Origin of the sequence: Blastococcus sp. TML/M2B (assembly GCF_016612865.1) — a bacterium.
Taxonomy (GTDB): domain Bacteria; phylum Actinomycetota; class Actinomycetes; order Mycobacteriales; family Geodermatophilaceae; genus Blastococcus.
In genome coordinates this window covers 1,191,431-1,249,101 of record NZ_JAENZZ010000002.1, presented here as the reverse complement: position 1 = coordinate 1,249,101, position 57,671 = coordinate 1,191,431, and the positions used below count along the sequence as shown (strand labels likewise).

Sequence of the window (57,671 nt, the reverse complement as noted above, 5' to 3'; positions counted from 1 at the left end):
CGGCTCGGTCGTCGTGGAGAAGAAGGTCGCCGACCTCATCGAGGGCGCGCGGGCCGAGATGGCCCGCGTCGAGGAGATGGGCGGCGCCGTGGCCGCCGTCGAGTCCGGCTACATGAAGAGCGCCATGGTCGGCTCGCTGGCCGAGCGGCGCCGGCGGATCGAGAACGGTGAGGACGTCGTCGTCGGCGTCAACAAGTTCGAGACCACCGAGCCCAACCCGCTGCTGGCCGACCTCGACGCCGCGATCATGGTCGTCGACCCGGCCGTGGAGAGCGCCGCCCAGGAGGCGGTCCGGAAGTGGCGTGCCGAGCGCGACCAGCCGGCCGCCGACGCCGCGCTCGCCGCGCTGCGCGAGGCGGCCGCGAGCGACGTCAACCTGATGGCCGCCACCCTCGACTGCGCCCGCGCAGGCGTGACGACGGGGGAGTGGGCCGGGGTGCTGCGCGAGGTGTTCGGCGAGTACCGGGCGCCCACCGGCGTGGCCGCGGCCAGCAGCGGCGGCGAGGCCGACGCGACGCTCACCGACGTGCGCGAGCGGGTCCGCGCGACCGGCGAGGAGCTCGGCGGCCGGCTGCGCTTCCTGGTCGGCAAGCCCGGTCTGGACGGGCACTCCAACGGCGCCGAGCAGATCGCCGTCCGCGCGCGGGACGCCGGCTTCGAGGTCATCTACCAGGGCATCCGCCTGACCCCGGCGCAGATCGTCTCGGCCGCGGTCGAGGAGGACGTGCACGTCGTCGGCCTGTCGGTGCTCTCCGGTTCCCACCTGCAGGTGGTGCCGGCCGTGCTCCGCGGCCTGAAGGAGGCCGGCCTGGACGACGTCCCGGTCGTCGTCGGCGGGATCATCCCCGACAGCGACGCCCGGCGGCTGCGCGAGCAGGGCGTCGCCCGCGTCTTCACGCCGAAGGACTTCGGCCTCACCGAGATCATGGGCTCGGTGGTCGACGTGATCCGCGAGGCGAACGGCCTGGACCAGAAGGTGCCCGCGCCGGCCTGATCGGTCTAGCGTCGGTCCATGGCTGACGGCGCACCCCGGATCGAACGCGACGGCGACGTCGTCCGCATCACGATGGTGCGGGCGGCGCGCCGGAACGCCCTCTCGCGCGAGCACCTGACCCAGCTGCTGGGTGCGGTCACGACGGCGGGGGAGAGCGACGCCGCCGGGATCGTCCTCGCCGCCGAGGGGCCGGTGTTCAGCGCCGGGCACGACTTCGCCGACGTGTCCGGCCGGCCGCTGCCGGAGGTGCGCAGCCTGCTGAAGCTCTGCACCGAGCTGATGCAGACCCTCCAGGACGTCCCGCAGGTCGTGCTGGCGCGGGTCCACGCGCTGGCCACCGCCGCGGGCTGCCAGCTGGTCGCGTCCTGCGACCTCGCCGTCGCTGCGGAGTCGGCCGGGTTCGCCGCCCCCGGCGGCAAGGGCGGCTGGTTCTGCCACACGCCGATGGTGGCCATCGCCCGCAACGTCGGCCGCAAGCGGGCGATGGAGCTGGCGCTGACCGGCGACGTCATCGACGCACGGACGGCGCTGGACTGGGGCCTGGTCAACCGGGTGGTGCCCGACGAGGACCTGGACGCCGCCGTCGACGAGCTGATGGCGCGGGCCACGCGCGGCTCCCGGGCCAGCAAGGCGTGGGGCAAGCAGACGATGTACGCCCAGCTGGACCGCCCCGAGCGAGACGCCTACGACACCGCCGTCGAGGTCATGGCCGCCGCCAGCCAGATCCCCGGCGCGCGCGAGGGGATGGCCTCGTTCCTCGAGAAGCGCCCGCCCGTCTGGACCGACTGAGACCCTGCGCACAGGCGGGCATGGCCGCGCCGCCGCAGGCCTTGACCCTCCGTGCACAACGTGTGGGGCCTGACGCGCAGGCGCGCCCTCGACTACGGGCGGATGACGACGGCGAGCTGTTGACGCCCGCAGCTCCCGCGTCCTCCTCCCTCCCGTAGATCGGTATCCCTCGTGCTCGCTCGTCTCCGCCGCGTGCCCTTCGGCGCGCAGGTCCTCCTCGCCCTCGTGGTCGGCGTCGCCCTCGGCTTCGTCGCCCGCGAGATGGGCACCGTCTCCGACGGCTCGCCGAACTGGCTGACCAGCACCCTGCAGACCATCGGCAGCAGCTTCGTCTCGCTGCTCAAGGCGCTGGTGCCCGCGCTGATCGTCACCGCGGTCATCGTCTCGATCGCCAACCTCAAGCAGGTGTCCAACGCCGCCCGCCTGGCCGCGCAGACGCTGCTCTGGTTCGCCATCACCGCGCTGATCGCCGTCGCGATCGGCATCGGCCTGGGCCTGCTGACCCAGCCCGGCAGCAACAGCTCCGTCGACGCCTCCGCCGCGCAGGACGTCGGCACGACCGGCGGGTGGTGGGACTTCCTCACCGGCCTGGTGCCCGGCAACATCCTCGGCCTGCAGGCCTCCGCCGGTGCCGACGGCTCGGTGGGCCTGTCGTTCAACGTGCTGCAGCTGATCGTCATCTCGGCCGCCGTCGGCGTCGCGATCCTCAAGGTCGGCCCGGCCGCCGAGCCGTTCCTCAACCTCACCCGCTCCGCCCTGGCGATCGTCCAGAAGGTGCTGTGGTGGGTCATCCTGCTGGCCCCGATCGGCACCGTCGGTCTCATCGGCAACGCCGTCGCCAGCTACGGCTGGGACTCCCTGGGCTCGCTCGGCGTCTTCGCCGGCGCGGTCTACGCGGGCCTGGCCCTCGTGCTGTTCGTCGTCTACCCGGTGCTGCTCAAGTCGCACGGCCTCTCGCCGGTCCGGTACTTCGCCGGGGCGTGGCCCGCGATCCAGCTGGCCTTCGTCTCCCGCTCCTCGATCGGCACGCTGCCGGTGACCGAGCGGGTGACCGAGCAGAACCTCGGCGTCCCGCGGTCCTACGCCTCGTTCGCCGTGCCTCTGGGCGCGACGACGAAGATGGACGGCTGCGCCGCGATCTACCCGGCGCTGGCGGCGATCTTCGTGGCCCAGTTCTTCGGCGTGGACCTCGGCATCACCGACTACCTGCTCATCGCGCTGGTCTCGGTGATCGGCTCGGCCGCCACGGCCGGCGTCACCGGCGCCGTGGTGATGCTGACCCTGACGCTGTCGACCCTGGGCCTCCCGCTGGCCGGCGTCGGCCTGCTGCTGGCGATCGACCCGATCCTCGACATGGGCCGCACCGCGGTGAACGTCGCGGGCCAGGCGCTGGTGCCGACGATCGTGGCCAAGCGCGAGGGCATCCTCGACCTCGAGCGGTACAACGCGACCTCCCCGGTCGAGCCCCTGGCCGCGGCCGAGGAGCACGGCGGCGTGGACGCCGACCTGCGGCAGCCCGCCACGGCCTGACCCCTGTTGATCATCGTCATCCGGCTGCGCCCGTCGGAATGTCGGGCCACCGGATGACGATGATCAACGAGGTCGTCAGCCGGTCAGGTCGGCGCAGCCGGTCTCGTCGGGCAGCAGCGGTCGGAACGCCACCGACCACAGGGCACCGTCGGGGGTGGCCCACGGCGTGAGCACGTTCGCGTCCCGTGCGGCCGCGATGACGTCGCCCGCGACCTCCCCGGTCGCGACGACGCAGCTGATGCCCGGACCGATCGGCTCCCCGGGCAACGGCGGGCCCGGCACACGGCACGGGCTCGGGAGACCAGCCCTGGGCGACGTCCTCCTCGGACGCCGTCCACGGCTGGGCGACGGCGGCCACCGCAGCCGGGGTCCAGGGTCGCGGGACCTCCTCGGGGGTGCCTGCGGACACCAGGTTGGAGAGCTCGGTGACGAACTCCTGGAGGCGCTCGCGGGCCGTCACCTGGTCCGCGGTGAGACCACTGCCGGTCATCGCGGCGGACCCCTGGAGGGCGTAGACCTCCCGGACGTGCGTCCCCGAGGCCGTGCCCAGCGTGAACCGGGTGGAGCCGACGTCGGCCAGCGGCGGGACGCCCAGGTCGGCCTGCTCGGCCACCCCGGCCGCCAGCGCCCGGTCGGCCAGCTCCTGCACTCCGACGGCTCCGACGTCCAGCACCTGGACGTTCGGCCAGGCGAAGGCCGGCCAGATGGTCGCCACCGGACCCTGGAGGACCACCCGTCCGTCGGAGTAGACGCTGACCACCGGGAGCCGGGCGGCGAGCGCCTGCGGCGTCGTGAACATGCCCACCTGCTCGACGCGGAGCACCAGCGCCCCGGGATCTGCGGGAAGCTGCGCCCGTGGCGGAACGGCGTCGGGCGGCCGGCTGCCGACGGGGGAGGGCTCGGCGCAGGCGGCGAGCGCCAGCAGCAGCAGGACGGCGACGGCGCGCACAGGGGCCACGCCGGCATGTTCCCAGGACGGCGGGGCCGCCGGGGCCGTTGCTGCGCCGGGTACCGTCGGCGCCCGTGCGCCTGGTCATTGCCCGCTGTTCCGTCGACTACATCGGGCGGCTCACCGCCCACCTGCCGATGGCCACCCGCCTGCTGCTGGTGAAGGCGGACGGCTCGGTGTCCATCCACGCCGACGACCGCGCCTACAAGCCGCTGAACTGGATGACCCCGCCCTGCACGCTGCGCGACGAGCTCGTCGACGGCAGCGGCACCTGGACGGTCACCAACAAGGCCGGCGAGCAGCTGATCATCACCATCGAGGCCGTCGAGCACGACCACGCGCACGACCTCGGCGTCGACCCCGGCCTGCAGAAGGACGGCGTGGAGGCCGAGCTGCAGCGGCTGCTGGCCCTGCACGTGGAGACCTTCGGCGCGGGCTGGTCGCTGGTGCGCCGCGAGTACCCGACCGCGATCGGCCCGGTGGACCTGCTCTGCCGCGACGCCACGGGGACGACGGTGGCGGTGGAGATCAAGCGCCGCGGCGAGATCGACGGCGTCGAGCAGCTGACCCGCTACCTGGAGCTGCTCAACCGCGATCCGCTGCTCGCCCCCGTGAAGGGCGTCTTCGCCGCCCAGGAGATCAAGCCGCAGGCCAGGGTGCTGGCCACGGACAGGGGCATCGACTGCGTCACCGTCGACTACGCCGTCCTCAAGGGCACCGACGACCCCACCCAGCGGCTGTTCTGAGCGGTGGCCTCCGGTCGGCGGATCGGTGGATGAGAGACTGCCCACCGATCACCGACGGTGGAGGGATGGCAGCGTGGCCAGGGAATTGAACGAGGTCGGCATCGTGGGGCTGGGCACCGCGGGTGCCGCCATCGCGGAAGCATTCGCCCGGGCGGGCCTGTCGGTCACCGCCGTCGAGGTCAGCGACGAGGCGGCCGCGCGCGGCCGCGCCGCGATCGAGCGCTCGATCGCCGCCGGCGAGGCGGACGACGCCGCGCTCGGCCGGATCCGCTACAGCACCTCGCTGGAGGACCTCGCCGGGGCCGAGCTGGTCGTCGAGGCCGTGCCCGAGCGGCTCGCGCTGAAGGCGGAGATCTTCGCCCAGCTGGACAAGGTCACCGGCCCGGACACGATCCTGGCCACCAACACCTCGAGCCTCTCGGTCACCGAGCTCGCGGTCGGCACCGGCCGCCCGAGCAAGGTCATCGGGCTGCACGTGTCCACCGCGGTGCCGACGGCGACGCTGGTCCAGGTCGTCCGCACCGCCGTCACCGACCCGTCCGTGGTCGAGGACGCCGTCGCGCTGGTCGAGAAGGCCGGCAAGGTCGCGGTGACCGTGGGCGACAACCCCGGGTTCATCACCGACGCGCTGCTGTTCGGCTACCTCAACCACGCCGTCTCCATGTTCGAGAACGGCTACGCCAGCCGCGAGGACATCGACGCCGCCATGCGGTTCGGCTGCGGCCTGCCCATGGGCCCGCTGCAGGTCCTCGACCTCATCGGCGTCGACACCGCCTACGACGTGCTCGACGCGCTGCACGCGGTCTCGGGCAAGCGGCTGCACGCGCCCAGCCCGGTCCTCAAGCAGATGCGCACCGCCGGCCTGCTCGGCCGGAAGTCCGGCCGCGGCTTCTACACCTACGCCGAGGCCGGCTCCGGCGAGGTCGTCGCCGACGCCGCCACCCCGACCCCCGGCGGGGCCGCCGAGGGCGCCCGCCCCGTGCAGACCGTCGGCGTCGTCGGCTCGGGCACGATGGCCACCGGCATCATCGAGGTCGTCGCCAAGGCCGGGTACGACGTCACCTTCATCGCGCGCTCGGACGAGAAGGTCGCCGGCGTCGAGAAGGCGCTGGCCAAGTCGCTGGACAAGCAGGTCGAGCGCGGCCGCCTCGAGCAGTCCGTGCGCGACGAGGTGCTCGGCCGCGTCACCGGCGCCAGCTCGGTCGAGGCGCTGGGCGACGTCGACCTGGTCATCGAGGCGGTCATCGAGTCGCTGCCGGTCAAGGAGGCGCTCTTCGCCGACCTGGGCCGGATCGCCAAGCCGGGCGCGGTGCTCGCCACCACGACCTCCAGCCTGCCGGTCATCAAGTGCGCGCTGGCCAGCGGCCGCCCGGCCGACGTCGTCGGCATGCACTTCTTCAACCCCGCCACGGTCATGAAGCTGGTCGAGGTGGTCTCCACCGTCTCCACCGCTCCCGACGTCGCCGCCACGGTGCACGCGGTCACGGCGAAGCTCAAGAAGGTCGCCGTCTCCTGCAACGACCGGGCCGGCTTCATCGTGAACGCGCTGCTCTTCCCGTACCTGAACGACGCGGTGAGCATGCTGGCGGCGCACTACGCCTCGAAGACCGACATCGACACCGCGGTCAAGGCGGGTCTGGGCTACCCGATGGGGCCCTTCGAGCTCCTCGACGTCGTCGGCAACGACGTGTCGCTGGCCATCGAGCAGGAGCTGCACACCGAGTTCCGCGACCCGGCGCTCGCGCCGGCCCCGCTGCTCGAGCAGCTCGTGACCGCCGGCTACCTGGGCCGCAAGACCGGTCGTGGCTTCCACGACTACGCCCGCCGCTGACAGTTGCCCCGCAGGCGCCCACGGCCCGCCCCCCGGTCCTCGGACCGGGGGGCGGGCCGTCGCGCTGAGCCGGTCGAGGAGGCCGGCGACGGCGACTGGGTGGTCCGGCCCCTGACCGGGTCGAGCACCGGCAAGACCTACCGCTGCCCCAGCTGCGACCAGGAGATCCGCCCGGGGACGCCGCACGTGGTCACCTGGCCCGCCTACGCCCGCGACTCCGACCTGGAGCCGTGGGACACCGACTCGGCGGCGGACCTGCGGCGGCACTGGCACACCGCCTGCTGGCGGGCCCGCGACCGGCGCCGCTAGCCGACCAGCCGGGCGAACACCACCACGTTGTCGGCGTAGCTGCCCGTGGCGCGGTCGAACGCGCCGCCGCAGGTGATCAGCCGGAGCTCGGCGCCGGAGGTCGGCCCGTGGACGACGGCCGTCGGGAAGGCTTTCTTCGGCGCCCGGAGCACGCGGTCGACGGCGAACCGCGCGCTGGTGCCGTCGGCGCGGTCGACGACGACCTCGTCGCCGGGCGCGAGCCGGTGCAACCCCGCGAAGACGGCGGGCCGCCCGGCCCAGTCCACGTGCCCCGCGAGCACCGCCGGACCGGGGAGGCCCGGCGCGGGTCCCGCGGCGTACCAGCCGGCGAGGGCCGGGTCCGCCGGCACAGCGAGCGCGCCGGCGCGGTCCAGGCCGGTGCCGGCCACGGCGGCGTCGAGGCCGGCCGCGTCGGCCCGGATGCGCACCGGCGCGGCCGCCTGCGGCGCCGGTGCGGGCGCGACCGCCGCGAGCGCCGCGGCGAGCCGCGGCAGGCGGGCCGGCCAGCTGCCGGAGCCACCGGCCTCGACACCGCCGGTCGGCACCACCGCGGCGGCGGTCGCGTCGACGACCGGCCGGACGGCGAGCCCGCCGGCGGGGGTGTCGAGCACGAGCAGCGTCACCACCGTGCCCGGGACGACGTCGACCGGCACGCGGGTCTCCGTCCCGGCGGTGCGCAACCGCAGCGTGCCCGGGCCGCCGGGGACGCTCGTCCAGCCGGAGGCGGCGGGGAAGCGCAGCCCGACGGCGAGCTCCGGCCCGCCGTCCACCGCGACGTCCAGCTCCGGTGCCCCCGCGGCCGCCGTGACGACCCGCACGCGGGCCGCCCCGTTCCCGGGCGCGGCGAGGTCGTCGGTCAGCGGGGCCAGCGAGAGATCGGCGAACCGGCCCCAGAGCGCGAGCGTCGTGGCACCGCCGGCGGGCAGGTCGACGCGGGTGGAGAGCGCCGGTGGCGCGGTCGCCGGGGAGCCCGCGGCCCGCACGCTGACCGCGTAGCTGCCTGGCGGCAGGTCCGCGTAGCCGCCGACGTCGCCGTAGGTCAGGCCGCCGGCGACGTCCGTGCCGGGATCGACGGCGGGGCCTTCGCCGTCCACCGGCGTCAGGGCGACGTCGACGGCGGGCGAGTCGGGGGAGAGGTGCGCGATCCTCAGCCGGCCGTCGTCACCGGCCGCTCGGGCGTGCGGCGCCCCGGCGAGCAGCAGCACGGCCCCCAGCAGGCCGGCGAGCAGCGCCGCCGGCAGCCGCCCCGCAGCCGTCAGGGACGGCCCTGGGTGACGGGTGCGTCGATGGACTGCGTGGCCGGGGCGGCGGTGGCGCCGGACGGGCGCGGCGGCAGCGGCAGCTGACGGGTGGCCGGCTGCGGCGCGGCCTGCGCGGGCTGGGCCGGCGCGGTCTGCTCGGCGGCCGGGGCCGGCGTCGTCCGCGGGGTCGGCTGGGGGCGCGGGGCGGCCTGGGGGCGCTGCGCGTCCTGCGCCCGCGTGGCCTCCTCGGCCGGGGCCTGCTCGGCCGAGGTCTCGGGGGCGCCGGTCGCCGGGGTGTCGGTCTCCGTGACGTCGGTCTCCGCAGCAGCCGGAGCCGGCGCCTCGGCGCGCGCGGCCGCAGCAGCGGGAGCGGACGACGAGGGCGCCGCCGGCTGCTCGGGGCGGTCGCCGAGGTCGGGCAGGTTGTCCAGCAGCTTGCGGGCGTGGACCAGCCGGCTGGTGAGCTCGTCGCGGACGCCCCGGATGGACTCGGCCTTCGCCTCGGCGTCGGCGACCAGCGCGGCGGCGTGCTGCTCGGCCGCGGCGACCCGCTGGCGGGCGGCCTGGGTGGAGACGCGCTCGCGCTCCTCCTCGACCCGGGCGGCCTCGGCGCGACGGGCGCGCTGGGCGATGTCGAAGTCCTCCTCGACCTTCGCCCGGCGGGCCTGGGACTCGGCGTCGAGGCGGGCGACCCGCTCCTGGGACCTTGGCGACCAGCTCGTCGGCGCGCAGCTGGGCCTTCTGCATGATCTGCTCGGCGCCCTGGCGGGCCTCGGCGATCATCCGCTCGACCTCGGCCTGACCGGCGGCGTGCCGCTCGAGCAGCGCGCGCTCCTCGGCGTCGGTCTGCTCGCGGACGGCCTGCGCGTCGAGCTGGGCGGCCCGGCGGATCTCCCCGGCCTCCTCCTCGGCGAGCTGCAGCATGTGCTGGATGCGCTCGCTGATGTTCTCGAAGGTCGGCGCCGAGGCGGTGGCGGCCTTGCGGCGCAGCGCCTCGATCTCGTTGTGCATCGCCGCGAGCTGGCCGGCCATGTCCGTGGAGCGGGCGACGGCGGCGTCGCGGTCGGCGAGGGCGATCCGGAAGTCCGCCTCGAGGCGCTCGATGGTGTCGGCGACCTGGCGGCGGTCGTACCCCCGCATGACCAGGTCGAACGAGTGCTGCACCTCGTGCACGGGCAGATCGTGGCGGGGGTCGCTCATGTCGTCATCCTCGCAGACGGGGGGACGTCGGGTCACCGTGTCGGGCGCACCGGTCGCAATCGACCCGGACGCACCTGCCGACACCGTAGGCCGGGTGGACGCGCCGAGGGCCCGGCCCCCTGGTGGGGGAGCCGGGCCCTCGGGCTGCGGGCAGGGATCAGACGCCGCGGAAGCGGTTGATCGCCTCGAGGTGCTTCTCGCGCTTCTCGGCGTCCTTGACGCCCAGGCCCTCCTCGGGGGCGAGGGTCAGCACGCCGACCTTGCCCTGGTGGGCGTTGCGGTGGACGTCGAGCGCGGCCTGGCCGACCTCGTCCATCGGGTACACCTTCGACAGGGTCGGGTGGATGAGGCCCTTGTCGATGAGGCGGTTGGCCTCCCACGCCTCCTTGTAGTTGGCGAAGTGGGAGCTCAGGATCTTCTTGAGGTTCATCCACAGGTAGCGGTTGTCGTACTCGTGCATGTAGCCGCTGGTGGAGGCGCAGGTGATGATCGTGCCGCCCTTCTTGGCGACGTAGACGCTGGCGCCGAAGGTCTCGCGGCCCGGGTGCTCGAAGACGATGTCGACGTCCTCGCCACCGGTCAGCTCACGGATCTTCTTGCCGAAGCGCTGCCACTCCTTGGGGTCCTGGGTGCGCTCGTCCTTCCAGAACTTGTAGCCCTCGGCGGAGCGGTCGATGACCAGCTCGGCACCCATCTTGCGGACGATCTCGGCCTTCTCGGGGCTCGAGACGACGCAGACCGGGATCGCGCCACCGTTGAGCGCCATCTGCGTGGCGTAGGAGCCCAGGCCGCCGGAGGCGCCCCAGATCAGGACGACGTCGCCCTGCTTCATGTTGGCGCCGTTCTTGCTGACCAGCTGCCGGTAGGCGGTGGAGTTCACCAGGCCGGGGCTGGCGGCCTCCTCCCACGAGAGGTGGGCGGGCTTGGGCATGAGCTGGTTGCTCTTGACCAGGGCCAGCTCGGCGAGACCGCCGAAGTTGGTCTCGAAGCCCCAGATCCGCTGCTGCGGGTCCATCATCGTGTCGTCGTGACCGGCCGGGTCCTCGAGCTCCACCGAGAGGCAGTGCGCGACGACCTCGTCGCCCGGCTTCCACTTGTTGACGCCGGGGCCCACGCGCAGCACGACGCCGGCGAGGTCGGAGCCCACCACGTGGTAGGGCAGGTCGTGGCGCTTGGTCAGCTCGGAGAGGCGGCCGTAGCGCTCGAGGAAGCCGAAGGTCGAGACGGGCTCGAAGATCGACGTCCACACGGTGTTGTAGTTCACCGAGGAGGCCATGACGGCGACGATCGCCTCGCCGGGGCCGAGCTCGGGCGTGGCGACCTCGTCGATGTGCAGGGACTTGCGGGGGTCCTTCTCCTTGGTCGGCACCCCCTCGAACATGTTCTGCTCGTCCTTGCGCACCACCACGGCGCGGTAGGACTCCGGCACGGCGAGGCCGCCCAGCGCGTCCAGCTGGCCGGCGAGGATGGCGTCCTTGATCTCGTTCACGCGTTCTCCTGGGTCGTGGTCGGCCGTCGTCGGCCAGGCTCGGAGGGCAGTGCGGTGGCGGGGGACGTTACCCAGGGGTAACGGCCCCGCCCTGACGGAGGTGCGCTCAGTGCGCGGCAGCGGCCGGCTGGACGAGCTCGACGAGCACGCCCCCGGCGTCCTTCGGGTGGATGAAGTTGACCCGGCTGTCGGACGTACCGCGCTTCGGGACGTCGTAGAGCAGGCGCAGGCCCCGCTCGCGCAGGGTGGCGCTGACCGCCTCGACGTCCTCGACCCGGAAGGCCAGCTGCTGCAGGCCCGGGCCGGAGCGGCCGATGAACTTGGCGATTGTCGACTCCGGGGTCAGCGGCGCCAGCAGCTGGATGCGGGTGTCGCCGTCGCCGACGGCGAGCATCGCCTCGCGGACGCCCTGCTCCTCGTTGGTCTCCTCGTGCACCGAGCGCACGCCGAAGGCCTGCGCGTAGAACGCGATGGCCTCGTCGAGGTCCGGCACGGCGATGCCCACGTGGTCGATGGTGGTGAACAGCCCCTCGGGCAGACCCGTGGCCGCGGCGTCGTTGGTCGTCACGCCCGGCATCCTGCCGCGCCCTGCCCTGACGCGACACTCCGGGGGCGGACGGGCAGCCCCGGTCGGGTGACGCGCGGGCCGGGAAGTGGGCCGGGACGTGGCCCAGGCCACGTCCGCCGGGGGTGGGGCTCTACCATCATGTGCAGCCCGACGCCGCGCGAACAGCGCGGTCCGCTCCGTCTTTTCACGGTCGCCCGCACCGGCGGCCCGGCACTGGAGGCCTCCCCATGAGTGAGAACACCCGAGCCCGCTCGGTCATCGTCAGCGGTGCCCGCACCCCGATGGGCCGGCTCCTCGGCGGGCTCAAGGACTTCTCGGCCGCCGACCTCGGAGGCGTCGCGATCAAGGCCGCCCTCGAGCGCGCCGGCATCAGCGGCGACCAGGTCGAGTACGTGATCATGGGCCAGGTCATCCAGGCCGGCGCCGGGCAGAACCCGGCCCGCCCCGCCGCGGTGAAGGCCGGCATCCCGATGTCGGTCCCCGCCCTCACCATCAACAAGGTCTGCCTCTCCGGCCTGAGCGCCATCGCGATGGCCGACCAGCTCATCCGCGCCGGCGAGTTCGACATCGTCGTGGCCGGCGGCCAGGAGTCGATGACCCAGGCGCCGCACCTCCTCGCCAACTCGCGCACCGGCACGAAGTACGGCGACACCAAGCTGATCGACTCCATGGCCCACGACGGCCTGTCCGACACCTTCGACCAGGTCGCCATGGGCGAGCTGACCGAGAAGGCCAACTCGCGCTACAACCTCACCCGCGAGGAGCAGGACGAGTTCGCCGCGGCCAGCCACCAGAAGGCGGCCCGCTCGCACAAGGACGGCGTCTTCGCCGAGGCGCTCACCCCGGTGCTCATCCCGCAGCGCAAGGGCGACCCCATCGAGTTCACCGAGGACGAGGGCATCCGCCCCGACACGACCGCGGAGAGCCTGAGCAAGCTGCGGCCGGCCTTCGCCAAGGACGGCACGATCACCGCCGGCACCGCCTCGCAGATCTCCGACGGCGCCTGCGCCGTGGTGGTCATGAGCGCGGCCAAGGCCAAGGAGCTCGGCCTCACCCCGATCGCCGAGATCGGCGCCCACGGCGTCGTCGCCGGTCCGGACGCCACGCTGCAGAGCCAGCCGTCGGCCGCGATCAAGAAGGCCTGCGCCCGCGAGGGCATCGACCCCAAGGACCTCGACGTCGTCGAGCTCAACGAGGCCTTCGCCGCCGTCGGCATCGTTTCCACCCGCGAGCTGGGCATCGACCCCGAGAAGGTCAACCCCAACGGCGGCGCCATCGCCCTGGGCCACCCGATCGGCATGAGCGGCGCGCGGCTGGTCCTCGACGTGGCGCTGGAGCTGCGCCGCCGGGGCGCCAAGGTCGGCGCTGCCGCGCTGTGCGGTGGCGGTGGCCAGGGCGACGCCCTGATCCTGCACGCGCCCAGCAACGCGTGACCGAGGTCCCTGCGGGGACCGCGGTCCAGACGTCCGCCCCTGCCGCCCCCGGGCGGCGGGGGCGGCGTGCTGTCGACGTCCCCGCGCTGGTCGAGCGGGCCCGCGAGGGCGACGCGCGCTCGGTGGCCCGGCTGATCTCGCTGGTCGAGGACGCCAGCCCGGCGCTGCGGGAGGTCGCGGCCGCGCTGGCGCCGCACACCGGCCACGCGCAGGTGCTCGGCCTCACCGGCTCGCCGGGCGTGGGCAAGTCGACGACGACGACGGCGCTGGTGCGGGCGCTGCGCCAGGCCGGCAAGCGGGTCGGGGTGCTGGCGGTCGACCCGTCGTCCCCGTTCTCCGGCGGCGCTCTGCTCGGCGACCGCGTGCGCATGCAGGACCACGCCGGTGACGGCGGGGTGTTCATCCGCTCGATGGCCTCGCGCGGGCACCTGGGCGGGCTGTCGTGGGCGACCCCGCAGGCGCTGCGGGTGCTCGACGCGGCCGGCTGCGACGTGGTGCTCATCGAGACCGTCGGCGTGGGGCAGTCCGAGCTCGAGATCGCCTCGCTCGCCGACACCACCCTCGTGCTGGTCGCGCCCGGCATGGGCGACGGCATCCAGGCCGCCAAGGCCGGCATCCTCGAGGTGGCGGACCTGTTCGTGGTCAACAAGGCCGACCGGGACGGCGCCCAGCAGGCGGTGCGCGACCTGCGCTACATGCAGTCCCTCGGCGGTCGGTACGCCGAGCCCGGTGGCTGGCGCCCGCCGATCTGCCGCACCGTCGCCGCCCGCGACACCGACAACGGCATCGACGAGGTCCTCGCGAAGGTCGAGGAGCACCGGCTGTGGCTGGAGTCCTCGGGCGAGGGCGAGCGGCGCCGGACCGAGCGGGCCGCCCGCGAGATCGAGGCGATCGCCCTGGCGGCCCTGCGCGCGCGGATCGGCGACCTGCGCGGCAGCGCGGCGCTGGGTGCGCTGGCCGGGCGCGTGGTGGCGGGGGAGACCGACCCCTACCGGGCCGCCGACGAGCTGGTCGCCCAGCTCTGAGCCGGCTGCCGCCCGGACCGGGCGGTCAGCCGCTCCCACGGGAGGATCGACAGGATCGCCACGCAGTGCGGCAGGAAGATGATCTGCACGCCGGCGTAGGTCATGACGTGGAAGCCGATGAGGAAGACCGTCAGCGCGATCCGCGCCCGGTCGGTGCGCACCAGCAGCACCAGCGGGGCGAGGAACTCGAGGACCAGCATCACCCACTGCGCGGCCGGCAGGAGCCCCGGGACGTCGACGGTCCAGTCCGACAGCGGGGTGCCGCGGCGCAGCACGGCGCGGGTGAGCGTGGAGCCGGTCGGCCAGTCCCAGCCGCCGAAGCGCACCTTGGCCCAGGCGGCGAGGAAGTAGGTGAGCATGACCGCGACGAGGACCGCGGCCATCGCCCAGCCCGCGGACTCCGACAGCCGGCGGTCGCGGAACCGCGCCCGGCCGACGGTCGGCAGCACGGCCAGCGCCACGAGGAACGCGATGCGGTCGTGGTCGACCTTGCCGTAGCTCATCGCGATGACCATCCACTCCGCGTACAGGAGGAAGACGGCGGCGCCGAGCAGCCGGGGGGCCCGCCCGGTGGCGGCGGCGACGGCGGCCAGCACGAGCGCCCACTGGACGACGAGCACGAGGGTGTGCGTCGGCGTGGGCAGGTGCAGCAGCCGGCCGACCAGCAGCGGGGCGTACCACTCGGTCGGGACGTCGGCGTGCGCCCGCACCCACGCGGTGGTGAGGAAGACGTCGACCGGGATGAACAGGTAGGCGATCGTCCGGAAGACCGCGATCCGCGCCAGCGGGACGGGGGAGAACCACCAGCGGCCCGTCATCGGGGCGGGGGTGGTCGGCGGGGTGCTCACGAGCCGTCGTCCTCCAGGTCGAGGTGGACGACGACGGTGTCGGTGTAGTCGCCGGTGGGCCGTCCGTCGGAGAGCCCGAACTTCCGGTGCACCACCTGGACCGCCACGAGCTCCGGTGCGTCCGGGTGGTCCTCGGTCCAGGCGTCGGCCAGCAGCCCCAGCAGCTCGGGGTGCGCGCGCAGCCGCTGGATCTGGCCCTCGAACTCGGCGCGGCGCAGCCCGACCTGGCCGCCGGAGAGCTTGATCTCCTCACCGGCCGCCGTCACGCCCACCGCCCGGGTGGAGATGACGGGTGCGTTCGGGTCGTTGCGCGTCGAGTACATGCGGAACGGTCCGAACGGGAACGCGTCGTCGTCCCCCCAGACGGTGCCGGCGAGCAGCAGGCCCAGGACGATCAGCACCGCGGAGAGCCGGCGCCGGCGGCCCGACGGGCTCAGCCGCAGCACCTCCGGTTCGGCCGCGGACGGCGGGAGGGGGGAGGACGGCACCGGCGCAGGCTAGATCCGGCGCGGGGTCGGCCGCCACGAGCGCGCGCCCGACGCGCCCCAGGCGTACGGGCCGACTCACGGGCCCCGGAACTTGCGGAGAACCGGCGCCGTCGTGAGGATCAGCGGGTGAGCGGGCGTGCTGGACGACCGGATGCCGTCGTCGTCGGGGCAGGGCCCAACGGGCTGGCCGCGGCGCTGCGCCTGTCGGCCGCGGGGCTGCGGGTGCAGGTCGTCGAGGCGGCCGAGCGCCCCGGTGGCGGGATGCGCACCGAGGAGCTGATCCGCCCCGGCTTCCACCACGACGTCTGCTCGACCGTGCAGCCGATGGCCGCGGCGGCGCCGTTCTTCCGCGAGTTCGACCTGGAGAGCCGCGGCGTCCGGCTGGTGCACCCGGAGATCAACTTCGCACACCCGCTGGACGGCGGCCGGGCCGCGGTGTCGCTGACCTCGCTGGAGGAGACCGCCGCGCGGCTGGGTGCCGACGGCGACGCCTACCGCCGGCTGTTCGGCCCGCTGGTCGAGCACGGCACCGACGTCGTCGACTTCTTCCTGACCAGCCGGCTGCGGCGGCTGCCCACCCGCAGCCCGGCGCAGATCGCCCGCTTCGGGCTGCAGGGCCTGCCCAACGTGCGCTGGCTGGCGCGCCGGTACTTCGACACCGAGGGTGGTCAGGCCCTGCTGGCCGGTGCCGCCGCGCACGGGATGCTCGACCTGAGCCAGCCGCTCACCTCGGCGCTCGGGATGCTGCTGTCGATGCTGTCCCACCACGCGGGCTGGCCGCTGATCGAGGGCGGGTCGCAGAAGCTGGCCGATGCCATGGTCACCGCGCTCGAGGAGCAGGGCGGCGAGGTCGTCACCGGGCACGAGGTCACCGACCTGCGCGAGTTCGAGGGCGTGCCGGCGGTGCTGCTGGACACCACGCCCGAGGCGTTCGTGTCGATGGCCGGGGACCGGCTGAACGAGGGGTACCGCCGCTGGGTGCGCCGCTACAAGCACGGTGCCGGCGTGTTCAAGATCGACTGGATCCTCTCCGAGCCGGTGCCGTGGGCGAACCCGGACGTGCGCCGGGCCGGGACGATCCACGTCGCCGGGAACCTCGAGGAGACCCTCGCGGGGGAGCGCGCACCGAACCAGGGCCGGCTGACCGACAAGCCGTACGTGCTCGCCGTGCAGCCGACGGTGGCGGACCCGACCCGGGCGCCCGAGGGCGGGCACATCTTCTGGGCCTACGTGCACGTGCCGCACGGCGCCGACGTCGACATGACCGGGGCGATCGAGAACCAGGTCGAGCGGTTCGCCCCGGGCTTCAAGGACACGATCGTGGAGCGGCGCACGAAGACCGCCGTCCAGATGGAGCAGTGGAACATCAGCTACCTGGGCGGCGACATCTCCAACGGCCAGGCGACGCTCCGTCAGATGCTGGCCCGGCCGGTGCCGCGCTGGAACACCTACCGGACCCCGGTCGAGGGCGTCTACCTCGCCTCGGCGGCGACGCCGCCCGGTCCTGCCGTGCACGGCGCCTGCGGCGACAACGCGGCGCAGGTGGCGCTGCGGGACGTGTTCGGCGTCCGCAGCGTGCCGCCGCTGCGCCCGGCTCGGGGCTGAGCCGGGCGCAGCGGCCGCGGATCAGGCGATGCGGGTGGCGTAGTTGTAGCCGTCCATGCTGACCGTGGTGATCTCCACGCCGGTCGCCTCGGTGCCGGCGTGCACGATCTGCCCGTCGCCGATGTAGATGCCCACGTGGCTCACCGGCGAGTAGTAGAAGACGAGGTCGCCGGGCTGCAGGTCCAGCGGCGCGATCGGCACGCCGATCTGCGACTGGCCCTTGCTGGAGTGCGGCAGCGAGATGCCGGCGGCCGCGTAGGCGAACTGGGTCAGCCCGGAGCAGTCGAAGGAGTCCGGGCCGCCGCCGCCGTAGACGTAGGGCTTGCCGACCTGGGCCAGCGCGGTGTCGACGGCGACCTGCGCGGCCGACGGGGCGGGCGCCGGGGCCTCGGCGGCCGGCGCGGGAGCCGGCTCGGCGGCGACGGCGGTCGCGGGGGTGAGGAGGAGACCCAGCGAGGCGGCGGCCCCGGTGAGCAGGCCGGCGCCGGTGCGGCGGAGGGTGCGGTTCTGGAGGTTCGGGCGAGTGGTCACCATGCGGTGGCTCTCCTTCCGTTCGCCCGCCGCGAGCCGATCGCGGGCACGGCACGGCACACCGGAGGAACGGAGGAGGTGTGGATCGTGGCGGCTCGCGCTCCGGGGCGCGCCCTCGTCGGGGCGCACCGCACCGGGCTGCGGCGGTACCGGACCCGGGGCCACCTCGACGGGCGACGACCACCCGGCCGGCTCCTCCACCGTAGGAACGACGCACCCGGTCCTCAACCCGGGAGTCGACGAATCGCCAGGTCAGCGAGTCGACATGCCGCGTCATCACTGGGAATACGGGGGTGGACGTGGCCTCGGTCACCCGTGGCGCCCGCATGCTCAGACGTACCGGCGCGAGCCCAGGGCGGCCGCGATCCGGGCGATGAGCGCAACCGGGTCCCGCAGGTCCGCCGCGGTCGCGATCACGACGGTCCAGCCGGCCGCGGTCAGCTCGTTCAGCCGCCGCCGGTCGCGGGCCACCTGCTGCGGCGCCCCGTGCCAGACGCCCTCGTACTCGAGGGCCGACCCTCGCGTCCGGCCAGGCGACCGGAGGAGGCAGCAGCGAGGCGTGCAGCACCAGCCGGAGCCGGGTCTCCTGCGGTGACCCCGCCAGGCCGTCCGCCAGCGCCGCGGCCCGTCGGGCGGAGCGGCAGCCGGGGCCGCTGAGCGCTACGGCCGCCGCGCGCACGTCGTCGAGCGTCGCGAGCCCGCCGGTGATGAGACGGTCGAGAGCGACGACGGCGTCCTCGAGCGGCTCGGCCCGCGCGATGTCGACGGCCGCGCGCACCGCGGTGGTCACGCGGACACCCCCGCGGACGACGACGGCGTCGGCCGGCAGATGCCGCCGCGAGACCCGGATGCCGCGGACCGCCCCGGCTCGGCAGCCGGGTGGCACGGTGAGCTCGACGTCGTCCCCGGGCTCGGCCAGCGGTGATCCCCAGAGCGTCGCCGCGCTCCGCCCGCTGACCACCGCCCCCGGGACGACGAGCGCGGCCGCAGCGCGGGCCCGGCGCGCGTGGTCGACGGGGAGCGAGGCGCAGGCGTAGACGTCGGGGAAGAGCCGCCGCCACGCGGAGCTGCGGAGCTGGTTCTTCGTCAGCACGCCGAGGCGCACCTGCTCGGAGCCGCGGAACATCCTCCCGCGCAACGGGGCCGGGCGGGTGGGCGCGGAAGGCATCCGCGCACTCTGCCGGGATCCGGGGGGCCGCTGCGGCGGCCGTCCACAGGCCTGGTCGCCCGCATACGCCCCGGCGTGGTCACCGGGCACGTGGAGACCACGCGCGTACGCACACGGGTGAGAAGCGGCTCGACCGGCCGACGTTCCAGCAGGTGGTGAGCTTCACCCACGACCGCGACCGCTGAGCGACCCGCGGCCGACACGCCCGGGCGAGCGGTGGGAGGATCGGGGTCATGCAGCCGACCCGCCCCGGACGCCCCGACCCGCGCGCGCAGGCCTCGATGGCCGCCACCATGGCCGGGGCCGTTGACCTCGCCGCCGTCAAGGCGCGGTCGGAGGCCGCCGCCCGCGCCGCGTCCGCCCCGCCGCCGAGTGCTGCGGCACCGGCCGGGGCACCCGGTAGCGCCGTCGTCGACGTCACCGAGGCCACGTTCCAGGCCGAGGTGCTCGACCGCTCCTTCCAGGTGCCGGTCGTGCTGGACCTGTGGGCCGAGTGGTGCGGGCCGTGCAAGCAGCTCTCCCCGGTGCTCGAGCGGCTGGCCGCCGAGGGCGGCGGCTCGTGGGTGCTGGCCAAGGTCGACGTCGACGCGAACCCGGCGCTCGCGCAGGGGCTGCGGGTGCAGGGCATCCCGGCGGTCAAGGCCGTCTGGCAGGGGCAGCTGATCGCCGAGTTCAACGGCGCCATCCCCGAGGAGCAGGCCCGCGAGTTCGTCGCCGAGCTGGTGCGCGCCACGACCGGTGGGGCGGTGCCGGGCGGCGGGGCGGAGGCGCCCGAGGTCGAGGACCCGCGCCTGGACGCCGCCGAGGACGCGCTCGAGCGCGGTGACCTCGCCGCCGCGGAGGCCGCCTACGAGGCGATCCTCGCCGAGGAGCCGAACCACCCGGACGCCGGCATCGCGCTCCAGCAGGTCCGGCTGTTCCGCCGCGCGGAGGAGGCCGGGCCTGACGCCCTGGCCGCGGCCGACGCCGCTCCGGACGACATCGCCGCGCAGACCCGGGCCGCGGACTTCCTGCTCGGCACCGGCGACGTCGAGGGCGCCTTCGAGCGGCTGCTGGCCGTCGTCCGCCGCACCGCGGGGGAGGAGCGCGACCAGGCCCGCAAGCACCTGGTCGAGCTGTTCACCGTCGTCGGCGACCAGGACCCCCGCGTCGGACCCGCCCGGCGGGCCCTCACCACCGCGCTCTTCTAGCCTTCCAGCCCGCAGGCGTCGAGGCCCTCGAAGAAGCCGCTGCGGAACAGGTCGACCAGCTGGAAGCCGGTGAGGTCGGCCCCCGGGACGACCTCCGGCTCGCCGCCGAAGGCCAGCAGGAACTGCACGCTCTCGTCGACGTCGCCGGGGGAGATGGAGTACTCCCCGCCGGCACCGGCGCGGACCTGCGCGGTGTAGAAGCCGCTCATGCAGACCGTCGAGCGGACGGCGTCCTCGCCCTCGGTGGAGAGCCCCAGCTGGTCGCGCACCGCCAGCCCGTAGGGCAGCGACACCGCGGTGGCGAGGGCGAAGTCGCCGAGCTCCTCGTACGCGGGCGCGGCGAGGTCGGTCTCGTCGAAGCCGACCAGGTTCTCATCCGCGCAGTACACGAGGTCGAGCTCGGCGTCGGGCGCGCAGCGCGGCGGGTCCTCGTCGAAGGCCTCGATCGCCGGCGGGTCGAAGTCCCTGCCCACCACCTGCTCCCAGACCGCGGGGAGGGTGGCGTCGATGATGGTGCGCAGCAGGCTGTAGGACGCGTTGCCACCGGTGGCGACGTCCTCGTCGCTGAGGAACGGCTGCTGGGTGAACACCCGCCCCCGCCCGAAGTTGTCCCGGCAGGCCTCGGCCCCGCTGTCGAAGCCTTCCTGGAAGGCGGCGACGCGGTCGAAGTACGAGCCGTGCGCCTGCTGCTCGCCCTGCCCGGTGCCGACCGGGTCGCGCAGCAGGAGGTACCCGCGCAGCAGGTCGTCGAGCTCGGGGGTGCGCAGCACCGAGTGCTGCGCCTCCCCGTCGGCGACCCAGCGGGTCCAGGTGCCGGCGAGGCAGTCGGCCTCGGTCTCGGCCGCGATGGAGGTGCTCGGCGCGCCCACCCGGGCCTGCACCGCGTGCCCGAACTCGTGCGCCATGACCAGCGCGGGGATGAACCGGCCGAACTCCGAGCCCAGCTCGGCGAGGAACGCGCGGTCGTAGCTGATCGAGTCGGAGTTGGGGGCGTCCGGGGCGACGCAGTAGAAGGCGTTGTTCTCGACGTCGCGCGGATCGCTCCCGCAGCCGATGCCGTTCGGGTACTCGGAGGGGTCGACGTTCTCCGGGTCGACGCTGAAGTAGCCGCCCTGCAGCGGCTCGAAGGGTGTGCCGAAGACCTCCGGGAACTGCTCGCCCCAGTAGACCTCCAGGTCGGTCAGCGCATTGCGCGCCAGGACGTCGACCTCCTCGCCGGTCGCACCCACGACGTCCGTGTCACCGGCGCCGACGTCGGTGACCGGCGGGCGGGCGGGGCTGCCCCGCCCCACCACGACCACCGAGCACCCGGTGAGGGCGACCAGGCCCGAGACGACGGCGGCGAGCAGTGCCCACCGCCGTCGTCCGCGCGCCGCGCTCACCGGGGACCGGTCAGGCCTCGTGCTGGAACCAGACGGTCCCGAGCGGGGGAGCGGAGATCGTGGCCGAGTACGGCTGCCCGTGCCACGGCTCCGCGACGGCCTCGACGCCGCCGTAGTTGCCGACCCCGGACCCGCCGTAGCCCTCGCCGTCGGTGTTGAGCACCTCGCGCCAGTACCCCGGCCGGGGCAGGCCGATCCGGTACTCGTGGTGCGGGGAGCCGGCGAAGTTGACGACGCAGGCCAGCGCGGAGCGGGTGTCGTCGTCGCCCTCAGCGGTGGTACCCGCCTCCTGCCCGTCCGCGGCGGGCACGGCCTTGCCGTACCGCAGGAACGACAGGGTGTTGCCCGACGCGTCGTTGGCGTCGATCCAGCTGAAGCCCGACGGGTCGACGTCGTGCGCCCACAGCGCGTCCAGCTCGCGGTAGCGCGCGTTGAGGTCGGTGACCAGCTGCAGGATCCCCCGGTGCGCCGGGTCATCCAGGTGCCACCAGTCCAGCGAGCGGCTCTCGGCCCACTCGGAGTCCTGCGCGAACTCCGAGCCCATGAACAGCAGCTGCTTGCCGGGGTGGGCCCACATGTAGGCGTAGTAGGCGCGCAGGTTGGCAAGCTGCTGCCAGCGGTCGCCGGGCATCTTCCGCAGCATCGAGCCCTTGCCGTACACGACCTCGTCGTGGCTGATCGGCAGCACGAAGTTCTCGGAGTAGGCGTAGTGCATCGAGAACGTGAGCTGCCCGTGGTGGTAGCTGCGGTGCACCGGCTCGCGCTCCACGTAGGCCAGCGAGTCGTGCATCCAGCCCATGTTCCACTTGAAGCCGAAGCCCAGGCCGCCCAGGTGGGTGGGGCGGGTGACGCCCGGCCAGGCGGTCGACTCCTCGGCGATCGTCACGACCCCCGGGACCTCGCGGTAGACGGTGGCGTTGAACTCCTGGAGGAAGGCCACCGCCTCGAGGTTCTCGCGGCCGCCGTACTTGTTCGGCAGCCACTCGGAGCGCGAGTAGTCGAGGTAGAGCATCGAGGCGACGGCGTCGACGCGGATGCCGTCGACGTGGAACTCCTTGCACCAGAACAGCGCGTTGGCGACGAGGAAGTTGCGGACCTCGGAGCGGCCGAAGTCGAAGACCAGCGTGCCCCAGTCCAGCTGCTCGCCGCGGCGCGGGTCGCCGTGCTCGTACAGCGGGGTGCCGTCGAAGCGGGTCAGCGCCCACTCGTCCTTCGGGAAGTGCGCCGGCACCCAGTCGACGATGACGCCGATGCCGGCCTGGTGGGCGCGGTCGATGAGGTAGCGCAGGTCGTCCGGGCTGCCGAACCGCGAGGTGGGCGCGTAGTAGGAGGTGACCTGGTAGCCCCACGAGCCGCCGAAGGGGTGCTCGGCCAGCGGCATGAACTCCAGGTGGGTGAAGCCGGCCGCGACGACGTACTCGACCAGCTCGTCGGCCATCTCCCGGTAGGACAGGCCCTGCCGCCAGGAGCCGGCGTGCACCTCGTAGACGCTCATCGGCTTCTCGTGCCAGCCGGCGGAGGCGCGCTCGGCCAGCCAGGCGTCGTCGTTCCACTCGTGGGTGCTCTCGGTGACCACCGAGGCGTTCAGCGGCGGCACCTCGGTGGCGAAGGCCAGCGGGTCGGACTTCTCCCGCCAGACGCCGTCGGCGCCCAGCACGTGGTACCGGTAGCGGCTGCCGACCGGGACGCCGGGCACGAAGATCTCCCACACGCCCGAGGAGCCCAGGGAGCGCATCGGGTAGGCCCGCGCCTCCCAGTAGTCGAAGTCGCCGGTCACCTTGACGCCGCGGGCGGCGGGCGCCCAGACGGCGAAGGAGACGCCCTCGACCGCACCGCGCGGGGTCTCGTAGCGCCGGACGTGCGCGCCCAGCACCTCCCACAGCCGCTCGTGCCGGCCCTCGCGGATCAGGTGCTCGTCCAGGGGGCCCAGGGTGGGCAGCCAGCGGTAGGGGTCGTCGACGGTGTGCCGCGAGGTGCCGCCCTGGCCGTCGGGGTACTCGACCTCGATCCGGTAGTCGCCGGGCTGCTGGGGGAGCGCGGCCTCGAAGATGCCGCCGTCGTGCAGGCGCTGCGCGTCGTAGCGGCCGCCGTCCTCGTCGAGCACGGCCACCGAGACCGCGTCGGGGCGCAGCGTGCGCACGACCCAGCCCGCACCGGACTCGTGCGCGCCGAGCACGCCGTGCGGGTCGTGCGACCAGCCCTCGACGATCGCCCGCAGGTGCTCCTCGGACACCTCGCCCACCGACTGCTCGCCGGGAGCCGCGGGCCCGCCCGCGGGTGAGTCGCCGTGCGCATCGGTGGGCGCGGCGTCCTCGGGCGCCTGCGGCGTGCTCGGCTCCGCCGGGTCCGGGTCGGGTGCCTCGGGCGGCCCGGCCGGGCTGCCGGCCGGGTCGCCGGGCTCGGCGATGGGGGCCGGCGCGACCACCGGCGGCACCGTGGTGGGGCCGCCCTCGGGCGCGGTCGAGGCGGTGCTCGGCCGCTCGTCGGTCGTCGTCTCCCCGGGGGGAGCGACGTTGCCGGTGGCGGCGGCCTTCTTCGCTGGGGCACGCTTGGTGGTCGTGCGGGCCGGGGTTTTCGTGGCCGCGGTGGCCTTCGACGGGGTCGCCTTCTTCGCGGGCGCCTTCTTGGCGGCGGCCTTGCGGGCGGGAGCCTTCTTCGCGGGGGCCTTCTTCGCCGGGGCGTTGATCACCGGCTCGCTGCCGGCGACCGCCTCGACCTCGGCGACCCGCTCCTCGACGGCACGCTGCAGGTCGTCCTTGCCGGCCACCGGGATCCTTCCGGTCATCGCTGCTCATCGTCGTGTTCCTCCGGTGCCGTGCTCGTAGATGTGATGGCCTCGGGTCCGTCGTGCCCGCGTCACGCGCGGGCGGTGAGCCGGGACAGGGAGTCGAGCGGGATCATCAGCCAGTGCGGTCGGTTGCGTGCCTCGTAGACGCACTCGTAAACCGCCTTGTCGGCCTCGAACGCCCGAAGGAGTGGTGACCCTCCGCACGGGTCGAGGCCGCTGGCCTCGGAGTAGCCGGCGCAGAACGCCGCCCGGTTCCGCTCGGCCCACTCCTGCGCGCGGTAGGCGCGCTGGGCGTCGTCGGGCTGCTCGACCAGCATGTGCCGCGCGGCGTAGTCGAAGCTGCGCAGCATCCCGGCGACGTCGCGCAGGGGGCTGTCGAGCTCGCGGCGCGAGGCCAGCGGGCGGGCCGGCTCGCCCTCGAAGTCCAGGACGATCCAGCCGGTCGCCGTCCGCAGCACCTGGCCGAGGTGCAGGTCGCCGTGCACCCGCTGGCGGACGACGGGCTCGGTGCTCTCGGCGACGGCGGCGTAGACCTGCCGCAGGCCGTCCACGTGCTCGGCGAGCTGGGGGACGATCTCGACGGCGGCGTCCAGCCGCTCGCCCATCTGCCGCGCCACGGCGGCGTACCAGTCGCGGTCGGCCGGCGCCGTGGGCAGCACGGCGGCCATGTCCCGGTGGACCGACGCCGTCGCCGCCCCCAGCCGCTCGCTGTCGGCGGCGAAGTCGCCGCCCACCTCGTCGGCGTGCAGGTCGCCCTCGGCGTAGAGGTCGCGCACGCTCGCGGTGGCCAGCCGCCAGCCGTCGCTGGCGTTGGGGACGAAGGTCTGCAGCATCGCGACCGTCGCCGGCTCGACGGCCGGGTCGGGGTCGTCGATCTGGATGTGCCCGAGCAGCGGGGCGATGTGCGGGTTCTCGGCACGGCGCAGCGCGTCGTGCACCTCGACGTCCGGGTTGAGCCCGGGCTCCAACCGCCGGAAGAGCTTGAAGATCGCCTCCGACCCGTAGACCAGCGAGGTGTTGCTCTGCTCGGTGGAGACGATGTCGCCGGGCAGACCCTCGGGGATGTAGGCCACGCCCGCGGGGTGGAAGTGCATCGGCCCGACGGTCGAGGCGTTGACCAGGTGGATCAGCCACGGGGTGGTGGCGTCCCGGTCGCGCATCGCGTCGTAGGCGTGCGACTCCCGGCCGTCCGAGCTCACCGCGCCGATGTAGGCGGTGCTCAGCTCCTCGACCTCGGAGTCGCGCCAGGAGATCGGCACGAGGTAGGTGTCCGCGCCGCCGTCGGCGTAGGTCACCCGCACCCGGTGCACCGAGAGCACCGGCTCGCTGCGGTCGAGGAAGAACCCGTCCTCGGTGATCCCGGCCCACTCGCGGCCCTTGCTCCCGAACCAGCGCTGGGTGGGCATCCACTCGCGGAGCAGGTCGGCCAGGGCGCTCATCGGGTGCCTCCAGCGGCGTCGTCGGGAGCGGGGAGGTTGTCGCCGGGCGTCTCCTCCGCGGCGCTGACCACCCCGGCGGCGAGCAGGGAGTCGGCGATCGCGCTGCTGCCGGTGGTCTCCCAGTCCTCGGTCTCGTCCGGAGCGGGCTCGGCCGGCTTGGACAGCTCGAACCAGTAGAAGCCGTGCCCGGCGAGCGTGAGCATGTAGGGGAGGACGCCGATCTGCGGGAACTCCACCCGCCCGGTGAGCTCGACGGGGGTGTAGCCCTCGAACTCGCGCAGGTCGAGCTCCACCGGCTGCGGGAACCGGGACAGGTTGTTCACGCACAGCACGACGTCGTCGCCGAACCGGCGGACGAAGGAGAGCACCGTGGGGTTGCGCGAGCCGATCTCCTCGAACGTGCCCAGGCCGAAGGTCGGGTGCTGGGCGCGGACCTGGAGCATCCGGCGCAGCCACTGCAGCAGCGAGTTGGTGTTGCGCAGCTGGGACTCGACGTTGGTGACCTGGTAGCCGTAGACCGGGTCGGCGTTGAGCGGCAGGTACATCCGCTGCGGGTCCGCGGTGGAGAACCCGCCGTTGCGGTCCGGCGTCCACTGCATCGGGGTGCGGACGCCGTCGCGGTCACCGAGCCAGATGTTGTCGCCCATGCCGATCTCGTCCCCGTAGTAGAGGACCGGCGAGCCCGGCAGCGAGAGCAGCAGGGCGTTGAACAGCTCGAGGGTGTTGGCGTCGTTGTCCAGCAGCGGCGCCAGCCGCCGGCGGATGCCGATGTTGGCCTTCATGCGGGGGTCCTTGGCGTACTCGTCCCACATGTAGTCGCGTTCCTCGTCGGAGACCATCTCGAGGGTCAGCTCGTCGTGGTTCCGCAGGAAGACGCCCCACTGGCAGTTGTCGGGGATGTCCGGCGTCTGCGCCATGATCTCCGAGATCGGGAAGCGCTGCTCCCGCCGCACCGCCATGAACAGGCGCGGCATGACGGGGAAGTGGAAGGCCATCTGGCACTCGTCGCCGTTCTCGCCGAAGTACTCGACGACGTCGGCCGGCCACTGGTTGGCCTCGCAGAGCAGCACCACGTCGGGGTAGTTCGCGTCGACGACCTTGCGCACCTGCTTGAGGAACTCGTGGGTGCGCGGCAGGTTCTCGCAGTTGGTGCCCTCCTCCTCGAACAGGTAGGGCACGGCGTCGAGCCGGAAGCCGTCGATGCCGAGGTCGAGCCAGAAGCGCAGGGCGTCGATGATCGCCTCCTGCACCTTCGGGTTCTCGAAGTTGAGGTCCGGCTGGTGGGAGAAGAAGCGGTGCCAGAAGTACTGCTTGCGCACCGGGTCGAACGTCCAGTTCGAGCTCTCGGTGTCGACGAAGATGATCCGGGCGTCGGCGTACCCGGTGTCGTCGTCGGCCCAGACGTAGAAGTCGCCGTAGGGGCCGTCCGGGTCGTTCCGGCTGGCCTGGAACCAGGGGTGCTGGTCCGAGGTGTGGTTCATGACGAAGTCGATGATCACGCGCATGCCGCGCGAGTGGGCGGCGTCGAGGAACTCCTTGAAGTCCTCGATGTCGCCGAACTCGGGCAGGACGGCGGTGTAGTCGGCGACGTCGTACCCGCCGTCGCGCAGCGGGGAGGCGAAGAACGGCGGCAGCCACAGGCAGTCGACGCCGAGCCACTGGAGGTAGTCCAGCTTGTCGATCATGCCGCGGAGGTCGCCGACGCCGTCGGCGTTGCTGTCGGCGAAGCCGCGGACCAGCACCTCGTAGAAGACGGCGCGCTTGTACCACTCGGGGTCGGTGCCGGGAGGGGGCAGTGCGGAGTGCTTGGGGGCGGACTCGGGCACGGGAACGGTCATCGCTGGTGAGCCCTCGGGAAGTCGCGGGTGGTCGGTCGGACGGCCCCGGTCAGGAGACCGGGGGCGGGAACTGCACGGGGCGCGGGAAGGTGACCGCGAAGACGTGCGCGGGCTCCCGGAAGGGGTCGAGCTCCACGTAGTTGAACTGGCCCCAGTCGTACCGGGCGCCGCTGAGCTCGTCGGTGACCGCGAAGCGCTCGTGCCAGTCCAGGCCGAGGGCGGACATGTCCAGCGCCGTCGTCCCGATCTGGGTGTCGCGGCTGGACAGGTTCACCACCACGATCACGGCGTCGGCCGAGCCGGGGTCGGTCTTGGAGAAGCACAGCAGATTCGGGTTGTCGACCGGGTGGAAGCGCAGCGTGCGCAGCTGCTGCAGCGCCGGGTGCGCGCGCCGGGCCTCGTTGAGCCGCTTCAGGTAGGGCGCCAGGCTGCGGCCGGCCGCCTCGGCACCGGCCCAGTCGCGCGGCCGCAGGGAGTACTTCTCGCTGTCCAGGTACTCCTCGCTGCCGGGCTTGACGGCCACGTGCTCGAAGAGCTCGAACCCCGAGTAGACGCCCCAGGTCGGGCTCATCATCGCCGCGAGCACGGCCCGGATCTTGAACATCGGCGGGCCGCCGAACTGCAGCGACTCGTGGAGGATGTCCGGGGTGTTCACGAAGAAGTTCGGCCGCATGTAGTGCGCGTTGGACGCGAGCTCGCGGCCGTACTCCTCGAGCTCGCCGCGCTCGGTCCGCCAGGTGAAGTACGTGTAGGACTGGGTGAAACCGATCCGCGCCAGCTGGTGCATCATCGGCGGCCGCGTGAACGCCTCGGCCAGGAAGAGCACGTCGGGGTGGCTCTGCTTGACGTCCCAGATCAGCCAGTGCCAGAAGTTCAGCGGCTTGGTGTGCGGGTTGTCGACGCGGAAGATCTTGACGCCGGCGTCGATCCACACCTGGATCACCCGGCGGCACTCGGCGTAGATGCCGTCGGGGTCGTTGTCGAAGTTGATCGGGTAGATGTCCTGGTACTTCTTCGGCGGGTTCTCCGCGTAGGCGATGGTCCCGTCGGGCTTGGTGGTGAACCACTCGGGGTGCTCGGCCACCCACGGGTGGTCGGGCGCGGCCTGCAGCGCGAAGTCGAGGGCGATCTCCATGCCGAGCTCGCCGGCGCGCGCGACGAAGGCCCTGAAGTCCTCCATCGTGCCCAGCTGCGGGTGCACCGCGTCGTGGCCGCCCTCGGCGCTGCCGATCGCCCACGGGGAGCCGACGTCGTCCGGCGCGATCTCGTGCGGGTTGCCGCCGGGGAACTGGGCGGTGTTCGGGCCCTTGCGGTTCACCGTGCCGATCGGGTGGATCGGCGGCAGGTAGACGACGTCGAAGCCCATGTCGGCGACCGCCGGGAGCCGGTCGGCGGCGGTGGTGAAGGTGCCGTGCGTCGGGGTGCCGCCGACGACGGGGCCCTCCGAGCGCGGGAAGAACTCGTACCAGGAGCCGTAGAGGGCGCGCGGCCGGTCGACGAACACCTCGTAGGGCTCGGTGGTGGTGACCAGCTCGCGGACCGGGTGCTCGTGCAGGTAGCGCTGCAGGCCCGAGGCCAGCGCCGGGGCGACGCGGACGGTGAGCTCCTGCGAGGAGTCGCGCAGCGCCGCGGCCGCGGCGGTGACCCGGTCGCGCCAGTCGCCCTCGGCCCCGGCGGCGACGCGGTCGAGCAGCCGGGCACCTTCCTCGAGGTCGTTGGCCAGCTCGTCGGCGCCCTGGCCGGCCTCGATCTTCACCTCGACGGCGTGCCGCCAGGTGGCCAGCGGGTCGCTCCAGGCCTCGACGCGGAACGTCCAGGCGCCCGCGCGGTCGGGGACGACGGTCGCCAGCCAGCGGTCGGGCTCCTCGCCGAAGCGGGCCATGCGGGTCAGCGGGCCCGGGGTGCCGTCGGGGCCGGTCCACACGACGTTGGCGGCGACGGCGTCGTGCCCCTCGCGGAACACGGTCGCGGTGATCGGGAGGTGTTCTCCCACCACCGCGCGGGCGGAGAAGGACCCGCAGGAGACGACGGGGGCGACATCGGTGATGCCGAGGCGGAGGTCAGCGCGGCCATTCATCCCCGTCACGCTATCGAGGTAGCGGGGTCCGGGCACTTCGGCGAGCACTCGTCCGGGTGGAGGGCAGGAGACGGCGGGGCGTGGGGCGGGTGGGGCAGGAGGTGCTGCCGATGTCGCCGGACCCCTGGCGGTGGCGTGCTCGCTGGCTACCCTCGTCCGGGTGAGAGCCCTCCGCCGTTTCACCGTCCGCGCCGCCCTCCCGGAGCCGCTGCTCCCGCTCTCCCAGCTGGTGATGAACCTCCGCTGGTCGTGGCACCCCGAGACGCGGGACCTGTTCGAGGCGCTCGACCCGGCGCTGTGGCAGCGCTGCGGGGGTGACCCCGTCAAGGCGCTCGGGGAGGTCTCGGCCGAGCGGCTGGCCGCCCTGGCCGCCGACCGCAGGTTCGTGCGCCGGCTGCAGGACGCCGTCGACGACCTGGAGGAGTACCTGGCGACCCCGCGCTGGTACCAGTCCCTGGGGGCCGAGGCGCCGGCGAGCATCGCCTACTTCTCCGCGGAGTTCGGCATCACCGAGGTGCTGCCGCAGTACTCCGGTGGCCTGGGCATCCTGGCCGGCGACCACCTGAAGGCCGCCTCCGACCTCGGCGTCCCGCTGATCGGGGTCGGGCTGCTCTACCGGGCCGGCTATTTCGAGCAGGGGTTGTCGGCCGACGGCTGGCAGCTCGAGCACTACCCGTCCCTCGACCCGCACGGCCTGCCGGTCAAGCTGCTGCGCGAGCCCGACGGGTCCGCCGTCGTCATCTCCGTGCCGCTGCCCGAGGGGCGCACGCTCTACGCGCACGTCTGGCGGGCCCAGGTCGGCCGCGTCTCGCTGCTGCTGCTCGACAGCGACATCGAGGAGAACGCGCCGGCCGAGCGCGGCGTCACCGACCGCCTGTACGGCGGCGACGAGGACCACCGCCTGCGGCAGGAGATGCTCCTCGGCATCGGTGGCGTGCGGGCGCTGCGCGCCTACTGCCAGCGCACCGGCACCCCGCTGCCCGAGGTGTTCCACGCCAACGAGGGCCACGCCGGCTTCCAGGGCCTCGAGCGCATCCGCGAGCTCATCGAGTCGCACGGGCTGACCTTCGCCGAGGCGCTGCAGGCGGTGCGGGCGGGCACGGTGTTCACCACGCACACCCCGGTGCCGGCCGGCATCGACCGCTTCCCGAAGGCGCTCATCGAGCGGTACTTCGCCGGGTTCGGCGTCCCGCTGCACGACCTGCTCGCGCTGGGCGCCGAGGAGGACCCGTCGAAGTACAACATGGCGCACATGGGCCTGCGGCTGGGCCAGCGCGCCAACGGTGTGAGCGAGCTGCACGGCCACGTCAGCCGCGGGATGTTCAGCAACCTGTGGCCGGGTTTCGACGAGGGCGACGTGCCGATCGGCTCGATCACCAACGGCGTGCACGCCCCCACGTGGACCGCGCGCGAGCTGGTCGAGATGGGCACCCAGAGCTCGAGCCAGGGCGACCCGGTCGAGGTCCAGGGGGCGGCGCACTTCGACGGCGTCGACCGCATCCCCGCCGGTGACCTGTGGGCGGTCCGCCGCACGCTGCGCGGCCGCCTGGTGGAGGAGGTGCGCCGCCGCCTGCGCGAGACCGCGCTCTCCCGCGGCGCCACCGAGGCCGAGGTGGGCTGGACCGACACCGCCTTCGACCCCGACGTCCTCACCATCGGGTTCGCCCGCCGCGTGCCCAGCTACAAGCGCCTGACGCTGATGCTGCGCGACCCGGCCAAGCTCAAGGCGATGCTGCTGGACCCGGAGCGGCCCCTGCAGCTGGTCATCGCCGGCAAGAGCCACCCGGCCGACGACGGCGGCAAGAAGCTGATCCAGCAGATGGTCGAGTTCGCCGACGACCCGGAGATCCGGCACCGGATCGCGTTCCTGCCCGGCTATGACATCGGCATGGCCCGCTACCTGTACTGGGGCTGCGACGTCTGGCTGAACAACCCGCTGCGGCCGCTGGAGGCCTGCGGCACCTCGGGCATGAAGTCCGCGCTCAACGGCGGGCTGAACCTCTCCATCCGCGACGGCTGGTGGGACGAGTGGTTCGACGGCCAGAACGGCTGGGCGATCCCGACCGCCGACGGCGTCGCCGACGCCGACCGCCGCGACGAGGTGGAGGCGCGGGCGATCTACGACCTGCTCGGCACCCAGGTGCTGCCGCGGTTCTACGAGCGCGACCGCGAGGGCGTGCCGGCGCGCTGGGTCGAGATGGTGCGGCACACGCTCCGCGAGACCGGCCCGAAGGTGTTGGCCACCCGCATGGTGCGCGACTACGTGCAGGCGCTCTACGTGCCGGCCGCGCAGTCCTCCCGCGTCATGGCGGCGGAGGGGTACGCCCCGGCGCGCGCCGAGTCGCAGTGGCGGGCGCACCTGCTGCACAACTGGTCCACCGTGCGGGTCGCGCACGTCGAGGCCACCGGTGCCGGGGACACCCCGGAGATCGGCTCGACGCTGGCGCTGCGGGCCGAGGTGGAGCTGCCCGGGCTCGAGCCCGGCGACGTCGAGGTGCAGGCGGCCTACGGGCGTGTGGACGACGCCGACGGGCTGCACGAGGTCACCGCGGTGCCGATGGCGCACGAGCAGACCGAGGGCTCCCGGCACTGGTTCACCGCCACCGTCCCGCTGGAGCGCACCGGCGCCTTCGGCTACACCGTGCGGGTCCTGCCGCACTCCGAGCACCTGGCCGATCCGGCCGAGCTCGGGGTCGTCACGACCGCCTGAGTGACCCGTCGCGACGCTCCCGTCACGCTCGTCCCACCCGTTGGGCGTGACGTGGAGCGGTCACGGCGTGGCGGGGGCGGCCGGGCGCCGAACCCCGGACGGCATCACTAGGCTGGCCGCCATGCCCGACCGCTGTGAAGTCCTCCCCGGAGACGCCGTCGTCGCCCGCCGCGACGGCGGGCTGCTGTGGGTCGACGCCCCCGGTTCCCCCGCCCTCGTGGCTGCCCTGCACGCGTGCCTCGGGGTCTCCGGCCCCGGCGCCGAGCAGGTGCTGACCGCCGTCGCCGCGCAGGCCGGGTCGCTCGGCTCCGGCAGCGCCTCCTTCGCGCTCGTGCTGACCGACGCCGGCGCCGGCACGGGCACCGCGCTCTGGTCCGGCAAGGGCCAGCTCTCCGTGGACGGGGTGCCGGTCTCCGGCTCCTCGGTCGACGGCGGCACCGTGGCCAGCGGGTTCGCGCTGGGCCGCACGCTCTACGTCGGCCCCGGCTCCGCCGCCGCGCAGGCCGCCTCCGGCGTCGCCTTCGATCTGGTCGAGGGCACCGTGCCCGGCTCCGGCGCCACGCTGCACGTGACCGCCCCGGCTGCCGCGCCCGCGGCCGCCGGCCCGTCGTCGCAGCCGGCCGCCTCGTCGTTCCTCGCGGGGTCCGACGCCGGTTTCGGCGCGGGGGCCGCCAGCGGCTCCAGCCGGGCCGCGGCGCCCGCCGCCGAGTCCGGTGAGCAGACCGCGTTCTGGCGGCCGGACTCCGACTCCGACGCCCCCGCTGCCGGTGTGCCGCTGCTGCGGTTCGACGACGGCCTGGTCGTCACCGTCGACGAGGACCTCGTGCTGGGGCGGCGTCCCGACAACCACGAGATGGTGACCGCCGGCACTGCCCGCCCGGTCCCGATCGCCGACACCCAGAACGTGCTCTCCTCGGCCCACGCGGCCCTGACCCGCTCGGGCACCGAGGTCTCGCTGGTCGACCTCGGCTCGCTCAACGGCACGCACGTCGCCGGCCCCGAGGCCACCGAGTGGACCCAGCTCGAGCCCGGTCAGCCGCACCCGCTCTCCGACGGCGACCGCCTGCTCCTCGGCTGGACCGTCATCACCTTCGAGCAGCCCGAGTAACCCACCCGCTGAACGCCAGAGGCCCAGAACCGACCAGGTTCTGGGCCTCTCGCGTTCGCGGGCCGGCGCCGGCGCGCCGATCTGGCGCGCGGATGCGTCATCTCGGAGCCCGCGATGACGCATCGGTGCGCCCGGTCGGCCGATGCGGCGGGCTCACCCAGCCTGCAGCGAGCCGATCTCGGCGACGTCGTGGTAGGTCTCTCCCGAGCAGTACCACCAGCCGGTGCACGAGCCCATGACCTGCCGGTGCTCGGGACACACCGGCCAGTGCAGGCCCAGGTCGGTCAGCGCCTCGGACACCTCGTAGGCGACGACTTCGTCCGCGTCCGCATCCAGATCGGCCTCGAGATCACGCGGCTCGACGGGCGGAGCGACGAAGGCCTCCTCCACCTCGTGCTCCAGCTCCACGCGCCGCGTCAGGACGCCGTCGGTGACCGTGAGGGCGAAGTCTTCGACCGAGCAGGTCCACGGCCGGCCCGTCGTCCGCCGCAGGTCCGCCTCGACCCGGACCGCGGCGGCCGTCAGCCGATCGGCATCCCTCTGCATCGCGGCAGGTTATGCCGGTCAACCTTCAGGGGCGACGGACATACCGGGGGCGCGATGCTCACAGATCGGGGCGGGCGGGTCCCGCGGGCTCACGGCTCCGATGGCGGGAGCGCCCCGGCCCAGTCGAGCAGCCAGTCGGTGAACCCGCGCGTGTCCTGCGGGCGGTGGCCAGCGCCCTCGATGCGTACGTGGCTAGCGCCGGTCGACTCCGCGAGCGCGGCACCCACGGTCTCGTACAGCGGGCTCCACGCACCCGTGACGACCGCGAGCGGAACCCCGAGGTCGTGGAGCGACTCGTGCGTCAGCGTGGACTCCCACGGCGGGCGGTGCCGGCGGAGGAGCTCCAGCGCCCGCCCGTCGTCCGCCGTCCGCGGGACGGGCAGGTCGAAGCCCATCCCGGCTGAGAAGCGACGGCGGAACTCCTCGCGAGACAGGTCGGGCTCGAACGCGGGGGAGACGGCCCGGACGTGCTCGCGGACCACGGCGTCATCGGGTGCTGCGACCGCGGCCATCGGCTCGATGAGGACCACCCCGCGCACCGCGGGCGCCCGCACCGCTGCCGCGAGGGCCGCGACGGCGGACCACGAGTGCCCGACGAGCACGGTGGCCGGCGTCAGCCCGGGGACGAGCCAGGAGGCCTCGCCGTCCACGGTGTACTCCCGGAGGAGGTCGCCGCCGTCGAAGCCGCGCCGCGTCACGAACCGCCCACCCGGGACGCCGGCCTGCCCCGGCCACGCGTCGGATCCGGCACGCGGACCGATGGCGTGCACGAACAGCAGTCCGACCACGGCGTCGACTCCTCCGATCCGGGTGAACAGTGTGCGCTGATGCGCCGCTCCAGGGCCCGGAACTGCGCACCAGCGCACACTGTCGGGTCCCGCGGGCCGGCTCAGGGGCGGCGGAGCACCTTGAGCACCCACACGCTGCGGCCGGGCAGCTCGACCGGGCCGGGCGCGATCATCGCGGCCGCGGGCGGCGCGCCGGTGGCGTACTCGGTGGAGACGACCAACTCGTAGCCGTCCGCCCAGGGCGCGGCGGGCAGCTGCACGGTCAGCGGCTCGGCGCCGGCGTGCAGCCAGAGCAGGTACGAGTCGCCGACGACGGGGCGCCCGAGGGCGTCGCGGGCGCGGATGCCGCGGCCGTCGAGGTACATGCCGAGGGTCTGCAGGTCGGCGTCGAACCAGTCCGCGGTGGTGAGCTGGCCGCCGTCGGGGGCGAACCAGGCGAGGTCGCGGGTGCCGCCGGTGCCGGGCAGCTCGTGGCCCTCGAAGAACGCCTCCTGCCGGAGCACCGGCGCCGACCGCCGCAGCGCCAGCACGTGCGCGACGAAGGCCCGCAGCTCGTCGTCGACCTGCGTCCAGTCCAGCCAGGAGAGCTCGCCGTCCTGGCAGTAGGCGTTGTTGTTGCCGTGCTGGGTGCGGCCCAGCTCGTCGCCGGCGGTGAGCATCGGCACCCCGGTGGACAGCAGCAGCGTGGCCAGCAGGTTGCGCACCTGCCGCCGGCGCAGCGCGGTCACCTGCGGGTCGTCGGTCTCGCCCTCGACCCCGCAGTTCCAGCCGCGGTTGTGGCTCTCGCCGTCCCGGTTCTCCTCGCCGTTGGCCTCGTTGCGCTTGTGCTCGTAGGTGACCAGGTCGCGCAGGGTGAACCCGTCGTGCGCGGTCACGAAGTTGACCGACGCGAACGGGCGGCGGCCGTCGGAGCGGTACAGGTCCGAGGAGCCGGTCAGCCGGTAGGCCAGGTCGCGGACGCCGACGTGTCCGCCGGCCCACACGTCGCGCACGGTGTCCCGGTAGGCCGCGTTCCACTCCGCCCACGGCGGCGGGAAGTTGCCCACCTGGTACCCGCCGGGGCCGACGTCCCACGGCTCGGCGATCAGCTTCACCTGGCTGACCACCGGGTCCTGGTGGACGACGTCGAAGAAGCCCGAGAACCGGTCGAAGTCCTCGGTGCCGCGGGCCAGGGCCGGGGCCAGGTCGAACCGGAAGCCGTCGACGTGCATCTCGGTGACCCAGTAGCGCAGCGAGTCCATGAGCAGGGCCAGTACCGGCGACCGGCGCACGTCGAGGGTGTTCCCGCACCCGGTGACGTCGGTGTAGCGGGCGGGGTCCGCGCCGTCGAGGCGGTAGTAGCCGGCGTTGTCGATGCCCTTGAACGCCAGCGTCGGGCCGGTGTGGTCACCCTCGGCGGTGTGGTTGTAGACGACGTCGAGGATCACCTCGATGCCGGCGGCGTGCAGCGCCTTGACCATCGTCTTGAACTCGGTGACCTGGCCGCCGTCGCTCCCCGACGCGCTGTACCCGGCGTGCGGGGCGAAGAAGCCGAGGGTGTTGTAGCCCCAGTAGTTGGTCAGCCCGCGGCGCAGCAGGTGCGGCTCGCTGACGAAGGCGTGCACCGGCAGCAGCTCGACGGCGGTCACGCCGAGGGTCTGCAGGTGCTCGACGAACGCCGGGTGCGCGAGCCCGGCGTAGGTGCCGCGCAGGTGGGCGGGGACGCCGGGGTGCCGCATGGTGGCGCCCCTGACGTGCACCTCGTAGACGACGGTGTCCGACCACGACGTGCGCGGCGCGCGGTCGCCGTCCCACGGGAAGGTGTCGTGGACGACGACGCCGCGCGGCACGAACGGCGCCGAGTCCTGCCCGTCGGGCTCGTGGCCGTCCACCGCGTCGCCCGGGTGGCCGAACACCGCCGGGTGCAGCGTGAGGCCGCCGTCGACGGCACGGGCGTAGGGGTCCAGCAGCAGTTTCGCCGGGTTGAAGCGGTGCCCGCTGGAGGGCTCGTAGGGCCCGTGCACCCGGTAGCCGTAGCGCTGACCGGGCCCGATGCCGCCGACCCGGCCGTGCCAGACCTGGTGGGTGCTCTCGGTGAGCGGGTACCGGTGCTCCCTGCCGTCGGGGTCGAACAGGCACAGCTCCACCGCGTGCGCCCCGGCCGACCACAGGGCGAAGTTCGTGCCCGTGCCGTCCCAGTGCGCGCCGAGCGGCGCGGGGGAGCCGGGCAGGACCTCGACGGCGGGGGATGCGGTCACCGGGCGATCGTGCCAAGTGCGGCGGGGTGTGCGTGTGCAGGTGGTGCGCGCCGGGTTGGTTGGATGGGCAGCGTGTCGACATCGGACGCCTCGGACGGGGCCGTCGTGCGGATGACCGGGGTCGGGGTCGTGCGCGGGGAGAACACCCTGCTGCGCGATGTCGACTGGCGCGTGGAAGCCGATCACCGCTGGGTGGTGCTCGGGCCCAACGGGGCGGGGAAGACGACGCTGCTCCAGGCTGGCCGGGGCGCTGCTGCAGCCGAGCCGCGGCGAGGTGCGGCTGCTGGGGGAGACCCTCGGCGCGGTGGACGTCTTCGAGCTGCGGCCGCGGATCGGGCTGACCAGCGCGGCGCTCACCCAACGCATCGGGGCGGCGGAGAGGACCGGCGACGTCGTCGTCTCCGCCGGGTACGCCGTCGTCGGCCGCTGGCGGGAGCGCTACGACGTCCACGACCTCACCCGCGCCGGGATGCTCATGGAGCAGTGGGGCGTGGCACAGTTCGCGCACCGGCCGTTCGGGACGCTCAGCGAGGGCGAGCGCAAGCGCGCGCAGATCGCCCGCGCGCTCATGCCCGACCCCGAGCTGCTGCTGCTCGACGAGCCCGGCGCAGGCCTGGACCTGGGCGGCCGCGAGGACCTCGTCTCCCGGCTCTCGGACCTCGCGCGCTACCTGTACGCCCCCGCGCAGGTGCTGGTCACCCACCACGTCGAGGAGATCCCGCCCGGCTACACGCACGCCCTGCTGCTGCGCGGCGGCGAGGTCGTGGCGGCCGGTGCGGTGGACGACGTCCTGACCGCCGGCGCCCTGTCGGACACCTTCGGGCTGCCGCTGGAGCTCACCCGCACCGAGGGGCGGTTCGCCGCCCGCCGCGCTCGCTAGGGTTCGGTCCATGGCGCAGACCCCGGAGTTCGTGACCCTGCAGGTGGAGGACGGGGTGGGCACGATCCGCCTCGACCGCCCGAAGATGAACGCCATCGACGAGCAGCTGCACCACGAGGTGCGGGCCGCCGCGATGGAGGCGGAGGAGCGCGACGACGTGCGCGCCGTCGTGATCTACGGCGGCGAGCGGGTGTTCGCGGCCGGCGCCGACATCAAGGCCATGTCCCAGCTCGACGGCCGGGGCATGGTCGCCTGGGGCCGCGAGCTGCAGAACTCCTTCCGGACGGTGGCGCGGCTGCCCAAGCCGGTCATCGCCGCGGTCACCGGCTACGCCCTGGGCGGCGGCTACGAGCTGGCGCTGTGCGCCGACTTCCGCGTGCTGGGCAGCCGGGCGAAGATCGGCCAGCCCGAGATCCAGCTCGGCGTCATCCCCGGCGCCGGCGGCACGCAGCGGCTGGCCCGCCTGGTCGGCCCGGCCAAGGCCAAGGACCTGATCTTCACCGGCCGGCACGTCGGTGCGGAGGAGGCCCTCGAGATCGGCCTGGCCGACGCCGTCGTCCCCGACGCCGAGGTGTACGAGACCGCCCTGGCCATGGCCCGCAAGTTCGCCGCCGGGCCGCCGCTGGCCCTCGCCGCCGCCAAGCGCGCGATCGACGAGGGGCTCGAGCTGCCCCTCGACGAGGGCCTGGCGCTGGAGAGCCGGCTGTTCGCCGAGCTGTTCGACACCGAGGACCAGGCGGCCGGCATGCGCTCCTTCCTGGAGAGCGGCCCGGGCAAGGCCACCTTCACCGGACGCTGAACCCGCCGGTCCGCCGCCCGGAGCTCACCGGATCGCCACCCGACCGCACCGGGCGCGGCCATGTCCGGTCGGTCACAATGCGCGAGGTCGATCACCGGCGTCATCCGGCTCCGGGCGCGACCCCACACCAGGAGGACACGTGCGACGAAGCACCCTGCGGACCGCCGTCGCGGTCGTGACGGCGGGACTCACCCTGACCGCCTGCGGCTCGGACGACGGCGACTCGGGTGGCGGCAGCGGCTCGGACTGGGCCACCGCCACCTCCGTCGAGGACGGCGGCGGCATGGACGCCCTCGTCGAGGCCGCGCAGGCCGAGGGCGAGCTCAACGTCATCGCCCTCCCACCGGACTGGGCGAACTACGGCGAGATGCTCGACACCTTCAGCGAGAAGTACGACATCGAGATCAACAGCGCCAGCCCCGACGGCTCCAGCCAGGACGAGCTGAACGCGGTCACCAGCCAGCGCGGCCAGGACCGGGCCCCCGACGTCCTCGACCTCGGGCTGTCCTTCGCCCGCCAGGCCAAGGCGCAGGACCTCACCGCCCCCTACAAGGTCCAGACCTGGGACGACATCCCCGAGGACCAGAGGGACCCCGACGGCCACTGGTACAACGACTACGGCGGCTACCTGTCGATCGGCTGCAACGCCACGATCGTCGGCGTCTGCCCGACCACGCTGGCCGAGCTCGCCGACCCGCGGTACGCCGGGCAGGTCGCGCTCAACGGCAACCCGACGCAGGCGCAGGCCGCCTTCGCCGGCGTGTGGGCCGCGGCGCTGGCCAACGGCGGCGACCTCGACGACATCGGCCCGGGGATCGACTTCTTCGTCGACCTCAAGGCCAGCGGCAACTTCAACCCCGTCGAGTCGACGCCGGCCACGGTGCTGTCGGGCGAGACCCCCATCTCGCTGGACTGGGACTACGTGAACGCTGCGCAGACCGAGCCGATGGCGGCCGCCGGGTCGACGTGGGAGGTCAACGTGCCGACCGACGGCCTGATGGGCGGCTACTACAGCCAGGCGATCAGCAAGTTCGCCCCGCACCCGGCCGCGGCCCGGCTCTGGCAGGAGTTCCTCTACAGCGACGAGGGCCAGAACATCTGGCTGAAGGGCGGGGCGCGCCCGGTCCGCCTCCCGGTGATGGAGGACGCCGGCACCGCCGACGAGGAGGCGCGCAGCGCACTCCCCGAGATCGAGGGCTCCGCGGAGTTCCCGACCGAGGAGCAGGAGGCCGCCGCCAAGCAGGTCGTCACGACCCGCTGGAACGAGGAGATGTCCGGCTGAGCACGTCAGCTCCGGTCGCGGTCGCGCCGGCCCCCCGTCGCGGGGGCCGGCGCGGCCGCGTGCTGACGGCGCTGGGGACGGTGCCGTTCTTCCTCTACGTCGCGGTGTTCCTGCTGCTCCCCATCGCGGTGCTGGCGGTCGAGGCGTTCCGCGCCACCGACCCGGTCACCTACGAGGAGACCTGGTCCACCGGCTCGATCACCACCATCACCGAGGGCGTCTACCGCCGCGCCTACCTGGGCAGCCTGCAGCTCTCGCTGATCACCGCCGTGCTCGCCGCCGTCCTCGGGCTGGCCTTGGCCGTCGCCATCCTGCGCGCCCGCCGCGGGCAGCTGCTGCGCCGGATGGTGCTCACCGCCTCGGGTGTCCTCGCCAACTTCGGCGGCATCCCGCTGGCCTTCGCGTTCATCGCCACCATCGGCAACCAGGGCGTGGTCACCGCGCTGCTCCAGGACACCCTCGGCATCGGCCTGGGCGGGTTCTCGCTGTACTCGATGACCGGCCTGGCGCTGGTCTACCTCTACTTCCTCGTGCCGCTGATGGTGCTCACGATCATCCCGGCGCTGGAGGCGCTCCGGCCGCAATGGCGGGAGGCCGCCGACAACCTCGGCGCGACGGGCTGGCAGTACTGGCGCTATGTGGGCGGGCCGGTGCTCGCCCCGCCGGTGCTCGGCGCCACCATGCTGCTGTTCGCCTCCGCGTTCGCCGCCTACGCGACCGCCAAGGCGCTGGTCGGCAGCAGCGTCCCGCTGGTCACGCTGCAGATCGCCGACGCGCTGTCGAGCAACGTCGTCGTCGGCGCGGAGAACCTCGGCAAGGCGCTGGCGCTCGGCATGGTCGTCGTCGTCGGCCTGGTCATGGCGTTCTACGCCTGGGTGCAGCGCCGCACGCAGCGGTGGCTGGCATGACCGCGCTGGCGGAGGGCGTCGCGGGCGCCGGGGGAGTCGCCCCGGACACCCCGGTCCGGTCCGGACGGCGTGGCGGCGGGGCCTGGCGGTTCGCCGTCCTCGGCCTGCTCGGGCTGTACTTCCTCATCCCGATCGCGGCCTCGTTCTGGTTCACCGTGCGCGACCGCCGGGACGGCGGGGTGACCGCCGAGTTCTACACCGGCATCCCCGGTGCCGACGGGTTCGCCGAGGCCTTCACCCGCTCACTGATCCTGGCCGCGCTCACCGTGCTCCTCGCGCTGGCGCTGATGATCCCGACCGTCGTCCTCGTGGACCTGCGGCTGCCCCGGCTGCGGACGGCGGTGGAGCTGCTCACCCTCATGCCGCTGGTCGTCCCGCCGATCGCGCTGGTCGTCGGCGTCCGCAGCGTGCTGTCGTGGGCACCGGACTACTTCCTGGGCACCCCGCTGGCGGATGCGTTCTTCGCGATCCAGGAACCGGACCTGCCCTGGATCCTGGTGTTCGCCTACGTCGTCCTGGCGCTGCCGTTCGTCTACCGCGCGCTGGACGCCGGCGTGCACGGGGCCGACCTGCGCACGCTCACCGAGGCCGCCCGCAACCTGGGCGCGTCCTGGCCGCGGGTGCTGGTCTCGGTGGTGCTGCCGGTGCTGCGCACCTCGGTGCTCAACGCCGCGTTCCTCACCCTCGCCCTCGTGCTGGGCGAGTTCACCTTCGCCAACATCCTCGGGTTCGAGACCTTCCCGACCTGGATCCTGCGGATCTCGGGCTCGGCGCCGCAGCTGTCGGTCGCCGTCTCCGTGCTCTCGCTGCTGGTCACCTGGCTGCTGCTGCTGATGATCTCCGCGCTGGACCGCCGGCGCGGCACGGAGGAGACCGCATGACCGCCGCCTCGCCCCGCACCGCGGCCGCGGCCCCGGACACCCGCCCCGGCGTGCCCATCCGGATCGAGGGGCTGACCCGGCGCTACGGCTCCGTCGTCGCCCTCGACGGGCTGGACCTGGACATCGCCGGCGGCGAGTTCCTCGCGCTGCTCGGCCCGTCGGGCTGCGGCAAGACGACGGCGCTGCGGGCGATCGCCGGGTTCGACCGGCCCGACGCCGGCCGGGTGCTGCTCGGCGACCGGGACGTCACCGGGGTGCCGGCGAACAAGCGGGACGCCGGCATGGTGTTCCAGGCCTACAGCCTGTTCCCGAACCTGACGGTCGCCGAGAACGTCGCCTTCGGGCTGCGGGTGCGGCGGCGGGACCGCGCCGAGCAGCGCACGCGGGCGGCCGAACTGCTCGAGCTGGTGGGCCTCGCCGACCGCGGCGACCGCTACCCGCACCAGCTCTCCGGCGGCCAGCAGCAGCGGGTCGCCCTGGCGCGGGCGCTGGCGGTGGCGCCGAAGGTGCTGCTGCTGGACGAGCCGCTGTCGGCCCTCGACGCCCAGGTGCGGGTGCAGCTGCGCGAGGAGATCCGGCGGATCCAGCTCGAGCTCGGCATCACCACCGTCTTCGTCACCCACGACCAGGCCGAGGCGCTGTCGGTGGCCGACCGGGTCGGCGTCATGCGGGCCGGGCGGCTCGAGCAGGTGGCCGGCCCGGACGAGCTCTACGAGCGCCCGGCGACGGCGTTCGTCGCGGAGTTCGTCGGCACGATGAACCGGCTGCCCGCCACGCTGTCGGCCGGCGCCGTCGAGCTGCTCGGCGTCCGCCGCCCGGTCGCGGGCTCCGCGCCCGCCGGTGCGGTGGAGGCGCTGGTCCGGCCGGAGGCCCTCGTGGTGACCGCCGGCGGGCCCGCGCACGTCGTCACCCGCACGTTCTCCGGTGCGGTCACCCGCCTGCTGGTCGCGCTGCCCGACGGCACCGAGGTGCGCGCGGACCTGGCCAGCGCCGACAGCCAGCACCTCACCGCGGGGACGGCGGTGTCGGTGGTGCCGGCCGAGCGGCCGGTGCTCGTCGTCCCGGCCGAGCCGGCATGACCTCCGTCGACCGCTCCGACCCCGGCGGCCGGGCCTGGGTGGACCGGGCGGTCGCGCTGGTGGAGGCCGATGCCCGGCGCAGCGCCGACACCCACCTGCTGGTCTACCCGCTGCCGCCGGAGTGGGGCATCGACCTCTACCTCAAGGACGAGTCGACCCACCCGACCGGCAGCCTCAAGCACCGGCTGGCCCGGTCGCTGTTCCTGTACGGCCTGTGCTCCGGCCAGATCACCGAGGGCAGCACCGTGGTGGAGGCCTCCAGCGGGTCGACGGCGGTGAGCGAGGCGTACTTCGCGCGGATGCTCGGGCTGCCGTTCGTGGCGGTCATGCCGCGCTCGACCAGCCCCGAGAAGATCGCGCTGATCGAGTTCCACGGCGGCCGATGCCACTTCGTGGACCGCGCCGCGGAGATGTACGGGGAGGCCCGGCGGCTGGCCGCCGAGTGCGGCGGGCACTACCTGGACCAGTTCACCTACGCCGAGCGGGCCACCGACTGGCGGGGCAACAACAACATCGCCGAGTCGATCTTCGACCAGCTCTCCGCCGAGCGGCACCCGGTGCCCGCGTGGGTGGTCGTGGGCGCCGGCACGGGCGGGACCAGCGCCACCATCGGCCGCTACCTGCGCTACCGGCGGCACCCCACCCGGCTGGCCGTCGTCGACCCGGAGAACTCCGCGTTCTTCCCGGGCTGGGCCGCCGGCGACCCGGAGGCGACCACCGGCGGGCGCTCGCGCATCGAGGGGATCGGCCGCCCGCGGGTGGAGCCCTCGTTCGTGCCGACCATCGTCGACCGGATGATCCGGGTGCCCGACGCCGCCTCGCTGGCCGCCATGCGCCACCTGGCCGAGGTCACCGGCCGGCGGGCGGGCGGCTCCACCGGCACCAACCTGTGGGGCGCCTTCTCGCTGGTGGCCGAGCTGCGCGCCAGCGGCCGCACCGGCAGCGTCGTCACCCTGCTGTGCGACGGCGGCGAGCGGTACGCGCACACCTACTACTCCGACGAGTGGGTCGCCGGGCAGGGGCTGGACCTGGCGCCGCACGCCGCCACGCTGCGCCGATTCGCCGAGACCGGCGACTGGCCGACCACGGCGTGACGTGGCTCACCAGGCCCTCGTCCCGCAGTGCCGAAACGGGGAAGTAACCTCCGAAGTCGGAGTTGGTCGGGCGTTCGCCCGCACCCCCTGACGCGTCGCGGAGGTATGTCTGGCGATGAACATCGTCGTTCTGGTCAAGCAGGTCCCGGATTCCGGCAGCGAGCGCAAGATGGATCCGGCGGACAACACCGTCGCCCGCGCCGCCGCTGACAACGTCGTCAACGAGATCGACGAGTACGCCATCGAAGAGGCGCTCGTGGTCAAGGAGGCCCAGGGCGGTGAGGTCACCGTCCTGACCGTCGGCCCCGACAGCGCCACCGACGCCATCCGCAAGGCGCTCTCCATGGGTGCCGACAAGGCGGTCCACGTCTCCGACGAGGCCATCAAGGGCTCCGACGCCGTCCAGATCAGCGCCGTCCTGGCCGCTGCCCTGGGTCAGCTGGAGTACGACCTCATCATCTGCGGCGCCGAGGCGACCGACAGCCAGATGAGCGTCATGCCGGCCCTGCTGGCCGAGCGCCTGGGCCTGCCGCAGCTCTCCGGTGCCCGCAAGCTCACCGTCGACGGCGGCGTCGCCAAGATCGAGCGGCAGACCGACGGCGGCTACTGGGCCGTCGAGGCCCCGCTGCCCGCGATCGTGTCCACCTGGGACACCATCAACGAGCCGCGCTACCCGTCGTTCAAGGGGATCATGGCCGCCAAGAAGAAGCCGGTCGAGACCAAGACCCTGGCCGACCTCGGCGTCGACGCCTCGGTCGTCGGGCTGGCCAACGCCACCACCCAGGTCCTCGACTTCGCCGGTCGCCCGCCCAAGGGCGAGGGCGTCAAGGTGACGGACGAGGGCGACGGCGCGCAGAAGTTCGTCGACTTCCTCGCCGGCCAGAAGATCGTCTGAGCCCGGCCCGGATCGAAGGAAGAGGAGAAGCTACTCATGGCAGAGGTCCTGGTCCTGGCCGAGCTCAACCCGGCCGGTGGAGGAGTCCGCAAGACGACCCTCGAGGCGCTGACCGCGGCGCGTGCGCTCGGTGAGCCGTCCGCCGTCGTCATCGCCGCCCCCGGCACCGCCGCGGGCGTGAAGGACGCGCTGGCCGAGTACGGCGCGGCCACCGTCTACGTCGCCGAGGCCCCCGAGGTCGACGAGTTCCTCGTCGCCCCCAAGGCCGAGGTGCTGGCCCAGCTGGTCGGCGAGAAGTCGCCGGCCGCGGTCGTCATCCCCTCCTCGCCCGAGGGCAAGGAGGTGGCCGCGCGCCTGGCCGTCAAGGTCGGCAGCGGTTTCCTGACCGACGTCACCGAGATCGCCGCCGACGGCACCGCGACCCAGGTCGCGTTCGCCGGCCAGGTGATCGTGCACTCGAAGGTCACCGCCGGCACCCCGATCTACACGCTGCGCGGCAACTCGGTCACCCCCGAGCCGGCCCCCGCCGCCGGTGCCGAGCAGGCCGTGACGGTGTCGGTCTCCGACGCCGCCAAGGGCGCGAAGGTCACCGACCGCGTGATCGAGCAGAAGAGCAGCCGCCCCGAGCTCACCGAGGCCTCGATCGTGGTCTCCGGTGGTCGCGGTGTGGCCAGCGCCGAGAACTTCTCGATCATCGAGGGCCTGGCCGACTCGCTCGGTGCCGCCGTCGGCGCCTCGCGCGCCGCGGTCGACTCCGGCTTCTACCCGCACAGCTTCCAGGTCGGGCAGACCGGCAAGACCGTCTCGCCGCAGCTCTACGTGGCCGTCGGCATCTCCGGTGCCATCCAGCACCGCGCCGGCATGCAGACGTCGAAGACGATCGTCGCCATCAACAAGGACCCGGAGGCGCCGATCTTCGAGCTCGCCGACTTCGGTGTCATCGGCGACCTCAACACCGTCGTCCCGACGGCGACCGAGCTGATCACCGCTCGCAAGTAGGACCTCGCACCGACGCCCGGGCGTCGCTCCCTCCGGGGAGCGGCGCCCGGACGCGTTCCCGGACCCGGGAAGGTCCGGGGCGCCCGCGGGGTTGGGTCGCTGCGTGGAGGAGTCACGCGCGTCGATCTGGGACGCCGGCCACCGGCTGACGACGATCGGGCTGCTCACCCTCGTCACCCTGATCGCCTTCGAGGCGATGGCGGTCGGGACGGCGATGCCGACGGCGGTCGACGAGCTCGACGGCGTCGCCTGGTACGCCTGGCCCTTCAGCGCGTTCCTCGTCACGTCGATCGTCGGCATGGTCGTCGGCGGCGAGGTGGGGGACCGGCGCTCGCCCCGGCCCGGCGTCCTCGCGGGCGTGCTGGTGTTCGCCGCGGGGCTGCTCGTCGCCGGCCTCGCCCAGCACATGGCGGTGCTGGTCCTCGGCCGCGCGGTGCAGGGCCTGGGCGCCGGCGTGGTCATCGTGCTGCTCTACGTCATCGCCGGGCAGGCGTACTCCGCGGAGCTGCGCCCGCGGCTGTTCGGCGCCTTCGCCGCCGGCTGGGTGCTGCCGGCCCTGGTGGGGCCGCTCGCCGCCGGGCTGGTCACCACGCACGTCGGCTGGCGCGGAGTGTTCCTGGGCCTGCTGCCGCTGGTCGGGGCCGGCCTGGCCCTGCTCCTGAGCGCGGCGCCCGATGTCGCGCCCGAGGGGGTCGACGGCGACCGGCGCAGCAACGCGTTCTGGGCGCTGCTGGCCGGCGCGGGGATCGCCACGCTGCAGTACGCCGCGCAGCGCCTGGACGTCGTCTCCCCCGGGCTGGCCCTGGTCGGTGCCGCCGCGCTCGCCGCCGGCCTGCGCCGGTTGCTGCCGCGCGGCACGGTCCGCGCCCGGCCGGGCATCCCCGCGGTCGTGGCCTGCCGCGGCCTGGCCGCCGGCGCCTTCTTCGGCATGGACGCGCTGCTGCCCTTCGTGCTCACCCAGCAGCACGGGTGGAGCGCCGCGACCGCCGGGCTGCCGCTGACGGCCGGCGCGGTCGGCTGGGTGGTCGCCGCGCAGCTGCAGGGCCGCCGGCCCGACGTGCCCCGGCGACGGGTGCTGCGCGCCGGGTTCCTGCTGCTCGCGCTCGGGCTGGTCGCCTCCGCCGCCACCGCGGTGCCGGCGCTCGGCGGCTGGCCGGCCTACCTGACCTGGGGCGTCGCGGGTGTGGGCATGGGGCTGGCGATGCCCAGCGTCGGCGTGCTGCTGCTCGACCAGTCGCCGGAGGCCGAGCGCGGCGCGAACTCCGCGGCGCTGCAGATCTCCGACGTCACCGGCTCGGCGCTGTGCGTCGGGCTCTCCGGCCTGCTGGTCGCCGGGGCGGCCGACGGCGGGGGCGACCTCGCACCGGCGGTGCTGCTCGCGGTGGCCGTGCTGTCGATCCCCGCGATCGTGGGTGCCCGCGTGGCCGGGCGCACCGTCCCGCCGGGCCAGGAGGCTCCGGCGGCCGCGACTACCCTGGCGGCGACATGACGTATCTGGACCACGCGGCGACGACGCCGATGCTGCCCGAGGTGCTCGCGGCGATGACCGAGCAGCTGGGCCGGGTCGGCAACGCCTCGTCGCTGCACGCCAGCGGCCGGGCCGCCCGCCGGGTGGCGGAGCAGTCGCGCGAGCGGCTGGCCGAGGCGCTGGGCGCCCGCCCGTCGGAGGTGCTCTTCACCGGCGGCGGGACCGAGAGCGACAACCTGGCCATCAAGGGCATGTTCTGGGCGCGCCGCGGGTCCGACGCGCAGCGCCGACGGCTGGTGGTCAGCCCGGCCGAGCACCACGCCGTCCTGGACAGCGTCGAGTGGCTGGTCAAGCACGACGGCGCCGAGGTGACCTGGCTGCCCGTCGAGCCCAGCGGGCGGATCCGGCCCGAGGCGCTCGCCGAGGCGCTGGGCGACGGCCGCGACGTGGCGCTGGTCAGCGTCATGTGGGCGAACAACGAGATCGGCACGGTCAACGACATCGCCGCGCTGACCGCCGTCGCGCACGCCGTGGGGGTGCCGGTGCACACCGACGCCGTCCAGGCCGTCGGGCAGGTGCCGGTCGACTTCGGCGCCAGCGGCGTCGACGCGCTCACGATGACCGGGCACAAGCTGGGCGGGCCGATGGGCGCGGGCGCGCTGCTCCTGCGCCGCGACGCGGACTGCACGCCGCTGCTGCACGGCGGCGGGCAGGAGCGCGACGTCCGCTCGGGGACGCTCGACGTCGCCGCGATCGTCGGGCTCGGCGTCGCCACGGTCACCGCCGTCGGCAGCCGGGGGGAGCGGGCCGCCCGGGTGGGCGAGCTGCGCGACCGGCTGGTGCGCGAGGTCGCCGCGCAGGTGCCCGACGCGCAGCTCAACGGCGCCCCGCTGGACGACGTCGTCGCCGGCGGACCCGGGCGGCTGCCCGGCAACGCGCACCTGTCCTTCCCCGGCGCCGAGGGCGACGCGCTGCTCATGCTGCTCGACGCCCGCGGCATCGAGTGCTCGACCGGGTCGGCGTGCAGCGCCGGCGTCGCGCGGCCCAGCCACGTGCTGCTGGCGGTGGGCGCCGACGGCGAGCGGGCCCGCAGCTCGCTCCGGTTCAGCCTCGGTCACACCTCGACCGACGCCGATGTCGACGCCGTCGTCGAGGTGATCGGGCCGGTCGTGGAGCGGGCTCGGCGGGCGGGGCTGGGTCGACGATGAGGTGGCGCCGATGAGGGTGCTCGCCGCCATGAGCGGGGGAGTGGACTCGGCCGTCGCCGCCGCCCTGGCCGTCGAGGCCGGGCACGACGTCACCGGGGTGCACCTGGCGCTGTCGCAGAACCGGCAGACGCTGCGCAGCGGCTCCCGCGGGTGCTGCAGCGTCGAGGACTCGCACGACGCGCGCCGGGTCGCCGACGAGCTGGGCATCCCGTTCTACGTGTGGGACCTCGCCGACCGGTTCACCGAGGACGTCGTCGACGACTTCGTGGCCGAGTACGCCGCGGGGCGCACGCCCAACCCGTGCCTGCGCTGCAACGAGAAGATCAAGTTCTCGGCGGTGCTCGACCGCGCGCTGTCGCTCGGGTTCGACGCCGTCGTCACCGGGCACCACGCGCGGCTCGCCGACGGTGCGCTGCGGCGATCGGTCGACGCGGCGAAGGACCAGTCCTACGTGCTGGGTGTGCTCACCGCCGAGCAGCTGGCCGCCGCCTGGTTCCCGCTCGGGGGCATGACCAAGGAGCGGGTGCGCGAGATCGCCGCCGAGCGCGGGTTCGCCGTCGCCACCAAGCCGGACTCGCACGACATCTGCTTCATCCCCGACGGCGACACCCGCGGCTTCCTGGCCCGCCGGCTCGGCAGCCGCCCCGGGCCGGTGGTGGACGCCACGACCGGCGAGACCGTCGGCCAGCACGACGGCACCTACGGCTTCACCGTCGGCCAGCGCCGCGGCCTGGGGGTCGCCGCCGGGGACGCGCGGCCGCGGTACGTGCTCGGCATCGAGCCGGTCAGCCGCACGGTCACGATCGGCACGGCGGAGCTGGCGTCGGTCGACGAGGTGCGCACCGGTGCGCCGACCTGGACCGGTGCCGCGCCGGTGCTGCCGGGCCGCTTCGAGGTGCAGCTCCGGGCGCACGGCAGCCCGGTGCCCTGCGAGGTCAGTGCCGACGACGACGGCCTGCGCATCGAGCCGGCGGTCCCGCAGCGCGGGGTCGCGCCGGGCCAGTCCGCCGTCCTCTACGAGCCGGACGCGGAGCGCGGCGACCGGGTGGTGGGCCAGGCGGCCGTGCGGCTCGCCCGGTGACCGCACCCTGGGGGCCGGTCACCGGCGTCGGGTCGCTGCCCGGCACGGACACGGCCGAGGCCGTCCGCACCGTGCTCGGCGAGCTGCCGGGCATGCCGCACCTGCCCGAGCTGCCGGGCCGCGGGGCCGGCGCCGACATGATCGGGCGGACGGCGGCGCTGCTGGTCGGGCTGGCCGTCGACATCACGCCGGCCGGCTGGCGGCTGGTGCCGCGCTCGGGCATCGAGCAGCGGCGGGCCGAGGAGTTCCTGGCGCGCGACCTCGACGCGCTGCACGAGCAGGCCGACGGGTTCACCGGGACGCTGAAGCTGCAGGCCGCCGGGCCGTGGACGCTGGCCGCCTCCCTGGAGCGCACCCGCGGTGAGCGGGCGGTCGTGGACGCCGGGGCGCGCCGCGACCTGGCGCAGTCGCTCACCGAGGGGTTCGCGGCGCACGCCGCCGCCGTCGCGGCGCGGGTGCCCGGAGCGCGCCTGGTGCTGCAGCTCGACGAGCCGAGCGTGCCCGCGGTGCTGCAGGGCGCGCTGCCCACGGCGAGCGGATTCGGTCGGCTGCCGGCCGTGCCCGCCGAGGTCGTCGAGCAGGAGCTGCGGGCCGTGGTCACCGGCCTGCCCGCGCCGGTGGTCGTGCACTGCTGCGCGCCCCGCATGCCCCTGGGGCTGTTCCGCGCCGCGGGTGCGGCCGGGCTGTCGTTCGACCTGGGGGTGGTGCAGGACCTCGACGCGGTGGGTGAGGCCGTCGACGCCGGCGTCCACCTGCTGGCCGGGGTGGTGCCGGGCACCGACGCGGCGCTGCCCTCTCCGAAGGCGACCGCCTCGCGGGTGCGGGGCTGGTGGCGCGAGCTGGGCTTCTCCGCCGAGGCGCTGCCGGACGCCGTCACCCTGACGCCGTCCTGCGGGCTGGCCGGGGCGAGCCCCGCGTACGCCCGGGCGGCGATGACCCACCTGCGCGAGGCGGCGGAGCAGCTCCAGCCGGAGTAGGCCCTCGCGGCCCCTTCAGCGCAGCTCGCCCACCCGGCAGACGGTGGTGCCCGACCGGGGGCAGGCCCAGGTGACGTCGTCCCCGGCGCGCCGGACGACGAGCGGGTGGCTGTCCGGGTGCTCGGGGCAGGGCGGCCAGCTCGTCCTCGCGGTGCCCCACAGCTCCTCGACCGCCCAGTCGTGCACCTGGTCCGCGACGTGGGCGAGCTGCTCCGGCAACGGGGCGCCCAGGACGACCGACACGCCGGTTCCGCTGCCGTCGGCGGACCACAGCCAGGCGGAGGCGACGCCCTCCTCATCAGCCGGGTCCTGATCGCCGATCCGGTGCGGCTGCGGCCCGCCGGCCCGGAGGTCGTGGAGCACCGGTTCGAGGGCGCGGGCGAGCTCGGGGTGCACACCGGCATCGTGGCAGGCCGGCCGGTACCGGCGGTCCTCACTGCCCCGGGTGACGTCCGGTTGGCTGTCGTACCGGCCGGATAACGTTCCCGCGTGAGCACCGATCCCGCTGCGCTGGACGAGCCCGCCGTCGAGGCGGCGACCGACCGCGAGGACGTCACCGAGGTCCCCGACGACGCGCGCACCCGCCACCGCGACCTCTCCGAGGAACTGGACCGGTACGCCTTCGCCTACTACGTCCGCGACGAGCCGCTGGTCAGCGACGGCCAGTACGACGAGCTCATGGGCGAGCTCAAGGCGCTCGAGGCCGCCCACCCGGCGCTGCTCACGCCCGACTCGCCGAGCCAGAAGGTCAACGGCGGGTTCACCGCGACGTTCGCGCCGGTGCAGCACCTGGAGCGGATGCAGAGCCTGGACAACGCGTTCAGCAGCGACGAGCTCTCCGCCTGGGCGGCGCGGGCGGAGCGCGAGGGCGCGGCCGGTGCCGCCTACCTGTGCGAGCTCAAGGTCGACGGGGTCGCGGTCGCGATCGTCTACGAGAACGGCCGGATGGTCCGCGCGGCCACCCGGGGCGACGGGACGACGGGGGAGGACGTGACCGCCAACGTCCGCACCATGGCGGGCGTGCCGCAGCAGCTCTCCGGGGACGACGTCCCCGAGCTGCTCGAGGTGCGGGGCGAGATCTACTTCCCGGTCGCCGCGTTCGCCGACGTCAACGCCGGCATGGTCGAGGCGGGCAAGGCGCCGTTCGCCAACCCGCGGAACGCCGCCGCGGGGTCGCTGCGGCAGAAGGACCCGCGGGTCACCGCCTCCCGGCCGCTGCGGCTGGTCGTGCACGGGGTCGGGGCGCATCGCGGCTTCGACGTCGACCGGCAGTCGGCCGCCTACGAGCGGCTGCGTTCGCTGGGCCTGCCGGTGAGCGACCGGTCGCGCGTGGTCGAGGACCTCGAGGCGGTGTGGGCGTTCATCGAGCAGACCAAGGAGCAGCGGCACTCGGTCGAGCACGAGATCGACGGCGTCGTCGTCAAGGTCGACCAGTACGCGCTGCAGCGGCGGCTGGGGTCGACGTCGCGGGCCCCGCGCTGGGCGATCGCGTTCAAGTACCCGCCGGAGGAGGCGACGACGAAGCTGCTCGACATCCGGGTGAACGTCGGCCGCACCGGGCGGGTCACGCCGTTCGCGTACATGGAGCCGGTGAAGGTGGCCGGGTCGACGGTGCAGCTGGCCACGCTGCACAACGCCTCCGAGGTCGTGCGCAAGGGCGTGCTGATCGGCGACACGGTCGTCATCCGGAAGGCCGGGGACGTCATCCCCGAGGTGCTCGGCCCGGTGGTCGCGGCGCGGACCGGGGACGAGCGGGCGTTCGAGATGCCGTCGCACTGCCCCGAGTGCGGCACCGAGCTGCGGCCGGAGAAGGAGGGCGACGCCGACATCCGCTGCCCGAACTCCCGGTCGTGCCCGGCGCAGCTGCGGGAGCGGGTGTTCCACGTCGCCGGCCGCGGGGCGTTCGACATCGAGAACCTGGGCTACGAGGCGGCGATCGCGCTGCTGGAGGGCGGCCTGCTGCAGGACGAGGGCGACATCTTCTTCCTCGACGAGGAGAAGCTCCGCCGCACCACGTTCTTCACGAAGAAGAAGGACGCAGCCTTGTCGGCCAACGGGCAGAAGCTGCTCACCAACCTGCAGAGCCGCAAGGACGTGCCGCTGTGGCGGGTGCTGGTCGCGCTCTCCATCCGGCACGTCGGGCCGACCGCGGCGCAGGCGCTGGCCCGCGACTTCCGCTCGCTGGACCGGATCGCGGAGGCGTCCGAGGAGGAGCTCGCCGCCGCCGACGGCGTGGGGCCCACGATCGCGACGTCGATCCGCGACTGGTTCGCCGTCGACTGGCACCGCGAGGTGGTGGAGAAGTGGCGTCGCGCCGGGGTGCGCATGGTCGACGAGGGCAGCGACGCCGGCCCGGGGCCGCTGACCGGTGTGACCGTGGTGGTCACCGGGTCGCTGCGGGACTACAGCCGCGACCAGGCGACCGCCGCCATCCAGGAGCGCGGCGGCAAGGTGACCGGGTCGGTGTCGAAGAAGACCGGGTTCGTCGTCGTCGGTGCCGACCCGGGGAGCAAGTACGACAAGGCGGTGCAGGTGAAGGCGCCGGTCCTCGACGACGACGGGTTCCAGGTGCTGCTTGACCAGGGGCCGGACGCCGCCCGCGAGGTCGCGACGATCGGCGACGGGAGCGAGCCGCCGGCGGAGTGACGCCGCTGGTCTCGGGTAGGGGCCGGGTCCACTGCTCCGGAAGGACCCCTGCGTGGCCGTGCCCGCTGCTCTCCCCGACGCCCTGCTCGACCTGCTCCGCCGGGCGAGCCCCTGCTTCCTCTCGACCCTCATGCCGGACGGCTCGCCCCAGCTGACGCAGACCTGGGTGGACACCGACGGGCACGACGTCCTGATCAACACCGTCCGCGGGCACCAGAAGGTGCGGAACGTCGAGCGCGACCCGCGAGTGGCGCTCAACGTGGCCGACCCCGACGATCCGAGCCGCTACTTCGAGGTGCGGGGCCGTGTCACCGAGGTGACCGAGGACGGAGCGCGGGAGCACATCGACGCGCTCTCCCAGCGCTACATCGGTCGCCCCTACCCCTGGTTCGGCGGCCGGGACCAGGTGCGGCTGCTGGTGCGGATCACCCCGGAGAAGGTCACCTCGCCGCGCGGCTGACCGTGGCCCGCCCTCTGCCCGGCGCTCCAGTGACGAGGCGACCCAGCAACCAGGCGGCGAGGCGACCAGGCGACCGCAGGACCCCGCGATCAGGCGCCCGGCGCCCCGGTGATGCGGCGTCCGGTCAGAACGGGGGAGGCGTGGTGGTCGCGACCAGACCGCTCGGCGTGACGACCGTGAGCGTGCCGTCCTCCGACAGGTGGTGCTGCCAGCCCGGCGCCTGGTGCTTCCCGCGGTGGTGCCCGGTGCAGTAGCCGGCGAGGTTGCCGGCGCTCGTCGGCCCGTCGGGCCACGGCCGGTCGTGGTCGAGCTCGCCGCCCAGCGGCACCCGCCGGCGGCACCCGGGCTGCCGGCAGCGCCGGTCGCGCGCGCGGAGGAAGCGGTCGAGCTTCGCCCCGGGTCGGTAGCCGGAGCTCGGTGGCGGTGGACCGAGGCCCGGGCGGTCGCCGAGGTCGTGATCGCACCGGGCCGGGTCGCGGCGGCAGGAGTCGTCGCCGCAGGTGGCCAACGCGCACAACTCGGTGCTGTCGGTCAGTGCCAGGAGCGCTCCGCTGAGGTCGTCCACGATCGCGATGCGGGGCCGGTCGAGCAGCCCGCCGCCCGCGGTGCGCTCCAGCAGTGCGGCCAGCGCCTCGCGCTGCCCGGCGGTGGCCGCCACGAGCGCGTCGATCGCCCCGCGGGCCCGCGTCATCCGCCCGGCCGGGCCGTCCTCCCACGCCGCGTCGTCGTCCGCCGCGGCACGTCCGGCCGCCGCGACCGCCCGATCGGCCCGACCCACCGCGCGTTGCAGCTCCAGCAGGGCCGCGCTCGCCTCGTCGACCGCTCGATCGGCACGCGCCCACCCTGGGGACGCATCGGCCCCGTCGGGCGGTGACGTCGGAGTGCCCGGTGGTGCCGCGTCCACCGGCGACGCCGCGTCGGCCGATGGCGTCGCGTCCACATCTGACGCCGGGTCGGCTGGGGGTGTCGGCGGGCGGGAGTCGGTCGCCTCGGTGGGTGGTTCCGCATCGGGTGGCGTCCAGTCGTCGTCCGGCGGGGTGGGGCCACTGCGGCGGGCCTGCTCGGCCCACCAGCGCTCGAGCACCTCGAGCGGCGGGTCCTCCTCGCCGCCCCACTCACCCCGCAGCGCCCGCGCCTCCACCTCGGTCCACCAGCGCTCGTCCGCGGCGCGCATCGCGTCGTTCCACGCCTCGACCGGGGGCTCGTCGAACAGCCACCCCGCGGCCGGAGGCGCACCGCCCGGGTCCGGCGCCGCAGCGGGCCCGCCAGGGTCGGGGGCCGCGTCGGGCAGCAGTCCCAGGGCACGGGCGAGGGCACGCACCACCTCCGCCGGCACCGGCTCGCCGCCGATCTCGCCGGGCTGGTCCCCGCCCAGCAGCGTGGCGATGCCCGCGACCACGGTGAGCCGCGCCCGCACCGGAGGTCCGTCGTGCTCGCCCGGCCGGAGCACGAGGTCGAGCAGGCAGTCGGCCATCTTCTGGCCGCGCGTCCGGGGATCGTCCGGGTCGTCGATGGCGTCCGCGTACTGACCGAGCACGTCCAGCAGGGCCTGGGCCTCGGGCACGGTGATCAGGGCGTCGAACACGGCCATGCCCTCGCGGCGGTCCGCCCGCACCGACACCCCGCGCTCGCGGAGCGCCCGCGCCAGCCGCTGGGCCGCGGCGGCCGCGTCGTGCCGCAGCACCGAGCGCCGCACCTTCGCACCCAGCTGCGGCGGCGTCGTGACCGACCGGCCGGCCACCCACTCGAGCACCTCCCGCTCCACCCGGGCGCGGATCGCCGCGTCGCGGATGGGCGCCACCTTCTCCAGCAGCGACCAGAGGTGCCCCTCGTGGATCAACCCGGACTCGAGTGCCGCCAGGACGCGGGGCAGCCGGTGCACCAGCGTGAGCGACCGCTCCAGCAGGTTCTCGGCCGCGACCGGGCTGATCGACAGCGCCACCACGAGCTCCTGCGCCGCCCACTCGCTGACGTCGGCCAGCACCTCGGGACGGGCGGCCCGCCGTTCCGCGCTCATGGCGCCCGGCGTGCCGGCGGGGCGGTCGGCCGACGTGGGCCGGGTCGCGGCGAAGGCGGCCACCGCCCGGGCACGGCGGGCGAGCTGCCGGCCGGCCTCGCGCTGGGCGGCCTGCACGACCCCCAGCGGCCCCGAGGCCCAGCCGACCGACGGCGCCTCGGGCGCGGCCGGACCGGCCGTCGTCCCCGTCGCAGCGCCGCTCATGCGTTCGATCATACGTTCGAACGACCATGCCGACAAGGTGCCTGTGGACGGAGAAAACGCAGGTGGACCGGGGGAGCAGTATGCCGGGGCGAGCCGCCCGGCAGAGGGAGCTCAGGCCGGCGGCAGGTGCACCACGGTCGAGGCGATGCCGACGAGGTGCACCAGCCGGAGCAGCTCCGACCGGCGGAACGCCGGCCCACCCGAGCGCCCGAGCACCACCGCGCACGCGTCCCCGCCGTACGGGGCCGCCATCATCTCGATCGCCATCTCCCGCCAGCGCTCGGGCAGCCACTCGTCCTCGCTGGGCAGCAGCCGGGGAGCGGTCAGCGGCATCCACGGCAGCTCCAGCCCGTCGAACGCCGGCGCCGCGTCGGACGCCGCACGCACCTCCCACGAGCCGGGGCCGCAGTCGAGGACCACCGCCCACCCGCAGTGGAAGACCCGCGGCAGCTCCGCGGCGAGCAGCGTCTCCGCGGTCCCCTCGCCGGCGCGGGCGAGACCGTCCAGCAGCTCCAGCTCGCGGTGGGTGTCGAGCGGCCCCGCGAACGGGCGCAGCGACTCGACCACCACGTCGGGCACGCTCTGCGCGACGGTGATCAGGCCGTCGGGCAGCCGGTCCGGCGGCAGGTCGACGACCAGGTCGTCGACGGCCACGCCGCTGCCCCGCTCGAGCACGTCGAGCGACACGATGTCGATGCCGGCGCTGCCCAGCGCGGTCGCGACCGCGCCCAGGATGCCGGGCCGGTCGGGCATGACCAGGCGCAGGAGATAGGACACGGTTCCTCCGGGACGTCCTCGGGCGTGGGCCGATCTCCGTTGATCGCAGGCGGGAGCACCCTCTCACGGTGACGAGGCGCCGCAGACCCCCCACGTACAGTGGGACGGTCAGGCGCCGGTCCCCGGAGGGGTGTCGACGCCGGCCAGCCGCCCCTCGAAGTGGAGTTCCGCCCCGCATGAGCACGCCGTCCCGCAAGGACCGACTCACCCGTGACGAGGTGGCGCACCTCGCCCACCTCGCGCGGCTGGCCGTCACCGACGAGGAGCTGGACCTCTTCGCCGGGCAGCTGGGCGCCGTCCTGGACGCCGTCGCCCAGGTGGGCGGTGCCGATGTCGCCGACGTCCCGCCGACGACGCACGCGGTGCCGATGACCAACGTCTTCCGCGAGGACGTCGCCCGGCCCAGCCTGCCCCGCGAGGCGGTGCTGGCCGGCGCGCCCGCCGCCGAGGACGGCCGGATCCGCGTGCCGCGCATCCTGGGGGAGGAAGCGTGAGCGACCTGACGACCACCGACGCCGCGGAGCTCGGCCGGCTGCTCTCCGGCGGTGAGGTCAGCGCGGTCGAGGTGACCCGCTCCTACCTGGACCGCATCGAGGCCGAGGACGACGCGATCGGCGCCTACCTGCACGTCGACGGCGAGGCCGCGCTGCGCACCGCGGAGCGGGTCGACGCCGCCCGCGCCGGCGGCACCGCGACCGGTCCGCTCGCCGGCATCCCGCTGGCGCTGAAGGACGTCGTCGTCACCGAGGGCGTGCCCACCACCAGCGGCTCGAAGATCCTCGAGGGCTGGCGGCCGCCGTACGACGCGACGCTGGCCGCCCGGCTGAAGAACGCCGGCACCGTCCTGCTGGGCAAGACCAACATGGACGAGTTCGCGATGGGCTCCTCCACCGAGAACTCCGCCTACCGCGTCACCCGCAACCCGTGGGACCACGACCGGATCCCCGGCGGCTCGTCCGGTGGTTCGTCGGCGGCGGTCGCCGGTGGCCTCGCCCCGTGGGCGATCGGCACCGACACCGGCGGCTCGATCCGCCAGCCCGCGGCCGTCACCGGCCTGGTCGGGCACAAGCCGACCTACGGCTCGGTGTCGCGCTACGGCCTCATCGCCTTCTCCTCCAGCCTCGACCAGGCCGGCCCGATGACCCGCACGGTCCTCGACGCGGCCCTGC

General features: G+C 74.2%; 49 protein-coding genes (2 of these 49 running past the window's edge). 30 read left to right on the top strand and 19 right to left on the bottom strand.

All coding sequences use genetic code 11. The features are described 5' to 3' along the window. The 3 genes from JKP75_RS14500 to JKP75_RS14490 form a co-directional block, all read left to right on the top strand. Window positions 1–994 carry the end of a protein meaA gene (locus tag JKP75_RS14500; protein WP_200490604.1) on the top strand. 1,025 nt of this gene lie to the left of the window's left edge, so only the last 994 of its 2,019 coding nucleotides appear in the window; its start codon lies off the left edge, out of view; it ends in the stop codon at window positions 992–994. Window positions 995–1,012: 18 nt separating this feature from the next. Beyond that, a complete protein-coding gene (locus JKP75_RS14495; protein WP_200490605.1) occupies window positions 1,013–1,783 on the top strand; it encodes an enoyl-CoA hydratase-related protein in 771 nt (256 codons plus the stop codon). A 171-nt stretch (window positions 1,784–1,954) separates the two neighbouring features. Beyond that, on the top strand, window positions 1,955–3,313 hold the full coding sequence (locus JKP75_RS14490; RefSeq protein WP_200490606.1) for a dicarboxylate/amino acid:cation symporter: 1,359 nt from the start codon (window positions 1,955–1,957) through the stop codon (window positions 3,311–3,313). A gap of 16 nt (window positions 3,314–3,329) precedes the next feature. Here JKP75_RS14490 and JKP75_RS14485 read toward each other — a convergent pair whose 3' ends face one another. Beyond that, window positions 3,330–4,271, bottom strand: a complete 942-nt coding sequence (locus JKP75_RS14485) for a hypothetical protein (protein ID WP_200493190.1) — start codon at window positions 4,269–4,271, stop codon at window positions 3,330–3,332. A gap of 65 nt (window positions 4,272–4,336) precedes the next feature. Between JKP75_RS14485 and nucS the strand changes: the two genes are divergently transcribed. The 3 genes from nucS (at window position 4,337) to JKP75_RS21570 (ending at window position 7,148) form a co-directional block, all read left to right on the top strand. Further along, complete coding sequence (gene nucS / locus JKP75_RS14480) at window positions 4,337–5,008, top strand: endonuclease NucS (protein WP_200490608.1); 672 nt, start codon at window positions 4,337–4,339, stop codon at window positions 5,006–5,008. Window positions 5,009–5,081: 73 nt separating this feature from the next. After that, window positions 5,082–6,839 carry a 3-hydroxyacyl-CoA dehydrogenase family protein gene (locus tag JKP75_RS14475; protein ID WP_200493189.1) on the top strand — a complete coding sequence of 586 codons (1,758 nt, stop codon included), beginning with the start codon at window positions 5,082–5,084 and terminating at the stop codon, window positions 6,837–6,839. Between the two features lie 99 nt (window positions 6,840–6,938). Beyond that, window positions 6,939–7,148, top strand: a complete 210-nt coding sequence (locus JKP75_RS21570; RefSeq protein WP_309229857.1) for a hypothetical protein — start codon at window positions 6,939–6,941, stop codon at window positions 7,146–7,148. On the opposite strand, the gene JKP75_RS14465 is transcribed toward JKP75_RS21570, so the two are convergent. Beyond that, window positions 7,145–8,353, bottom strand: a complete 1,209-nt coding sequence (locus tag JKP75_RS14465) for a class F sortase (protein WP_200493188.1) — start codon at window positions 8,351–8,353, stop codon at window positions 7,145–7,147. The two genes, JKP75_RS21570 and JKP75_RS14465, sit on opposite strands and share 4 nt — an antisense overlap. Window positions 8,354–8,872: 519 nt before the next feature. Between JKP75_RS14465 and JKP75_RS14460 the strand changes: the two genes are divergently transcribed. After that, window positions 8,873–9,769, top strand: coding sequence for a hypothetical protein (locus tag JKP75_RS14460; protein ID WP_200493187.1), 897 nt, complete (start codon window positions 8,873–8,875; stop codon window positions 9,767–9,769). Here the strand turns inward: JKP75_RS14460 and ccrA are convergent. Together ccrA and mce are read right to left on the bottom strand one after the other, a co-directional pair. Beyond that, window positions 9,747–11,078: a crotonyl-CoA carboxylase/reductase gene (gene ccrA / locus JKP75_RS14455; protein ID WP_200490612.1), complete on the bottom strand. Its 1,332-nt coding sequence runs from the start codon at window positions 11,076–11,078 to the stop codon at window positions 9,747–9,749. The genes JKP75_RS14460 and ccrA overlap by 23 nt on opposite strands. 106 nt (window positions 11,079–11,184) lie before the next feature. Beyond that, window positions 11,185–11,646 carry a methylmalonyl-CoA epimerase gene (mce, locus tag JKP75_RS14450; protein ID WP_200490613.1) on the bottom strand — a complete coding sequence of 154 codons (462 nt, stop codon included), beginning with the start codon at window positions 11,644–11,646 and terminating at the stop codon, window positions 11,185–11,187. A 227-nt stretch (window positions 11,647–11,873) separates the two neighbouring features. On the opposite strand from mce, the gene JKP75_RS14445 reads away from it, so the two are divergent. Both JKP75_RS14445 and meaB read left to right on the top strand, forming a co-directional pair. Further along, on the top strand, window positions 11,874–13,079 hold the full coding sequence (locus JKP75_RS14445; protein ID WP_200490614.1) for an acetyl-CoA C-acetyltransferase: 1,206 nt from the start codon (window positions 11,874–11,876) through the stop codon (window positions 13,077–13,079). After that, window positions 13,076–14,104 (top strand): methylmalonyl Co-A mutase-associated GTPase MeaB, encoded by a 1,029-nt coding sequence (meaB, locus tag JKP75_RS14440; protein ID WP_200490615.1) that lies wholly within the window; start codon window positions 13,076–13,078, stop codon window positions 14,102–14,104. The genes JKP75_RS14445 and meaB overlap by 4 nt, the downstream gene beginning before the upstream one ends. Here meaB and JKP75_RS14435 read toward each other — a convergent pair. Further along, complete coding sequence (locus tag JKP75_RS14435; RefSeq protein WP_309229856.1) at window positions 14,068–14,952, bottom strand: MFS transporter permease; 885 nt, start codon at window positions 14,950–14,952, stop codon at window positions 14,068–14,070. The genes meaB and JKP75_RS14435 overlap by 37 nt on opposite strands. Beyond that, the gene (locus JKP75_RS14430) at window positions 14,949–15,440 is read right to left on the bottom strand and encodes a hypothetical protein (RefSeq protein WP_200490616.1); all 492 of its coding nucleotides are present in this window, start codon (window positions 15,438–15,440) and stop codon (window positions 14,949–14,951) included. The genes JKP75_RS14435 and JKP75_RS14430 overlap by 4 nt, the downstream gene beginning before the upstream one ends. Window positions 15,441–15,566: 126 nt before the next feature. Here JKP75_RS14430 and JKP75_RS14425 point away from each other — a divergent pair, with 126 nt between their 5' ends. Then, a complete protein-coding gene (locus JKP75_RS14425) occupies window positions 15,567–17,045 on the top strand; it encodes an NAD(P)/FAD-dependent oxidoreductase (protein WP_200493186.1) in 1,479 nt (492 codons plus the stop codon). Window positions 17,046–17,066: 21 nt separating this feature from the next. On the opposite strand, the gene JKP75_RS14420 is transcribed toward JKP75_RS14425, so the two are convergent. Together JKP75_RS14420 and JKP75_RS21565 are read right to left on the bottom strand one after the other, a co-directional pair. Further along, window positions 17,067–17,579, bottom strand: a complete 513-nt coding sequence (locus JKP75_RS14420; protein ID WP_200490617.1) for a C40 family peptidase — start codon at window positions 17,577–17,579, stop codon at window positions 17,067–17,069. Between the two features lie 327 nt (window positions 17,580–17,906). After that, window positions 17,907–18,047 carry a hypothetical protein gene (locus JKP75_RS21565; protein ID WP_242473336.1) on the bottom strand — a complete coding sequence of 47 codons (141 nt, stop codon included), beginning with the start codon at window positions 18,045–18,047 and terminating at the stop codon, window positions 17,907–17,909. 930 nt (window positions 18,048–18,977) lie between these two features. Here JKP75_RS21565 and JKP75_RS14410 point away from each other — a divergent pair. Further along, the gene (locus tag JKP75_RS14410; protein ID WP_200490619.1) at window positions 18,978–19,934 is read left to right on the top strand and encodes a tetratricopeptide repeat protein; all 957 of its coding nucleotides are present in this window, start codon (window positions 18,978–18,980) and stop codon (window positions 19,932–19,934) included. Here the strand turns inward: JKP75_RS14410 and JKP75_RS14405 are convergent. From JKP75_RS14405 to JKP75_RS14385, 5 genes are all read right to left on the bottom strand, one after another. Next, window positions 19,931–21,316 (bottom strand): hypothetical protein, encoded by a 1,386-nt coding sequence (locus JKP75_RS14405; protein ID WP_309229855.1) that lies wholly within the window; start codon window positions 21,314–21,316, stop codon window positions 19,931–19,933. The genes JKP75_RS14410 and JKP75_RS14405 overlap by 4 nt on opposite strands. Before the next feature lie 10 nt (window positions 21,317–21,326). Continuing rightward, window positions 21,327–24,101 (bottom strand): 1,4-alpha-glucan branching protein GlgB, encoded by a 2,775-nt coding sequence (glgB, locus tag JKP75_RS14400; protein ID WP_200493185.1) that lies wholly within the window; start codon window positions 24,099–24,101, stop codon window positions 21,327–21,329. Window positions 24,102–24,172: 71 nt separating this feature from the next. After that, complete coding sequence (locus JKP75_RS14395; protein WP_200490621.1) at window positions 24,173–25,543, bottom strand: hypothetical protein; 1,371 nt, start codon at window positions 25,541–25,543, stop codon at window positions 24,173–24,175. Beyond that, window positions 25,540–27,381 carry a maltose alpha-D-glucosyltransferase gene (gene treS, locus JKP75_RS14390; RefSeq protein ID WP_200490622.1) on the bottom strand — a complete coding sequence of 614 codons (1,842 nt, stop codon included), beginning with the start codon at window positions 27,379–27,381 and terminating at the stop codon, window positions 25,540–25,542. Before treS ends, JKP75_RS14395 begins: the two co-directional genes overlap by 4 nt. A gap of 49 nt (window positions 27,382–27,430) precedes the next feature. Then, window positions 27,431–29,458 (bottom strand): alpha-1,4-glucan--maltose-1-phosphate maltosyltransferase, encoded by a 2,028-nt coding sequence (locus tag JKP75_RS14385; protein ID WP_200490623.1) that lies wholly within the window; start codon window positions 29,456–29,458, stop codon window positions 27,431–27,433. Window positions 29,459–29,618: 160 nt separating this feature from the next. Between JKP75_RS14385 and glgP the strand changes: the two genes are divergently transcribed. Continuing rightward, the gene (glgP, locus tag JKP75_RS14380; protein ID WP_200493184.1) at window positions 29,619–32,168 is read left to right on the top strand and encodes an alpha-glucan family phosphorylase; all 2,550 of its coding nucleotides are present in this window, start codon (window positions 29,619–29,621) and stop codon (window positions 32,166–32,168) included. 121 nt (window positions 32,169–32,289) lie between these two features. Further along, window positions 32,290–33,276 (top strand): FHA domain-containing protein, encoded by a 987-nt coding sequence (locus tag JKP75_RS14375; protein ID WP_200490624.1) that lies wholly within the window; start codon window positions 32,290–32,292, stop codon window positions 33,274–33,276. Between the two features lie 153 nt (window positions 33,277–33,429). Here JKP75_RS14375 and JKP75_RS14370 read toward each other — a convergent pair whose 3' ends face one another. The 3 genes from JKP75_RS14370 to glgX form a co-directional block, all read right to left on the bottom strand. Beyond that, window positions 33,430–33,822: a hypothetical protein gene (locus tag JKP75_RS14370; protein ID WP_200490625.1), complete on the bottom strand. Its 393-nt coding sequence runs from the start codon at window positions 33,820–33,822 to the stop codon at window positions 33,430–33,432. A gap of 89 nt (window positions 33,823–33,911) precedes the next feature. Continuing rightward, window positions 33,912–34,610: an alpha/beta fold hydrolase gene (locus JKP75_RS14365; RefSeq protein ID WP_200490626.1), complete on the bottom strand. Its 699-nt coding sequence runs from the start codon at window positions 34,608–34,610 to the stop codon at window positions 33,912–33,914. A gap of 101 nt (window positions 34,611–34,711) precedes the next feature. Continuing rightward, window positions 34,712–36,847: a glycogen debranching protein GlgX gene (gene glgX / locus JKP75_RS14360; RefSeq protein WP_200493183.1), complete on the bottom strand. Its 2,136-nt coding sequence runs from the start codon at window positions 36,845–36,847 to the stop codon at window positions 34,712–34,714. 157 nt (window positions 36,848–37,004) lie between these two features. Between glgX and JKP75_RS14355 the strand changes: the two genes are divergently transcribed. The 13 genes from JKP75_RS14355 to JKP75_RS14295 all read left to right on the top strand — a co-directional run bounded on the left by JKP75_RS14355 (window position 37,005) and on the right by JKP75_RS14295 (window position 50,398). Beyond that, the gene (locus tag JKP75_RS14355) at window positions 37,005–37,727 is read left to right on the top strand and encodes an ABC transporter ATP-binding protein (RefSeq protein ID WP_242473333.1); all 723 of its coding nucleotides are present in this window, start codon (window positions 37,005–37,007) and stop codon (window positions 37,725–37,727) included. Between the two features lie 10 nt (window positions 37,728–37,737). Beyond that, complete coding sequence (locus JKP75_RS14350; RefSeq protein WP_200490629.1) at window positions 37,738–38,526, top strand: enoyl-CoA hydratase/isomerase family protein; 789 nt, start codon at window positions 37,738–37,740, stop codon at window positions 38,524–38,526. A 139-nt stretch (window positions 38,527–38,665) separates the two neighbouring features. Beyond that, on the top strand, window positions 38,666–39,808 hold the full coding sequence (locus JKP75_RS14345; protein WP_200490630.1) for an extracellular solute-binding protein: 1,143 nt from the start codon (window positions 38,666–38,668) through the stop codon (window positions 39,806–39,808). A 59-nt stretch (window positions 39,809–39,867) separates the two neighbouring features. Next, window positions 39,868–40,716, top strand: coding sequence for an ABC transporter permease subunit (locus JKP75_RS14340; RefSeq protein WP_309229854.1), 849 nt, complete (start codon window positions 39,868–39,870; stop codon window positions 40,714–40,716). Further along, window positions 40,713–41,597: an ABC transporter permease subunit gene (locus tag JKP75_RS14335; protein ID WP_200490631.1), complete on the top strand. Its 885-nt coding sequence runs from the start codon at window positions 40,713–40,715 to the stop codon at window positions 41,595–41,597. Before JKP75_RS14340 ends, JKP75_RS14335 begins: the two co-directional genes overlap by 4 nt. After that, window positions 41,594–42,676 (top strand): ABC transporter ATP-binding protein, encoded by a 1,083-nt coding sequence (locus tag JKP75_RS14330; RefSeq protein ID WP_200490632.1) that lies wholly within the window; start codon window positions 41,594–41,596, stop codon window positions 42,674–42,676. Before JKP75_RS14335 ends, JKP75_RS14330 begins: the two co-directional genes overlap by 4 nt. After that, window positions 42,673–43,770, top strand: coding sequence for a PLP-dependent cysteine synthase family protein (locus tag JKP75_RS14325; RefSeq protein ID WP_200490633.1), 1,098 nt, complete (start codon window positions 42,673–42,675; stop codon window positions 43,768–43,770). Before JKP75_RS14330 ends, JKP75_RS14325 begins: the two co-directional genes overlap by 4 nt. A gap of 115 nt (window positions 43,771–43,885) precedes the next feature. After that, complete coding sequence (locus JKP75_RS14320; RefSeq protein ID WP_200490634.1) at window positions 43,886–44,665, top strand: electron transfer flavoprotein subunit beta/FixA family protein; 780 nt, start codon at window positions 43,886–43,888, stop codon at window positions 44,663–44,665. 36 nt (window positions 44,666–44,701) lie between these two features. Further along, complete coding sequence (locus JKP75_RS14315; RefSeq protein ID WP_200490635.1) at window positions 44,702–45,664, top strand: electron transfer flavoprotein subunit alpha/FixB family protein; 963 nt, start codon at window positions 44,702–44,704, stop codon at window positions 45,662–45,664. A 103-nt stretch (window positions 45,665–45,767) separates the two neighbouring features. Further along, window positions 45,768–47,153: an MFS transporter gene (locus JKP75_RS14310; RefSeq protein WP_309229853.1), complete on the top strand. Its 1,386-nt coding sequence runs from the start codon at window positions 45,768–45,770 to the stop codon at window positions 47,151–47,153. Further along, window positions 47,150–48,340, top strand: a complete 1,191-nt coding sequence (locus JKP75_RS14305) for a cysteine desulfurase family protein (RefSeq protein ID WP_200490636.1) — start codon at window positions 47,150–47,152, stop codon at window positions 48,338–48,340. Before JKP75_RS14310 ends, JKP75_RS14305 begins: the two co-directional genes overlap by 4 nt. Window positions 48,341–48,350: 10 nt before the next feature. Further along, window positions 48,351–49,421, top strand: coding sequence for a tRNA 2-thiouridine(34) synthase MnmA (gene mnmA, locus JKP75_RS14300; RefSeq protein WP_200490637.1), 1,071 nt, complete (start codon window positions 48,351–48,353; stop codon window positions 49,419–49,421). Next, the gene (locus JKP75_RS14295) at window positions 49,418–50,398 is read left to right on the top strand and encodes a methionine synthase (protein ID WP_200490638.1); all 981 of its coding nucleotides are present in this window, start codon (window positions 49,418–49,420) and stop codon (window positions 50,396–50,398) included. Before mnmA ends, JKP75_RS14295 begins: the two co-directional genes overlap by 4 nt. Window positions 50,399–50,413: 15 nt before the next feature. On the opposite strand, the gene JKP75_RS14290 is transcribed toward JKP75_RS14295, so the two are convergent. Next, on the bottom strand, window positions 50,414–50,794 hold the full coding sequence (locus JKP75_RS14290; RefSeq protein ID WP_200490639.1) for a hypothetical protein: 381 nt from the start codon (window positions 50,792–50,794) through the stop codon (window positions 50,414–50,416). Window positions 50,795–50,887: 93 nt separating this feature from the next. Between JKP75_RS14290 and ligA the strand changes: the two genes are divergently transcribed. Next, window positions 50,888–53,044, top strand: a complete 2,157-nt coding sequence (gene ligA / locus JKP75_RS14285; protein ID WP_200490640.1) for an NAD-dependent DNA ligase LigA — start codon at window positions 50,888–50,890, stop codon at window positions 53,042–53,044. A 52-nt stretch (window positions 53,045–53,096) separates the two neighbouring features. Then, the gene (locus JKP75_RS14280; protein WP_309229852.1) at window positions 53,097–53,504 is read left to right on the top strand and encodes a PPOX class F420-dependent oxidoreductase; all 408 of its coding nucleotides are present in this window, start codon (window positions 53,097–53,099) and stop codon (window positions 53,502–53,504) included. A gap of 124 nt (window positions 53,505–53,628) precedes the next feature. Here JKP75_RS14280 and JKP75_RS14275 read toward each other — a convergent pair whose 3' ends face one another. Then, entirely contained in the window at window positions 53,629–55,725 is a 2,097-nt protein-coding gene (locus JKP75_RS14275) for an HNH endonuclease (protein ID WP_200490641.1), read from the bottom strand. A 111-nt stretch (window positions 55,726–55,836) separates the two neighbouring features. Then, on the bottom strand, window positions 55,837–56,502 hold the full coding sequence (locus tag JKP75_RS14270; RefSeq protein ID WP_200490642.1) for an ACT domain-containing protein: 666 nt from the start codon (window positions 56,500–56,502) through the stop codon (window positions 55,837–55,839). A 176-nt stretch (window positions 56,503–56,678) separates the two neighbouring features. On the opposite strand from JKP75_RS14270, the gene gatC reads away from it, so the two are divergent. Next, window positions 56,679–56,996: an Asp-tRNA(Asn)/Glu-tRNA(Gln) amidotransferase subunit GatC gene (gene gatC, locus JKP75_RS14265; RefSeq protein WP_200490643.1), complete on the top strand. Its 318-nt coding sequence runs from the start codon at window positions 56,679–56,681 to the stop codon at window positions 56,994–56,996. Next, on the top strand, window positions 56,993–57,671 hold the 5' end (the start) of the coding sequence (gene gatA, locus JKP75_RS14260; protein ID WP_200490644.1) for an Asp-tRNA(Asn)/Glu-tRNA(Gln) amidotransferase subunit GatA. Its footprint extends 848 nt past the window's final position; only the first 679 of its 1,527 coding nucleotides appear in the window; it begins with the start codon at window positions 56,993–56,995; the stop codon falls past the right edge of the window. Before gatC ends, gatA begins: the two co-directional genes overlap by 4 nt.

Excerpts from the sequence above, each read along its gene's own strand:
- JKP75_RS14495 (WP_200490605.1), top strand. The coding sequence starts at position 1,013 with ATGGCTGACGGCGCACCCCGGATCGAACGCGACGGCGACGTCGTCCGC.
- JKP75_RS14460 (WP_200493187.1), top strand. The coding sequence starts at position 8,873 with ATGGACTCGGCCTTCGCCTCGGCGTCGGCGACCAGCGCGGCGGCGTGC.
- JKP75_RS14445 (WP_200490614.1), top strand. The coding sequence starts at position 11,874 with ATGAGTGAGAACACCCGAGCCCGCTCGGTCATCGTCAGCGGTGCCCGC.
- JKP75_RS14420 (WP_200490617.1), bottom strand. The coding sequence starts at position 17,579 with ATGGTGACCACTCGCCCGAACCTCCAGAACCGCACCCTCCGCCGCACC.
- JKP75_RS14410 (WP_200490619.1), top strand. The coding sequence starts at position 18,978 with ATGCAGCCGACCCGCCCCGGACGCCCCGACCCGCGCGCGCAGGCCTCG.
- glgB (WP_200493185.1), bottom strand. The coding sequence starts at position 24,101 with ATGACCGGAAGGATCCCGGTGGCCGGCAAGGACGACCTGCAGCGTGCC.
- JKP75_RS14395 (WP_200490621.1), bottom strand. The coding sequence starts at position 25,543 with ATGAGCGCCCTGGCCGACCTGCTCCGCGAGTGGATGCCCACCCAGCGC.
- treS (WP_200490622.1), bottom strand. The coding sequence starts at position 27,381 with ATGACCGTTCCCGTGCCCGAGTCCGCCCCCAAGCACTCCGCACTGCCC.
- JKP75_RS14385 (WP_200490623.1), bottom strand. The coding sequence starts at position 29,458 with ATGAATGGCCGCGCTGACCTCCGCCTCGGCATCACCGATGTCGCCCCC.
- JKP75_RS14375 (WP_200490624.1), top strand. The coding sequence starts at position 32,290 with ATGCCCGACCGCTGTGAAGTCCTCCCCGGAGACGCCGTCGTCGCCCGC.
- JKP75_RS14370 (WP_200490625.1), bottom strand. The coding sequence starts at position 33,822 with ATGCAGAGGGATGCCGATCGGCTGACGGCCGCCGCGGTCCGGGTCGAG.
- JKP75_RS14355 (WP_242473333.1), top strand. The coding sequence starts at position 37,005 with ATGTCGACTGGCGCGTGGAAGCCGATCACCGCTGGGTGGTGCTCGGGC.
- JKP75_RS14350 (WP_200490629.1), top strand. The coding sequence starts at position 37,738 with ATGGCGCAGACCCCGGAGTTCGTGACCCTGCAGGTGGAGGACGGGGTG.
- JKP75_RS14335 (WP_200490631.1), top strand. The coding sequence starts at position 40,713 with ATGACCGCGCTGGCGGAGGGCGTCGCGGGCGCCGGGGGAGTCGCCCCG.
- JKP75_RS14330 (WP_200490632.1), top strand. The coding sequence starts at position 41,594 with ATGACCGCCGCCTCGCCCCGCACCGCGGCCGCGGCCCCGGACACCCGC.
- JKP75_RS14325 (WP_200490633.1), top strand. The coding sequence starts at position 42,673 with ATGACCTCCGTCGACCGCTCCGACCCCGGCGGCCGGGCCTGGGTGGAC.
- JKP75_RS14320 (WP_200490634.1), top strand. The coding sequence starts at position 43,886 with ATGAACATCGTCGTTCTGGTCAAGCAGGTCCCGGATTCCGGCAGCGAG.
- JKP75_RS14315 (WP_200490635.1), top strand. The coding sequence starts at position 44,702 with ATGGCAGAGGTCCTGGTCCTGGCCGAGCTCAACCCGGCCGGTGGAGGA.
- JKP75_RS14305 (WP_200490636.1), top strand. The coding sequence starts at position 47,150 with ATGACGTATCTGGACCACGCGGCGACGACGCCGATGCTGCCCGAGGTG.
- mnmA (WP_200490637.1), top strand. The coding sequence starts at position 48,351 with ATGAGGGTGCTCGCCGCCATGAGCGGGGGAGTGGACTCGGCCGTCGCC.
- JKP75_RS14275 (WP_200490641.1), bottom strand. The coding sequence starts at position 55,725 with ATGAGCGGCGCTGCGACGGGGACGACGGCCGGTCCGGCCGCGCCCGAG.
- gatC (WP_200490643.1), top strand. The coding sequence starts at position 56,679 with ATGAGCACGCCGTCCCGCAAGGACCGACTCACCCGTGACGAGGTGGCG.